Source organism: Micromonospora sp. NBC_01412, assembly GCF_045040215.1.
GTDB lineage: Bacteria > Actinomycetota > Actinomycetes > Mycobacteriales > Micromonosporaceae > Micromonospora > Micromonospora rubida.
The window spans coordinates 3200479-3257234 of record NZ_CP109528.1 but is presented as its reverse complement, the minus strand read 5'-3'; the positions used below and the strand labels follow the sequence as shown (position 1 = coordinate 3257234).

General features: G+C 73.5%; 55 protein-coding genes and 1 pseudogene (2 of these 56 only partly in view). 19 read left to right on the top strand and 37 right to left on the bottom strand.

The genetic code is table 11. The annotated features are described in order from the left end of the window. From purB to OG617_RS14905, 5 genes are all read right to left on the bottom strand, one after another. A protein-coding gene (gene purB, locus OG617_RS14925) for an adenylosuccinate lyase (RefSeq protein WP_405102252.1) crosses the window boundary here: on the bottom strand, positions 1 to 741 show its 5' portion. It extends 684 nt beyond the left edge of the window; 741 of the gene's 1425 nt are visible here — the first part of the coding sequence; its start codon is at positions 739 to 741; the stop codon falls past the left edge of the window. A 53-nt stretch (positions 742 to 794) separates the two neighbouring features. After that, positions 795 to 1439: a hypothetical protein gene (locus OG617_RS14920; RefSeq protein WP_405102250.1), complete on the bottom strand. Its 645-nt coding sequence runs from the start codon at positions 1437 to 1439 to the stop codon at positions 795 to 797. Positions 1440 to 1613: 174 nt separating this feature from the next. Then, positions 1614 to 1865, bottom strand: coding sequence for a hypothetical protein (locus tag OG617_RS14915; protein WP_405102248.1), 252 nt, complete (start codon positions 1863 to 1865; stop codon positions 1614 to 1616). 29 nt (positions 1866 to 1894) lie between these two features. Then, the gene (locus OG617_RS14910; protein WP_405102246.1) at positions 1895 to 2752 is read right to left on the bottom strand and encodes a TNT domain-containing protein; all 858 of its coding nucleotides are present in this window, start codon (positions 2750 to 2752) and stop codon (positions 1895 to 1897) included. Positions 2753 to 2910: 158 nt separating this feature from the next. Beyond that, complete coding sequence (locus OG617_RS14905) at positions 2911 to 4203, bottom strand: acetyl-CoA C-acetyltransferase (protein WP_405102244.1); 1293 nt, start codon at positions 4201 to 4203, stop codon at positions 2911 to 2913. 56 nt (positions 4204 to 4259) lie between these two features. Between OG617_RS14905 and OG617_RS14900 the strand changes: the two genes are divergently transcribed. The 7 genes from OG617_RS14900 to OG617_RS14870 all read left to right on the top strand — a co-directional run bounded on the left by OG617_RS14900 (position 4260) and on the right by OG617_RS14870 (position 11386). After that, complete coding sequence (locus OG617_RS14900) at positions 4260 to 5618, top strand: 3-oxoacyl-ACP reductase (protein ID WP_405102242.1); 1359 nt, start codon at positions 4260 to 4262, stop codon at positions 5616 to 5618. Further along, positions 5618 to 6685 (top strand): MaoC/PaaZ C-terminal domain-containing protein, encoded by a 1068-nt coding sequence (locus tag OG617_RS14895; protein WP_405102240.1) that lies wholly within the window; start codon positions 5618 to 5620, stop codon positions 6683 to 6685. Before OG617_RS14900 ends, OG617_RS14895 begins: the two co-directional genes overlap by 1 nt. 94 nt (positions 6686 to 6779) lie before the next feature. Beyond that, entirely contained in the window at positions 6780 to 7532 is a 753-nt protein-coding gene (locus OG617_RS14890; RefSeq protein ID WP_405102238.1) for an NUDIX hydrolase, read from the top strand. Positions 7533 to 7696: 164 nt separating this feature from the next. Next, positions 7697 to 8503 carry a serine/threonine protein kinase gene (locus tag OG617_RS14885; protein ID WP_405102236.1) on the top strand — a complete coding sequence of 269 codons (807 nt, stop codon included), beginning with the start codon at positions 7697 to 7699 and terminating at the stop codon, positions 8501 to 8503. A 10-nt stretch (positions 8504 to 8513) separates the two neighbouring features. Beyond that, complete coding sequence (locus OG617_RS14880; protein WP_405102234.1) at positions 8514 to 9479, top strand: hypothetical protein; 966 nt, start codon at positions 8514 to 8516, stop codon at positions 9477 to 9479. Next, positions 9476 to 10729 carry an adenylosuccinate synthetase gene (locus tag OG617_RS14875; RefSeq protein WP_405102232.1) on the top strand — a complete coding sequence of 418 codons (1254 nt, stop codon included), beginning with the start codon at positions 9476 to 9478 and terminating at the stop codon, positions 10727 to 10729. Before OG617_RS14880 ends, OG617_RS14875 begins: the two co-directional genes overlap by 4 nt. A 42-nt stretch (positions 10730 to 10771) precedes the next feature. Then, positions 10772 to 11386 (top strand): DedA family protein, encoded by a 615-nt coding sequence (locus OG617_RS14870; RefSeq protein ID WP_405102230.1) that lies wholly within the window; start codon positions 10772 to 10774, stop codon positions 11384 to 11386. Positions 11387 to 11476: 90 nt separating this feature from the next. On the opposite strand, the gene OG617_RS14865 is transcribed toward OG617_RS14870, so the two are convergent. From OG617_RS14865 to OG617_RS14840, 6 genes are all read right to left on the bottom strand, one after another. After that, positions 11477 to 12409 carry a SpoIID/LytB domain-containing protein gene (locus OG617_RS14865; protein WP_405102228.1) on the bottom strand — a complete coding sequence of 311 codons (933 nt, stop codon included), beginning with the start codon at positions 12407 to 12409 and terminating at the stop codon, positions 11477 to 11479. Between the two features lie 82 nt (positions 12410 to 12491). Continuing rightward, positions 12492 to 13274, bottom strand: a complete 783-nt coding sequence (locus tag OG617_RS14860) for a peptidase inhibitor family I36 protein (protein ID WP_405102226.1) — start codon at positions 13272 to 13274, stop codon at positions 12492 to 12494. 53 nt (positions 13275 to 13327) lie between these two features. Next, complete coding sequence (locus OG617_RS14855) at positions 13328 to 14191, bottom strand: peptidoglycan-binding protein (RefSeq protein ID WP_405102224.1); 864 nt, start codon at positions 14189 to 14191, stop codon at positions 13328 to 13330. A 264-nt stretch (positions 14192 to 14455) separates the two neighbouring features. Continuing rightward, entirely contained in the window at positions 14456 to 15502 is a 1047-nt protein-coding gene (locus OG617_RS14850; protein WP_405102222.1) for an NBR1-Ig-like domain-containing protein, read from the bottom strand. Between the two features lie 128 nt (positions 15503 to 15630). Further along, complete coding sequence (locus OG617_RS14845) at positions 15631 to 15882, bottom strand: hypothetical protein (protein WP_405102220.1); 252 nt, start codon at positions 15880 to 15882, stop codon at positions 15631 to 15633. A gap of 40 nt (positions 15883 to 15922) precedes the next feature. Continuing rightward, entirely contained in the window at positions 15923 to 16561 is a 639-nt protein-coding gene (locus tag OG617_RS14840; RefSeq protein ID WP_396676510.1) for a TetR/AcrR family transcriptional regulator, read from the bottom strand. 72 nt (positions 16562 to 16633) lie between these two features. On the opposite strand from OG617_RS14840, the gene OG617_RS14835 reads away from it, so the two are divergent. The 4 genes from OG617_RS14835 to OG617_RS14820 all read left to right on the top strand — a co-directional run bounded on the left by OG617_RS14835 (position 16634) and on the right by OG617_RS14820 (position 21487). Continuing rightward, on the top strand, positions 16634 to 17086 hold the full coding sequence (locus OG617_RS14835; RefSeq protein WP_396676511.1) for an SCP2 sterol-binding domain-containing protein: 453 nt from the start codon (positions 16634 to 16636) through the stop codon (positions 17084 to 17086). A gap of 1 nt (position 17087) precedes the next feature. After that, positions 17088 to 18302 (top strand): acyl-CoA dehydrogenase family protein, encoded by a 1215-nt coding sequence (locus OG617_RS14830; protein ID WP_405102218.1) that lies wholly within the window; start codon positions 17088 to 17090, stop codon positions 18300 to 18302. A 208-nt stretch (positions 18303 to 18510) separates the two neighbouring features. Beyond that, the gene (locus tag OG617_RS14825; protein WP_405102216.1) at positions 18511 to 20073 is read left to right on the top strand and encodes an AMP-binding protein; all 1563 of its coding nucleotides are present in this window, start codon (positions 18511 to 18513) and stop codon (positions 20071 to 20073) included. Positions 20074 to 20227: 154 nt separating this feature from the next. Beyond that, on the top strand, positions 20228 to 21487 hold the full coding sequence (locus OG617_RS14820) for a serine hydrolase domain-containing protein (protein ID WP_405102214.1): 1260 nt from the start codon (positions 20228 to 20230) through the stop codon (positions 21485 to 21487). A gap of 64 nt (positions 21488 to 21551) precedes the next feature. Here OG617_RS14820 and OG617_RS14815 read toward each other — a convergent pair whose 3' ends face one another. From OG617_RS14815 to OG617_RS14795, 5 genes are all read right to left on the bottom strand, one after another. Continuing rightward, on the bottom strand, positions 21552 to 22400 hold the full coding sequence (locus tag OG617_RS14815) for a hypothetical protein (RefSeq protein WP_405102212.1): 849 nt from the start codon (positions 22398 to 22400) through the stop codon (positions 21552 to 21554). After that, positions 22393 to 22911, bottom strand: coding sequence for a SigE family RNA polymerase sigma factor (locus tag OG617_RS14810; protein WP_405102210.1), 519 nt, complete (start codon positions 22909 to 22911; stop codon positions 22393 to 22395). The genes OG617_RS14815 and OG617_RS14810 overlap by 8 nt, the downstream gene beginning before the upstream one ends. A 58-nt stretch (positions 22912 to 22969) precedes the next feature. After that, positions 22970 to 24220: a phosphoribosylamine--glycine ligase gene (gene purD, locus OG617_RS14805; protein WP_405102208.1), complete on the bottom strand. Its 1251-nt coding sequence runs from the start codon at positions 24218 to 24220 to the stop codon at positions 22970 to 22972. Between the two features lie 551 nt (positions 24221 to 24771). After that, positions 24772 to 25689 carry a type IV toxin-antitoxin system AbiEi family antitoxin domain-containing protein gene (locus tag OG617_RS14800; RefSeq protein ID WP_405102206.1) on the bottom strand — a complete coding sequence of 306 codons (918 nt, stop codon included), beginning with the start codon at positions 25687 to 25689 and terminating at the stop codon, positions 24772 to 24774. A gap of 173 nt (positions 25690 to 25862) precedes the next feature. Next, on the bottom strand, positions 25863 to 27152 hold the full coding sequence (locus OG617_RS14795) for an adenylosuccinate synthase (protein ID WP_405102204.1): 1290 nt from the start codon (positions 27150 to 27152) through the stop codon (positions 25863 to 25865). Positions 27153 to 27274: 122 nt separating this feature from the next. Here OG617_RS14795 and OG617_RS14790 point away from each other — a divergent pair, with 122 nt between their 5' ends. After that, a complete protein-coding gene (locus OG617_RS14790; RefSeq protein ID WP_405102202.1) occupies positions 27275 to 28273 on the top strand; it encodes a hypothetical protein in 999 nt (332 codons plus the stop codon). 654 nt (positions 28274 to 28927) lie between these two features. Continuing rightward, on the top strand, positions 28928 to 30889 hold the full coding sequence (locus OG617_RS14785) for a chromosome partitioning protein (protein ID WP_405103712.1): 1962 nt from the start codon (positions 28928 to 28930) through the stop codon (positions 30887 to 30889). Between the two features lie 58 nt (positions 30890 to 30947). Here the strand turns inward: OG617_RS14785 and OG617_RS14780 are convergent, their stop codons facing one another. Beyond that, positions 30948 to 31376, bottom strand: a complete 429-nt coding sequence (locus OG617_RS14780; protein ID WP_161688860.1) for a DUF3151 domain-containing protein — start codon at positions 31374 to 31376, stop codon at positions 30948 to 30950. Positions 31377 to 31691: 315 nt separating this feature from the next. Here OG617_RS14780 and OG617_RS14775 point away from each other — a divergent pair, with 315 nt between their 5' ends. Next, positions 31692 to 32900 (top strand): LOG family protein, encoded by a 1209-nt coding sequence (locus OG617_RS14775; protein ID WP_405102200.1) that lies wholly within the window; start codon positions 31692 to 31694, stop codon positions 32898 to 32900. Positions 32901 to 32960: 60 nt separating this feature from the next. On the opposite strand, the gene fbaA is transcribed toward OG617_RS14775, so the two are convergent. After that, positions 32961 to 33983, bottom strand: a complete 1023-nt coding sequence (fbaA, locus tag OG617_RS14770) for a class II fructose-bisphosphate aldolase (RefSeq protein WP_405102198.1) — start codon at positions 33981 to 33983, stop codon at positions 32961 to 32963. A gap of 179 nt (positions 33984 to 34162) precedes the next feature. Then, a complete protein-coding gene (locus OG617_RS14765) occupies positions 34163 to 34546 on the bottom strand; it encodes a phage holin family protein (RefSeq protein WP_396676524.1) in 384 nt (127 codons plus the stop codon). Between the two features lie 133 nt (positions 34547 to 34679). Between OG617_RS14765 and OG617_RS14760 the strand changes: the two genes are divergently transcribed. Further along, complete coding sequence (locus tag OG617_RS14760) at positions 34680 to 34892, top strand: hypothetical protein (protein ID WP_396676525.1); 213 nt, start codon at positions 34680 to 34682, stop codon at positions 34890 to 34892. A gap of 65 nt (positions 34893 to 34957) precedes the next feature. Here the strand turns inward: OG617_RS14760 and OG617_RS14755 are convergent, their stop codons facing one another. After that, positions 34958 to 36028 carry an LCP family protein gene (locus OG617_RS14755; RefSeq protein ID WP_405102195.1) on the bottom strand — a complete coding sequence of 357 codons (1071 nt, stop codon included), beginning with the start codon at positions 36026 to 36028 and terminating at the stop codon, positions 34958 to 34960. A gap of 2 nt (positions 36029 to 36030) precedes the next feature. Continuing rightward, positions 36031 to 36510, bottom strand: a complete 480-nt coding sequence (locus OG617_RS14750; protein WP_405102193.1) for a SigE family RNA polymerase sigma factor — start codon at positions 36508 to 36510, stop codon at positions 36031 to 36033. Between the two features lie 200 nt (positions 36511 to 36710). Between OG617_RS14750 and OG617_RS14745 the strand changes: the two genes are divergently transcribed. From OG617_RS14745 to OG617_RS14735, 3 genes are all read left to right on the top strand, one after another. After that, positions 36711 to 38213 carry a 3' terminal RNA ribose 2'-O-methyltransferase Hen1 gene (locus tag OG617_RS14745; RefSeq protein ID WP_405102191.1) on the top strand — a complete coding sequence of 501 codons (1503 nt, stop codon included), beginning with the start codon at positions 36711 to 36713 and terminating at the stop codon, positions 38211 to 38213. Further along, positions 38210 to 40732, top strand: a complete 2523-nt coding sequence (locus OG617_RS14740) for a polynucleotide kinase-phosphatase (RefSeq protein ID WP_405102189.1) — start codon at positions 38210 to 38212, stop codon at positions 40730 to 40732. Before OG617_RS14745 ends, OG617_RS14740 begins: the two co-directional genes overlap by 4 nt. A gap of 97 nt (positions 40733 to 40829) precedes the next feature. Continuing rightward, positions 40830 to 41762, top strand: a complete 933-nt coding sequence (locus tag OG617_RS14735; protein WP_405102187.1) for a DedA family protein — start codon at positions 40830 to 40832, stop codon at positions 41760 to 41762. Between the two features lie 208 nt (positions 41763 to 41970). Here OG617_RS14735 and OG617_RS14730 read toward each other — a convergent pair whose 3' ends face one another. The 16 genes and pseudogenes from OG617_RS14730 to OG617_RS14655 form a co-directional block, all read right to left on the bottom strand. Beyond that, positions 41971 to 42348 (bottom strand): helix-turn-helix transcriptional regulator, encoded by a 378-nt coding sequence (locus OG617_RS14730; protein WP_007454255.1) that lies wholly within the window; start codon positions 42346 to 42348, stop codon positions 41971 to 41973. 57 nt (positions 42349 to 42405) lie between these two features. Next, complete coding sequence (pyrE, locus tag OG617_RS14725; protein WP_161688851.1) at positions 42406 to 42945, bottom strand: orotate phosphoribosyltransferase; 540 nt, start codon at positions 42943 to 42945, stop codon at positions 42406 to 42408. Positions 42946 to 43113: 168 nt separating this feature from the next. Next, positions 43114 to 43923 (bottom strand): SDR family NAD(P)-dependent oxidoreductase, encoded by an 810-nt coding sequence (locus OG617_RS14720; RefSeq protein WP_405102184.1) that lies wholly within the window; start codon positions 43921 to 43923, stop codon positions 43114 to 43116. Between the two features lie 9 nt (positions 43924 to 43932). Then, positions 43933 to 44556 carry a hypothetical protein gene (locus OG617_RS14715; protein WP_405102182.1) on the bottom strand — a complete coding sequence of 208 codons (624 nt, stop codon included), beginning with the start codon at positions 44554 to 44556 and terminating at the stop codon, positions 43933 to 43935. A 126-nt stretch (positions 44557 to 44682) separates the two neighbouring features. After that, entirely contained in the window at positions 44683 to 45582 is a 900-nt protein-coding gene (locus OG617_RS14710) for a hypothetical protein (RefSeq protein ID WP_405102180.1), read from the bottom strand. A gap of 173 nt (positions 45583 to 45755) precedes the next feature. Then, a pseudogene (locus OG617_RS14705) lies at positions 45756 to 46738 on the bottom strand (hypothetical protein). A 40-nt stretch (positions 46739 to 46778) separates the two neighbouring features. Continuing rightward, positions 46779 to 48371, bottom strand: a complete 1593-nt coding sequence (locus OG617_RS14700; RefSeq protein WP_405102178.1) for a polyamine aminopropyltransferase — start codon at positions 48369 to 48371, stop codon at positions 46779 to 46781. Next, complete coding sequence (locus tag OG617_RS14695) at positions 48368 to 49150, bottom strand: hypothetical protein (protein WP_405102176.1); 783 nt, start codon at positions 49148 to 49150, stop codon at positions 48368 to 48370. The genes OG617_RS14700 and OG617_RS14695 overlap by 4 nt, the downstream gene beginning before the upstream one ends. Then, on the bottom strand, positions 49150 to 49572 hold the full coding sequence (locus tag OG617_RS14690) for a DUF350 domain-containing protein (protein WP_396676537.1): 423 nt from the start codon (positions 49570 to 49572) through the stop codon (positions 49150 to 49152). Before OG617_RS14690 ends, OG617_RS14695 begins: the two co-directional genes overlap by 1 nt. Before the next feature lie 34 nt (positions 49573 to 49606). Next, positions 49607 to 50035 (bottom strand): DUF4247 domain-containing protein, encoded by a 429-nt coding sequence (locus OG617_RS14685; protein ID WP_405102174.1) that lies wholly within the window; start codon positions 50033 to 50035, stop codon positions 49607 to 49609. Continuing rightward, on the bottom strand, positions 50032 to 50595 hold the full coding sequence (locus tag OG617_RS14680) for a DUF2617 family protein (protein ID WP_405102172.1): 564 nt from the start codon (positions 50593 to 50595) through the stop codon (positions 50032 to 50034). The genes OG617_RS14685 and OG617_RS14680 overlap by 4 nt, the downstream gene beginning before the upstream one ends. 3 nt (positions 50596 to 50598) lie before the next feature. Then, entirely contained in the window at positions 50599 to 51231 is a 633-nt protein-coding gene (locus OG617_RS14675; protein WP_405103710.1) for a DUF4178 domain-containing protein, read from the bottom strand. A gap of 84 nt (positions 51232 to 51315) precedes the next feature. Next, positions 51316 to 52239: a hypothetical protein gene (locus tag OG617_RS14670; protein WP_405102170.1), complete on the bottom strand. Its 924-nt coding sequence runs from the start codon at positions 52237 to 52239 to the stop codon at positions 51316 to 51318. A gap of 69 nt (positions 52240 to 52308) precedes the next feature. Further along, a complete protein-coding gene (locus OG617_RS14665) occupies positions 52309 to 52680 on the bottom strand; it encodes a hypothetical protein (protein WP_405102168.1) in 372 nt (123 codons plus the stop codon). A 91-nt stretch (positions 52681 to 52771) separates the two neighbouring features. Then, positions 52772 to 55360 (bottom strand): ATP-dependent chaperone ClpB, encoded by a 2589-nt coding sequence (clpB, locus tag OG617_RS14660; RefSeq protein WP_405102166.1) that lies wholly within the window; start codon positions 55358 to 55360, stop codon positions 52772 to 52774. A gap of 85 nt (positions 55361 to 55445) precedes the next feature. Then, entirely contained in the window at positions 55446 to 56111 is a 666-nt protein-coding gene (locus OG617_RS14655) for a TetR/AcrR family transcriptional regulator (protein ID WP_405102164.1), read from the bottom strand. A gap of 90 nt (positions 56112 to 56201) precedes the next feature. Here OG617_RS14655 and OG617_RS14650 point away from each other — a divergent pair, with 90 nt between their 5' ends. Continuing rightward, a protein-coding gene (locus OG617_RS14650; RefSeq protein ID WP_405102162.1) for an epoxide hydrolase family protein crosses the window boundary here: on the top strand, positions 56202 to 56756 show its 5' portion. It continues 582 nt past the right edge of the window; the window shows 555 of its 1137 coding nt (coding positions 1-555); its start codon is at positions 56202 to 56204; its stop codon lies beyond the right edge, outside the window.

The following is a 56756-nucleotide window of genomic DNA, read 5'->3' as shown; positions in this document are numbered from 1 at the left end:
CACCTGGGCCAGTGCGGCCAGCACCGCCATGTCGATCGAGCGTGGGTAGACCTGGCCGACGCTGTCCAGCACCCGGGAGAAGCCGAGGTGCTCGGCGACCCGGCGCTCCAGCTCGACGACCTTCGCGGCGTCACCGTCGAACAGGTCGAGCTGGTCGGCGGCGGTGCCGACCGGGCCCTTGATCCCACGCAGGGGGTACCAGTTGATCAAGTCCACCAGCCGCTCGTACGCGATCAGCAGCTCCTCGGCGGCCGACGCGAAGCGCTTGCCCAGCGTGGTGGCCTGCGCGGCGACGTTGTGCGAGCGGCCGGTCAGCACCAGCCCGGAGTGCTCGTGGGCGAGCCGGGCGAGCCGGGCCAGCGTGGCGACGACCCGGTCCCGGACCAGCTCCAGCGAGGCACGGACCTGGAGCTGCTCGACGTTCTCGGTGAGGTCCCGGGAGGTCATCCCCTTGTGCACGTGCTCGTGCCCGGCGAGCGCGCTGAACTCCTCGATCCGGGCCTTCACGTCGTGTCGGGTGACCCGCTCGCGCTCGGCGATCGAGGCCAGGTCGACGTCGTCCAGCACCCGCTCGTACGCCTCGACGACCCCGTCGGGGACGGCCACGCCGAGATCACGCTGGGCGCGGAGGACGGCGAGCCAGAGCCGCCGTTCCATCCGCACCTTCTCCTCCGGCGACCAGAGGGCGACCAGTTCGGGCGAGGCGTACCGGTGGGCGAGCACGTTCGGGATCGTCGTCACGTACCTCATTCTCCCGCACGTCGGGCTCGTCACCCGAGCCAGGCCACCGGCACTCACACCGTGGGCACGTCGTGCACCGGGGCGCTGACCACGATGGTCTTGGTCTGCTTGCCGTGGGAGTTGCGCGCGGTCAGCGTGTACGTGTGCTTCTGGATGTCGCCCTCCCCACCCGAGCAGGGGAAGAGGAAGGCCTCGCTGCCGGCCGACGGGTAGTCGTCGGCGTAAATGCCGGGGCCGTCGATCGAGAGGGCGACGGAGTCGACGTTGGTGACCCTCCACTCCACGAGGACCGGTCCCCCGGCGATCGGGTTGATGTTGGTCCCGGCCGGACAGAACGGCTTGTCGGCGACGCGGAAGTAGGTGATGGTGGGCGCGTTCGACGTCGACTTCGTGCCGGACTGGCCGCCGCTGCTGCCGGTGCCGCCGCCCTTCGCGCCGCCCCCGGTCGAGCCGCCGCCCGTCGAGCCGCCGCCCGTCGCGCCGGTGCTGGCCGTCGCGCCAGGGCCGGGGCCGGAGCCGCTGTCGCCGGTGCCGCCGTCGGCGGGGGTCGGCGTCGGCGGGCCGGCGGGGGCCTCGGTCACGGTGGTCGACGCGGTGGATTCCGTGGAACTCGTGGCGGTGGACGTGCAGCCGCTGGCCGCGAGCGCGGTGGCCAGGACGACGACGGCAGCGGGGCGGAGCAGAGCTCGACCGGGCATGACCACTCCTAGAGGAGGCACCGCCACCGGGACGTCCGGGCGGGCTGGCACCCAAGGTAGGCATATCCAGCAAGAGCGATCCGACCTGCGCGAACACCGTCGGGAAGGCCGGCGGAAGCCGGCGACGGGTCCGGCTCAGTAGGACGACGGGCTCAGTGGGACGACGGGTCCGGCTCAGCCGGGCGCGGGACGGCCGGTCAGCGCGGCGTACAGGCCGGCGGCGGCAGCCTGTTCGGAGTCGTACGCCTGGCGGACGTCGTGCACGCCGCGCTCGTACAGGCCGATCTCCCAACGCCCGTCCGGCGAGCGGCGCAGGAACCAGAAGTCGGGCGGGACCGGCACGTGCTCGTGCACGTCCTCGATCTCGAAGGCGTCCGGTGACAGCCCCGCCGCCAGCAGGGCGCCGCGCACCTCGTACCGGTCCACGCCCGGCCTCCCCTCCGCGTCTCCTGTCGTCAGCAGACGGCGGGAGCGTAGCCGCGCTGGAGCGGGGCGGCGCAGGCCGCCGCCGTCAGGTCCTCCTCGACCAGGTACCCGTTCTGAAGCAGCCACGTGATGCTCAGGCCGGCCCCGGCCTGCGGCAGGTACGCCGGGTTGAGCTGGAACTGGGTGCCCAGGCCGGACTGGGCGAACCAGGGCGCGATCGGCCCGGAGTCGACCGGGAACGGCCTGATCACGCAGTAGACGTGGTAGTTGGACAGGGGCGCGTCGGCCGGCGTGTTGAGGTTCGACGGCGGCAGCGACCGGGCGCTGAACGGCGTGCCGAGCGGGGCGAGGAACGCGCCACCCGGGAAGCCGAAGCGGTCGAGCCGGTAGCCGGGCAGCAGCGTCTGCTGGTTCTTGATCGGCCGGCCGTCGGGGCCGAGGACGAAGCCGCTCGCGGGTGGGTAGACGTACCCGGTCCGGGTGGCGTTGCCGTATTGCGCGAGGAACTCGGTCGCGGTGAGGCCGCCGATGCGCTGGTAGCCGGTGAGCAGCGGGCCGACCGGCGGCACGCCGGGCAGCGCGGCGGGGCCGAGCAGCGGGTTGCCGTCGAAGTGGACCGTGGTTGGCGGCGCGTTCGGCGGGGCGCCTGGGCGGCACAGGCCCTGCGTCGGCGTCGGCGGCTGCGGCTGGCCGGCGTCGGCCCGCCCGGTACCGTCCCGGAGCCCGCCCGCCCGGCGGGACGCAGCCGCACCGGCCGGATCGATGGCACCCGGGGCGGACGCGCTGGCCTGATCGGTGGCGTTCGGGGCCGCGGCCTGCGCGGCGGTGGGGGTGAGCGCCAGGGCCGCCCCGGAAACGGCGGCCAGCGCCCAACGAGGAATCTTCATCACGAACCTCCAGGAATAGGACAGCGAGCTGCCCTTATCCTTGAGAGGTTGTGTAACTGATGTGGAGATTCATCCGCTTTACACCGGGACGGCTGACCGCCCACGATCACCCGTTGCCCCGCCGGCCGCTCCGGCCGGCGGGGTCGAACGCCGTGGCGTCAGCGCTCCAGGATCGCCGTCACGCCCTGGCCGCCGGCCGCGCAGATCGAGATCAGCCCCCGCCCGCTGCCCTTCTCGGCGAGCAGCTTGGCCAGGGTGGCGACGATCCGCCCGCCGGTGGCGGCGAACGGGTGTCCGGCGGCCAGCGACGAGCCGTTGACGTTGAGCCGGTCCCGGTCGATCGCGCCGAGCGGGGCGTCCAGGCCCAGCCGGTCCTTGCAGAACTCCGGCGACTCCCAGGCGGCCAGGGTGGCCAGCACCTGGGAGGCGAACGCCTCGTGGATCTCGTAGTGGTCGAAGTCCTGCAACGTCAGCCCGGCCCGGGCCAGCATCCGGGGCACGGCGTACGCGGGGGCCATCAGCAGCCCCTCGTCGCCGTGCACGAAGTCCACGGCTGCCGTCTCGGACCAGCTGAACCAGGCGAGCACCGGGAGGCTGTGCTCGCGCGCCCACTCCTCGGACGCGAGCAGCACCGTCGACGCGCCGTCGGTGAGCGGCGAGGAGTTGCCGGCGGTCATGGTGGCCCGGTCGGCGTCCGGGCCCCTGTGCCCGAAGACCGGCTTCAGCGAGCCGAGCTTCTCCAGGCTGGTGTCCGGGCGCAGGTTCTGGTCCCGGGTCAGCCCGAGGTACGGCGTCATCAGGTCGTCGAAGAAGCCCCGCTCGTACGCGGCGGCGAGCCGCTGGTGGGAGCGCAGCGCCAGCTCGTCCTGGGCCTGCCGGTCGACGTCCCAGCGCAGCGCGGTCCGGGCGGCGTGCTCGCCCATCGACAGCCCGGTGCGCGGTTCGGCGTTGCGCGGGATCTCCGGCTGGAACGGCTGCGACGGGCGCAGCTTCGCGGCGATCCTCAGCCGTTCGCCGAGGGTCCGGGCGCTGTTGAGCCGGACCAGGGTGCGGCGCATCTCCTCGTTGACCGCGAGCGGCGCGTCGGAGGTGGTGTCCACGCCGCCGGCGATGCCGACGTCGAGCTGCCCGAGGGCGATCTTGTTGGCGACCAGGATCGCCGCCTCCAGGCCGGTGCCGCAGGCCTGCTGGATGTCGTACGCCGGGGTGCGCGGGTCGAGGCGGGAGCCGAGCACCACCTCGCGGGTCAGGTTGAAGTCCTTCGAGTGCTTCAGCACCGCACCCGCGACGACCTCGCCGACCCGCTGCCCGGCCAGCCCGAACCGGGCCACCAGGCCGTCCAGCGCCGCGCCGAGCAGGTCCGTGTTGGACGCGCTGGCGTACCGGGAGTTGGACCGGGCGAAGGGGATGCGGTTGCCGCCGATGACCGCGACCCGCCGGATGCTCTGCACGATCCCGCCTCCAATTCAGGACTTGCCCACAACCTACTGGCCAGTAGGCTACGCCTATGACCGACAGGTACGCGAGTTTCGTCCGATCGGGGGCCGGCCGCGCGCTGGTCAAGCGCCTCGGGCTGCCCGACCCGCCACGACTGCGCCGGCACACCCCCGGCGACCCGCTGGTCCCCGGGCCGGTGCTGCTCGGCGCGGCCACCGGCGGCCGGCTCGCCGAGCAGGTCGGCAAGATCATGACCGCCGCCGGGGTCGAGCTGGCCGACCCGGCCGCCGCGCCCGCCCCGGAGCGGCGGCACGCCGCCCTGGTGTACGACGCCACCGGCATCACCGACTCCACCGGCCTGCGCCAGCTCTACGACTTCTTCCACCCACAGGCCCGCTCGGTGCTGCCCAGCGGCCGGGTGATCGTGCTGGGCACCCCGCCCGAGGAGTGCGGCTCGCCGCGCGAGGCGACCGCCCAGCGGGCCCTCGAAGGGCTGACCCGCAGCATCGGCAAGGAGTTCGGGCGGGGTGTGACCGCCCAGCTCGTCCACGTCACCCCGGCCGGGGACGCGGGCACGACCACCGGCCTGGAGGCCACCCTGCGGTTCCTGCTCTCCGGCCGGTCCGCGTACGTCTCCGGGCAGGTGGTCCGGGTCGGCGCGGGCCAGGCCGGGCCGCCGGCCGACTGGGACCGGCCGCTGGACGGCCAGGTCGTCCTGGTCACCGGGGCGGCCCGGGGCATCGGCGCGGCGCTGGCCCGGGTGCTGGCCCGCGACGGGGCCCGGGTGGTCGCGCTGGACGTCCCGGCCGCCGGGGACGAGCTGGCCACCGTGGCCAACGAGATCGGCGCCACCGCCGTGCAGCTCGACCTGACCGCCCCGGACGCCCCGACCCGGCTCGCCGACCACCTGGCCGGCCGGCACGGCCATGTCGACGTGGTGGTGCACAACGCCGGCATCACCCGGGACAAGACCCTGGGCCGGATGGACGCCGACCGGTGGGACCAGGTGCTCGACGTGAACCTCTCCAGCCAGGAACGGATCAACGACGTGCTGCTGGAGCGCGGGCTGATCCCGGCCGGCGGGCGGATCGTCTCGGTCTCCTCGATCGCCGGCATCGCCGGCAACCGGGGCCAGACCAACTACGCCACCTCAAAGGCCGGGGTGATCGGCCTGGTGCAGTCGCTCGCCCCGGTCCTGCGCGAGCGCGGGATCAGTGTGAACGCGGTCGCCCCCGGCTTCATCGAGACCCGGCTGACCGCCCGCATCCCGCTGGTGGTCCGGGAGGCGGGCCGCCGGATGAACAGCATGTCCCAGGGCGGCCTGCCGGTGGACGTGGCCGAGACGATCGGCTGGCTGTCCTGGCCGGCCAGCGGCGCGCTCAGCGGCAACATCGTCCGGGTCTGCGGCCAGAGCCTGCTGGGGGCGTGATGAGCAGGGCGGACGACCACGCCGACGACCTGTCGGTGCACGAGCTGATCGAGGGGCCGACGGAGGTCATCTCCGCCGCTGAGTTGGCCGCCGTCCGGGCCGCCGGGCCGGCCGGGCCCGACCCGGTCACCGAGGAGACGCACGACCTATCGGGGTACGCCCGCCCGAGCGACCAGGGCGACCCGGACAACCCGGGCGGCCGGGCGGCCGTGGAGCTGCCCCGGTTGCCGCAGGCCGGCCCGCTGTACCGGCGCGCCCTGCTCGGGGCCCTGCCCGGGGCCGGCCGCCGGCGCGGTGACGTGCTGCCCGGGGTCGAGCTGACCGTTGCCGGGGTCACCGTCGACCGGGCGCACCTGGCCGACTACGACCGGGTCTGCGGGTTCCGGCTGACCGACCGGCTGCCGGCGACGTACCCGCACGTCATGGGCTTCCCGCTGGCGCTGCGGCTGATGACCGCGCCGGAGTTCCCGATGCCGCTGGTCGGCCTGGTGCACGTGGCCAACCGGATCACCGTGCACCGGCCGGTCGGGGCCGGCGAGACGCTGGACTTCCGGGCGTACGCCGAGGATCTGCGCCCGCACGACCGGGGCCGGCAGGTCGACGTGGTGCTCGTCGGGTCGGTCGGCGGGGAGGAGGTGTGGCGGGGCGTCTCGACGTACCTCGGCAGGGAGCGCGCGGCCGGCGGCGGCGAGCGACGCGATCGGGGCGAGCGGGGTGAGCGGCCCCCGGCGCCGGCCGCCACCGCGCATTGGCGGGTGACGCCCCGGGTGGGCACCGACTACGCCCGGGTCTCCGGTGACCACAACCCGATCCACACCTCCCGGCTCGGGGCGCGGCTGTTCGGTTTCCCGCGCCCGATCGCACACGGCATGTGGAGCAAGGCCCGCTGCCTGGCCGCCCTGGAGAGCCGGCTGCCGGACGCGTACACGGTCGACGTGGCGTTCAAGCTGCCGGTGCCGCTGCCGTCCACGGTGGCCCTCAGCGCCACCGCCGACGGCGCGGCCTGGGCGTTCGCGCTGCACGACGCGCGCACCGGCCGCCCACACCTGGCGGGCGCCGTCCGCTGACCGCTCACCCCTGCTGAGCCGGGGGCTTGCCGTTCACTCTTTCGTGGGCTAGGTTGTTCTCACATTGAGTTGTTCTCAGAGTGAGAGAGACGACATGAACGAGCAGGAGTTCCTTGCCGTCTACGACCCGCAGGACTACCCGTCCATCGCCGTGACCGTGGACGTGGTCGCGCTGACCATGCGCGAGGGCGCGCTGCACCTGCTGCTCGTCCGCCGGGGCGTGCCGCCGTTCGAGGGCCACTGGGCGCTGCCCGGCGGCTTCGTCCACCCCGGCGAAGACCTGACCGCCGGGGCCCGCCGCGAGCTGGCCGAGGAGACCGGGCTCGGCGGCGAGCGGCTGCGCCGGATCCACCTGGAGCAGCTCGCCAGCTACGGCGCACCCGACCGGGACCCCCGGATGCGGGTCGTCTCGGTGGCCCACCTCGCGTTCGCCCCCGACCTGCCCGACCCGGCCGCCGGCAGCGACGCCGACGAGGCGCTCTGGCTGCCGGTCAGCGCGCTGGCCAGCCGGCAGCTCGCCTTCGACCACGCCCGGGTCATCGAGGACGGGCTGGAGCGGGCGCGATCCAAGCTGGAGTACACCCCGCTGGCCACCCGCTTCCTGGACGCCGAGTTCACCGTCACCGAGCTGCGCGCCGTCTACGAGACGGTCTGGGGGCACCCGCTGCACCCGGGCAACTTCCACCGCAAGGTGCTCTCCGTGCCGGGCTTCGTGGAGAGCACCGGCACCAGCACCGAGCGCGGCGGCACCCGCGGCGGCCCCCGCGCCAAGCTCTACCGCGCCGGCGACGCCCGGCTGCTGCACCCGGCGCTGCTGCGCCCGGACCGGGAGGAGACGGTGCGCTGAGGACCGACGAGGCCATCCGGCTGGTCGCGACGGCCCGCACCGACGCCGACCTGTTCGGCGCCGACGCGCCGGCACACCGGTACCGCGAGCTGGTCGCGGCCCTGCACCCCGACCGGCTGGGCGCGCTCGACGAGGCGGTACGCGCCGAGGCCACCGACGCGTTCGTGCGGGTCACCACCCGCTGGCGGGCCAACCAGGTGTTCATCCTCGGGGCGTACCGGCTCGGCCCGCTCGCCCACACCGGCGACCTGGCCGACCTGTACGACGTCGGGGCGGACCGGCTACTCAAGCTGCCCCGCAACCCCACCGACAACGACCTGATGGCCCGCGAGGCGCACGCCCTGCGCACCGTCGAGGAACGGGGCGACCCGCGCTACCTGCCGTACGTGCCCCGGCTCGTCGACTCCTTCCGGCACCGGGACGCGGCGACCGGCGCCCAGCGGCAGATCAGCGTGCTGGCCACCGCCGCAGGGCTGCACAGCCTGGACGAGGTGCGACGGGCGTACCCGGACGGGCTGGACGCCCGGGACGCGGCCTGGATGTGGCGGCGGCTGCTGGTCGCCCTCGGCCTGGCCCACCAGGCCGGGGTGGTGCACGGCGCGGTGCTCCCCCGGCACGTGCTGATCGAGCCCGACGGGCACGGCGTGGTGCTCGTGGACTGGTGCTTCTCGGTGGTCGGCGAGGGGGCGATCCCCGCGCTGGTGCCCGGCCACGAGGACTGGTACCCGCCCGAGGTCGCCGCGAGGCGGCCTTGCGGGCCGGGCACCGACCTGGCGATGGCCGCCGGATGTATGACCTGGCTGATGGGCGACCGGGCCCCGCGCGAGCTGCGCGCCTTCGCCGACGGCTGCCGCCGCCCGGCCCTGCGCGCCCGGCCCGACGACGCCTGGCGCCTGCTCGGCGAGCTAGACGAGGTGCTGGAGCGGCTCTACGGGCCGCGCACCTTTCGACCCTTCACCCTCAACCCTTAGGGAGGCTGCCATGGGCAGTGGAATGTGGTCCACCGACGTGTACGACGCCGCCGACCGCTACCGCCGGGCCACCGGCAAGAGCGCGTTCTCCTACAGCGACAGCGGGGCGCGCACCGTGCACCCCGCCCTCGACCCGCGCGGTTCGGGACGGGAGAGCCGCGACTCGGCCGAGCATCCGCAGTCGACGGCCATCTCGGTGCTCTTCGACGTGACCGGCTCGATGGGGCACGTGCCGCGCACCCTCCAGACCAAGCTGCCGCAGCTGCTCGGGCTGCTGCTGCGCCAGGGGTACGCCCGCGACCCGCAGATCATGTTCGGCGCGATCGGCGACGCCACCTGCGACCGGGTGCCGTTGCAGGTCGGGCAGTTCGAGTCCGACAACCGGATGGACGACGACCTCGGCCGGATCGTGCTGGAGGGCGGCGGTGGCGGCCAGATGACGGAGTCGTACGAGCTGGCCATGTACTACATGGCCCGGCACACGGTGGCCGACTGCTGGGAGAAGCGGGGCCGGCGCGGCTACCTGTTCATCATCGGCGACGAGCTGGCCTACCCCCGCGTCGACCGGCGGCAGGTCAGCCGGCTGATCGGCGACGACCTGGGCGAGGACGTGCCGCTGCGGCAGATCGTCGACGAGGTGACCCGGCGCTGGGACACGTACTACCTGCTCCCCGCCGGCAGCCACTACGCCGGCAACGCCAAGGTGCTGGACTTCTGGCGGGACCTGCTGGGGCAGAACGCCGTCGTGCTGGACGACCTGGACGCCGTCTGCGAGACCATCGCGCTGACCGTCGGCCTCGGCGAGCAGGCCGTCGACCTGGACCAGGGCCTTCAGGACCTGGAGCGGGCCGGGTCGACGGCCACCGGCACGGTGTCGAAGGCGCTGGCCCGCCTCGGCGGCGGCCCGCGGGACCAGGTGTGCTCGCTGCCGGCCCCGTCGGCGCCGCCGTCGGCCCGGGGGGTCACCCGGCTGTGAACCACGTGACGGTGGTCGACCTCGGCTACGGCGACGCCGGCAAGGGCACCGTCGTGGACTGGCTGTGCGGGACCCGGCCGGTCCACACGGTGGTCCGCTTCAACGGGGGCGCGCAGGCGGCGCACAACGTCGTCCTGCGCGACGGGCGGCACCACACGTTCGCGCAGTTCGGGGCGGGAACGTTCCGCCCCGGGGTGCGGACCCACCTGGCGCGGCACGTGGTGGTGGACCCACTGGCCCTGGCCGCCGAGGCCGACCACCTCGCCTCGGTGGGAGTGCCCGACGCGCTCGACCGGCTCACGGTCGACGGGGAGGCGCTGCTGTCGACCCCGTACCACCGGGCCGCGAACCGGGCCCGGGAGCTGGCCCGGGGAGCCGACCGGCACGGTTCCTGCGGGCTGGGGGTGGGCGAGACCGTCGCATACGGCCTCGCCCACCCCGACGAGGCGCCACGGGTGGCGGACTGCCGCACCCCGGCGGTGCTGCGCCGCCGGCTCGCCGCGCTGCGCGACCGGCTGACCGCCGAGCTCGGCCCGCTGGACGCCCCGCCGGTGGAGGACTGCCTGCCCGCGTTCGGCGGGTTCGCCGACCGGGTGGCGATCGTCGACCGGGCGTACCTGGCCGGGGTGCTGCGCGCCGGGACCTGCGTCTTCGAGGGGGCGCAGGGGGTGCTGCTCGACGAGTGGCACGGCTTCCACCCGTACACGACGTGGAGCACCACCACGTTCACCAACGCCGACGCCCTGCTCGCCGAGGCGGGCCAGCCCGGCGCGGCCGAGCGGTTGGGCGTGTTGCGGATCGCGACCACCCGACACGGCCCCGGGCCGCTGGTGACCGAGGATCCGGCGCTGCCGCTGGCCGACCCGCGCAACCCGACCAACCCGTGGCAGGGGCGGTTCCGGTTCGGCCACTTCGATGCGGTCGCCCACCGGTACGCCCTGGAGGTGGCAGGCGGGGTCGACGGCCTCGCGCTCACCCACCTGGACCTGGCGGACCGGGGGCTGCGGATCTGCCGCCGCTACGACACCGCCGACCGGCTGGAGCCCGGCCCGCCCGGCGACCTGGACCGGCAGGCCGCGCTCACCGCCCGCCTGCTGGCGGCCCGCCCGGTGTACGACGACGGCCCGCCGGCCGACTGGCCCTCGGCGGTGGAGGAGGCGCTCGGCGTCCCGGTGGTGCTCACCTCCCGCTCGCCCACCTCCGAGGGCAAGGCGGTAAGGAAGGGCACCTTGTCAACGCCTTTTGTATAGGAAGGGCCCCTTCCTGACGGCGCGGCGGCAGAGCATGAGGGCATGCAGTCGGTGCTCGACCTGCTCCACGACACGGTCACCTCGCCATGGGTCTATCTGGTGATCTTCCTGGTAACCGCAGTGGACGCCGTCTTCCCGGCGGTCCCCGGCGAGACGGTCGTGGTCACCGCCGGGGTCTTCGCGGCGAGCGGGCAACCCGACCTGACCGCAGTGATCGTGGTGGCGGCGGTCGGCGCGCTGGCCGGCGACAACCTGTCGTACGCCATCGGCCGGGGCGGCGGCGCGCAGCGGCTGGCCCGGCTGCCGGCGGAGAGCCGCCGACGGAGCGGATCGGAGTGGGCCCGCCGGGCGGTGGACCGGCGCGGCGGCGTCATCCTCATGACCGCCCGGTACGTGCCCGGCGGGCGCACGGCCGTGACCCTGACGATGGGCGCCGTGCGGTACCCGCTGCGGTCGTTCCTGCTCTTCGACGCCCTGGCCACGGGATCCTGGGCGGTCTACTGCGGGCTGCTCGGCTACTTCGGCGGGCTGGCCTTCGAACGGAATCCCGTCGCGGGTGTGCTGGTGGGCGTCGGGCTGTCGGTCGCGATCACCGGGCTGCTGGAGGCGATCCGCCAGCTGCGGCGCCGCGCCCACCGCCGCGCCGCCGGCCGGTAGCCGCGCCGCCTCCGGCGCCGAGACGTGCCGCAGCCACGAGCGCGCCGCCCGCCGCGGATCTGCGGCGGGCGGCGCGGTTGGCGCGTGATGTCAGGAGATAACCACGTTGCTGTAGTAGTAGCGCAGAATCGCCTGGTAGTTGTAGCCCGCGTTCGCGAGATCACGCGAGCCGTACTGCGACATCCAGTCCCCGGTCACCCAGCCACCGCACGCGGTCGTGGTCGCGCAGTAGTGCGCCCGCAGGATGTTGCCGCTCCGGGTCATCCGGGTCGACCAGGTGCTGTCCACCGCGGAGGACGTCGACGCCTGCGCCGACGACGGCCGGTAGACCTGGTCGGCGGTGTCGTCACGGACGTCGTAGCACTGTCCGCCGGAGGTCTTCCGGGTCGAGTGCAGCGCCCAGTACCAGCCGTAGCTCTTGACGGCTACGGCACCGGCCTGCAGCGAGGCGTTCGGCCAGCTCGTCACCCACTCGTTCGGGAGGACGTTCTTGACGTACGTCTTGAAGTCGACCCGGTCGACTCGCCCGAGACCCACCCGGTAGACGAGGATGGTGCTCGGCAACTTGCTGTTGGTGCCGTCGGTGGTGCAGCCCGTCGGCCCGCCCGTGCCCAGCAGCTCGTGCGAGGCGTTGTTGTTCTTCAGTGTGGCGTTGAGGTTGCCCGACGCCCCGGACGCGAAGTCCTGGCTCGCACCAGCGAAGTTGCTGTTGAAGTAGACCCGCACGGTCTTCCCGGTACGGTTCCACACCGACGCGGCGTTGTTCTTCACGCACACGCCCTGGCCGCTGCCGGCACCCTTGAACTCGTAGCACGACGGCTGAGTCGTGCCGTAGTCGCCGAGCGAATCAGTGAAGTCCGAGATCGAGCCGGCCTGGTTGCTGTTGTAGTAGTAGCAGAACTCGCCGCTGTCGCAGGCCCCGTCGCGGCCGGCGGCGGACGCCGTGCCCGGCGCCACCGCGACGCCGGCGAGCGCCACCACCAGGACGGCCAGAATGCCCGGAACTCTTCTAAGGATGTTCATTCGCGGCCGCCGATCAGAAGTGGAGCATCTGCTGGAAGTTGGCCTGGGCCCTGCTCAGGTGCACGTGCGAGCGCATGCCGGGTCACCAGCCGCTCGGGACGTAGGCCCAGCCCAGGTAGTCGGACCGACTCCGGAACGAGTTGGTCTGGTAGACGCTCGGTCCGGTGCTGATGGCGCTGTTGCCGCCGATGGAGAGCATGACGTGCCCGGCATACGTGGTGGACGTGAAGAACACCGCCGTTCCGGCAGGCGGCACCGAGCCGGTGTGAATACGCCCGTTGCTCTTCTGCCAGTTGTAGTGCGTGAGCGCCGTGGCGAACCGGCCGCTGGTGCCGAACGCCCGCTCGACGAACAGCTCGCACTGGTTGTTCCAGTCGGTGTGCCCGATCCGCGCCCTCGCGAACGCGACAGCCTCGGCCGCGCGCGGGTCGGCCGGGTAGGTGCCGTCGCCGGAGCCGACGATTTCGTGCGAGGCGTTGTTGTTCTTCAGTGTGGCGTTGAGGTTGCCCGACGCCCCGGACGCGAAGTCCTGGCTCGCACCAGCGAAGTTGCTGTTGAAGTAGACCCGCACGGTCTTCCCGGTACGGTTCCACACCGACGCGGCGTTGTTCTTCACGCACACGCCCTGGCCGCTGCCGGCACCCTTGAACTCGTAGCACGACGGCTGAGTCGTGCCGTAGTCGCCGAGCGAATCAGTGAAGTCCGAGATCGAGCCGGCCTGGTTGCTGTTGTAGTAGTAGCAGAACTCGCCGCTGTCGCAGCTTCCGTCCCGGGCCGCCGCCGACGCCGGCGAGGCGACGGCCAGGATGGAGGTGGTCATGGCGAGCGCGGCGCCGAAGATGGCGAGGCTCTTGCGGATGTTCATGGTGTCCTCTCCTGGACATTGAGCGATGGTTGGTGGATCGGATCGGGTGCGGGTCACTGCCCGCGCTGGTACTGCTCCCAGGTTTTGATCGGAATCCGGGGACCGTCGTCCGGGCCTTGGTCGGCCAGGCCGTTCATGCCGAGGTAGTAGTCGCCGACCTGGTGCTGCGCCTGGCTGGACAGGTCCGTGTCGTTGATCGCCGCGGCGTGGATGTGCCACGGCCAGTCGCCCTGACTCGGGTTACGGACCCAGGCGGCGAAGCCGACCTGGCGCAGAGCCCGGACGACGGCGGTGCGCTTGGCCGCGGTCATGCCGGTGACCGCGATGTCCACCACACCCCCGCCGTCGTGCGTACCGGCCGAGGTCGGGTCGCCCCCGACGTTGTACGAGCCCTGCTCGAGCACCAGGGTGTGACCGAGCAGGCACTGGGCCTCGGCCAGCATCGCCTGGGTACGGGCGTCGACGACGTACCCGTCACGCTGGACCTTCGCGCCCGGGCCGATCGTGTTGCCGACGGTGTACCGGTCCTGCCCGAGCCTCGTCAGCGACGTCGTGCCGGGCAGCCCGTTCGCGGCCAGGCCGGTGTAGCCGAGCGAGCGCTGGTAGGCCGCGTACGCCGAGACGGTCATGGTGCCGAAGTAGCCGTCGACCCACTGCGCGTTCAGCAGGTTCTGGGCTTGGAGCGCCTTCTCGACGGCGAGCACGGAACTCTTCGCCCCCGGGGTCAGGGTGTCGTCGGCACGGCGGGGGTCGATCTGGGCGGCCAGGACGGTGGCCTCCATGTCCACGACGGGGCTCGCGGCCGTGGTGACGGTCCGCTGCGCTGTGGCACCGGGTGTCGCCGCCCACGCGTGGGCCGGGACGCCGCTGGCCACGCACACGGCGGCGAGCCCGACGGCTAACCAGGGAAGGCGCATGGTCGATCCTCCTCGTAGGTAGTGAGTCGCGTTCGGAACGAACATCACTCTGCGAGAAGGGGTCTGCTGTTCGGTACCCCCGCTGTCCTGTCAGATCCGTCAGACCGTCATTGACCTCGATAGATGCGGTGTTGTCAGTTTGGGTGGCAACCGGGACTGACATCGAGCGTTCGCGCCCTGACACCGGTCGGGGCGACCCGGGACCCGGAAAACCGACCGGGGCGGCGGCTCTGCGGGCCTGACCGCGGTTGCCGCCAGGCGTGCTCAGGCGGTGACGTTGACCATGAAGTAAATCGGCCGGCGGCTGGGAAAGTAGGCCTGCCCGTGCTCGTCTACTATCTTCCAGCCGACCCAGCACTTCCCGGGGCGGCTCGGGGCGGTGACCGGAACACTGATCATCACCTGCTCGCCGGGCGGCGTGTCGCCGATCGGCACCCGATCCGGCACCCGGCAACCGTCATCGTCACCGTTGGGGTTCATCCGCGCCAGGAAGCGGTTGTGCCAGTCGACCGATCCCACGTTCGCGAGCGCCCACACCACGTCGAAGTGGGAGTTCACCTTCACCCGCGTACCGTCGGGGTGGGTGACGTCGGCGACGAACTGGCTCGAGTCCCCGGGAATCAACGCGTCCGAGAACCCTGCCGATGACGGCGACGCCGTCACGGCGCCGGAGCCGTCCGGGGACGACCGGCCGCGGACGGTGGCGCCCAGGACGGCGACCAGCACCACGACCACCGCCGCCGCCGCAGCGGCGGGCCACCGCAACCGGTGCCGTCGCGCACCCGTGACCTCGTCCTCCTCCGCCGCCTGCGGGTGCTCCGCGGCACGCAGCGCGCGCTGGCCCTCCGGCACGAGGTCCGAAGACGCGACGACGCCGGACACGACGGGCCTGCCAGCCGCCGGAGTGTCCATGGCGTGGAACGTCTCAGCGGACACGACGCCGGTCGTCATTGTGGCTACAGTGCCCGGAGCTCTACCCGCGGCCGGGGAATCGGTGCTGACCGGCGTCAGGTCGCCGTCCGGGACGGCGTGGACTGTCACCGGGCGCTGAGCGTCTTCCCATCGGCGCCGCCACTGGACCTCGTCCGCCTCGCAAGCCCGGACGAACTCGCGCGTGGTCTCCCACGAGGGAAACCTGGTCCCGGCGGCAGCCTCGTGCAGCGTCGTGTGCGAGATCCGGCCCGACCATCCAGCCATCTTCCGGAATGACGGGTTGCCCACGGCGGCCCGCAGTATCCGCAGCTGTTCGGCGAACCTTTCGGCCGCCATGCCATCCTGAATCGACTCACCGGCAGCACGCTGGTCTTCCATTCATCCCCCATGTCAGACGCGTCGTCAGGCGTTGCCAGAGCGTGTAAGAGGTACCGAACGGGCCTCGGCGGCCATCATCGTGATGGATGACGATACCGGGCGCGACGGTCCCGGTACATTGAAGGAGGTCATTGATAAAACGAGTCCGGGTCCGGCGCGGCCAGACCGCCGGCCAGCTCCAGCAGGAACGGCACCGCGTACGCCGACGCCTCGTAGCGGGCGCCCTGGTGGAAGATGTCGGCGAACCGGTCGCCGAGGGCGGTCTTCCCCGCCTTCGGGTCGGGCGAGCGCAGGGCGCGGAGCTGGCCGGGCACATCGCCGGCCGAGCCGTAGGCGTGGCCGGGCCGGGGCCGGTCGATATCGTCGAGTCCGTCGAACACGCCGCCCGTCCTCGCCCGGCCCGCCGACGGTCCCGCCGGGCTACTGCTGCGGCGGACGCCAGGTGCTGCCGCGCAGGAGCTGGTCGGCGCCGAGCCAGGCGACGTTCATCATCCGGGTGGCGGTCTTCTCCGGATCGGCCCCGGGATGGTCGGCGAGCCAGTCGGCCAGCGACTCGCTCGCGCCGACCAGGGCGTACGCGACGACCTCCAGGTCGGTGCCGCTCACCTCGCGCCCCCGGGCGCGCAGCGCGTGGTCGAGCATCCCGGCGACCACCTCGACGAGCCTGGCCCGCATGGCGGCCAGCTCCCCGGCGAACGGCTGCGAGCCCCGGGCCTGCCGGTAGAGCACCGCCCAGCCGTCCCGGTGCGCCCCGACGAAGCCGAAGAACGCCCGCAGCCCGCGCCAGAGCCGCTCGTCGGCGTCCAGGTCCGGGACGGCGGCCCCGGCAATGGCCTCCATCATCCGGGTGCCCTCGCGGTGCAGGCAGGCGACGAAGAGCTCCTCCTTCGTGCCGAGGTATGCGTAGACCATGGGCTTGGAGATGCCGGCGGCCTCGGCGATCTCGTCCATGCTGGCCGCGTGGAAGCCGCGCCGGGAGAAGACCCGGACGGCCGCGTCGAGCATCTGCTGCTCGCGTACGGCCCGGGGCAGGCGCTTGAAGGTGGGGGTGCTGGACACCTTGCGAGCATACCTACTCATGCGTAAGGTTACGCTTGAGTAACCATTCGCCGCCCGAGAGGTGCATCTCCCATGACCGACTTCGACCCGGCCAACTTCGCCAACTACGGCCCGAAGGAGTTCGCCCAGCTGGTCAAGTCCACCCCCGACGACAAGATCGCCGAGGTGATGTCCGGCGACCTGCGCGGCAAGGTCCTGAGCGAGGTCTTCGGCCGGATGCCCTCGCTGTTCCGCGCCGACCGGGCCGGCGCCACCAACGCGGTGATCCACTGGAACATCACCGGCCGCCCCGACGGTGGCACCGACACGTACGAGATCGCCATCGCCGACGGCGCCTGCGCGGTCAACGAGACCCCGCAGCACGACCCGAAGCTGAGCCTCACCATGGGCCCGGTCGAGTTCCTGAAGATCGTCTCCGGCGGGGCCAACCCGGTCATGCTGTTCATGACGGGCAAGCTGAAGGCCAAGGGCGACCTGGGCCTGGCCGCCAACATCGCCAACCTGTTCGACATCCCCAAGGCCTGACATGGCCGAGTTCTCGCTCGACCTGAACGAGGAACAGCGGGACCTGCGGGACTGGGTGCACGGCTTCGCCGCCGAGGTCGTGCGCCCGGCCGCCGCCGAGTGGGACGCCCGGGAGGAGACCCCCTGGCCCGTCATCCAGGAGGCGGCGAAGGTCGGCCTGTACGGCTTCGAGTTCCTCGCCACCTGCTGGGCCGACCCCACCGGCCTGTCCCTCCCGATCGCCAGCGAGGAGCTCTTCTGGGGCGACGCCGGCATCGGCCTGGGCATCTTCGGCACCTCCCTCGCGGTGGCCGCCATCTACGGCGCGGGCACCCCCGACCAGCTCGTCGAGTGGGTCCCGCAGTGCTTCGGCGACGTCGACTCACCCGCCGTCGCGGCGTTCTGCACCACCGAGCCGGAGGCCGGCTCCGACGTCAGCGCGATGCGCACCCGGGCCGTCTACGACGAGGCCACCGACGAGTGGGTGCTGCGCGGGCAGAAGGCGTACGCCACCAACGGCGGGATCGCCGGGGTGCACGTCGTCACCGCCTCGATCGACCCGGAACTCGGCTCGCGCGGCCAGGCCGCGTTCGTCGTACCGCCGGGCACCGCCGGGTTGAGCGCCACCCGGAAGCTGCGCAAGCTCGGGCTGCGCGCCTCGCACACGGCGGACGTCTTCCTCGACGACGTCCGGGTGCCGGGCCGCTGCCTGCTCGGCGGGCGGGAGGCCCTGCTGGAACGGCTCGACCGGGCCCGCTCCGGCCAGCGCGCCTCCGGCCAGGCCGCGATGCGCACCTTCGAGCTGTCCCGGCCCACCGTCGGCGCGCAGGCGCTCGGCGTGGCCCGGGCCGCCTACGAGTACGCCCTCGACTACGCGAAGGACCGGGTCCAGTTCGGCCGGCCGATCATCGAGAACCAGGCCGTCGCGTTCGCGCTGGCCGACATGAGGATGGAGATCGACGCGGCCCGGCTGCTGGTCTGGCGGGCCTCCTGGATGGGCCGCAACAACCGCCCGTTCACCGCCGGCGAGGGCTCGATGTCCAAGCTCAAGGCCGGCGAGGTGGCCGTGTCGGTCACCGAGAAGGCGGTCCAGCTGCTCGGCGGGGCCGGCTTCCTGCGGGACCACCCGGTCGAGCGCTGGTACCGGGACGCGAAGATCTACACCATCTTCGAGGGCACCTCGGAGATCCAGCGGCTGGTCATCTCCCGGGCCATCTCCGGCGTGCACATCCGCTGACCCACCGACAGAGCACCCTCGCACCACCACGCGCGACCACCGCGCCGGCCCCTCGTCACCGAGGGCACCGGCACGGTGGAGACCGGTAACGGAGGGCCCGCGAGCAGGGCGTGGCCGGCCCCCCGGAAACACCGGCGGCACAGGACCGACCAGACACGCCCGGCGAGGAGCCCCAGGCGGGGCCCCGCACCTCCGAAGGAGGCCGCGCATGGACCTGCCGTTCGTCGTCGCCACGCTGACCCGACGGGGCCTACTCACCCCGGGCCGGCCGATCCGAATCGCCTCCCAGCTCGGCGCGCTGCGCAGGTGGGGTTGGAGCCTCGCCGGCGAGCTGCGCCAGGCAGCCGCCCGGGACCCGGGCCGCACCGCCGTCGTCGACGAGCTGGGCGCCGAGCTGACGTACCGGGACCTGCTGGACCGGGCCGAGCGGCTGGCGAAGTCGCTGCGCGGCGTGCTCGGCGTCCAGGCCGGGGACCGGATCGGGCTGCTCTGCCGCAACCACCCCGGGATGATCGAGGCCATGGTTGCCACCACCCTGCTCGGCGCGGACGCGGTGCTGGTCAACTCCGGGCTCTCCGCCGCGCAGCTCGCCACCGTCGCCGAGGAGCAGGCGCTCAAGGTCCTGGTGCACGACGCCGAGTTCGCCGACCGGCTCCCCGGCCTCCCCGCCGAGCTGCACCGGGTCGACGAGGCCCGGCAGGAGGCGTTGGTCGCGGGGGCGCAGCCCGGCGACCTCCGGCCGCCGCCGCGCGACGGCCGGACCATCGTGCTCACCTCCGGCACCACCGGCGCGCCCAAGGGGGCCCGCCGGCCCACCCCGCACGGCTTCGGCCCGCTGGTGTCCATCATCGACCGCATCCCGCTGCACGTCCGGCACACCGTGCTGATCGCCGCACCGCTGTTCCACACCTGGGGGTACGCCGCCCTCCAGGTCTGCTTCGCCCTGCGGGCGACCATCGTGCTGCACCGCCGCTTCGACCCGGCCGCCACGCTGGACGCGCTGGCGGCGCAGCGCTGCGACGCCATGTTCGCGGTGCCGGTGATGGTGCAGCGGCTGATGGAGGTGCCCCCGCCCAACCGGAGGCCGCCGCTGAAGGTGGTCGCGGTCAGCGGTTCCGCGCTGCCCGGCGGGCTGGCCACGAAGTTCATGGACGCCTACGGCGACGTCCTCTACAACCTGTACGGCTCCACCGAGGTCTCCTGGGCGTCCATCGCGGGCCCCGCCGACCTGCGACGGGCCCCCACCACCGCCGGCCGGCCACCGTACGGCACCCGGCTGCGGATCCTCGACGAGGAGGGTCGACCGGTCCTCGACGGCCGGGTCGGCCGGATCTTCGTGGGCAACGAGATGCTGTTCGAGGGCTACACCTCGGGGGCGGGACGGGAGAGCCGGGACGGGCTGCTGGACACCGGCGACCTCGGCCGGGTCGACGCCGAGGGACTCCTCTTCGTCGACGGGCGAGCCGACGACATGATCGTCTCCGGCGGGGAGAACGTCTTCCCGTCCGAGGTGGAGGACCTGATCGCCCGGCTCCCCCAGGTCCGGGAGGCTGCCGTCATCGGCGTGCCGGACCCGGAGTACGGCCAGCGACTGGCCGCGTTCCTCGCCCTGCACCCCGGTGAGACGCTGGACCCGGAGGCGGTCCGCGAGTACGTCCGGCACTACCTGGCCCGGTTCTCCGTGCCCCGGGACGTGGTCTTCGTGAAGTACCTGCCGCGCAACGCCACCGGCAAGGTACTCAGCCGCGAGCTACGCCGCTACTACGGCTGACGGGCTCTCCCCCGGCCGCGCCACCAGCACGGCTGAGGGGCTCTCCCCCGGCCGTCGACCGGGCACACCAGGGACTCACCCGAGCCGACGACCGGGGTGCGCCGGGGGACTCTCCCGGATGCCCCGGGATCGCCCGGCGGGCAGGCTCGACAGCATGAAGATCACGAATCGCCGGACCGTCCTCGTCGCCACGGCGCTCGGCGCCCTGCTGGCCGTCACCGCCCCCGGCGCGGTCGCCGCCGCCCCCCGCACCACCGACGCCTCCGCCCCCGGCTCCGTCGCCGTGGCTGCCGGCTCCGTGGCTGCCGGCTCCGTGGGAGCCGGGACGGCGGCGCTCGGCCGGGGCGGCGCCGACTGCCGGCCCGGTACCCTCGACCCCGGCCCCCTCTGGGCGGCCATCGCCGGCCTACCCAGCGCCGACGCGACCAGCGCCCAGGTGCGGATCACCACCCCGGAGGGCTGCTGGACGGGCACCAACGGCGTACGGGACCTGCGCGCCCAGGCCCCGGTGCCGCCGCACGCGCGGTTCCGGGTGGGCAGCGCAACCAAGGTCTTCACCGCCGCCCTGGTGCTCCAGCTCGCCGCCGAGGGGCGGGTCGACCTGAACGGACCGGTGCAGGGATACCTGCCCGGCCTGCTGCCCGCCGACTACCCGACCGTGACCGTCCGCCAGCTGCTCAACCACACCAGCGGCATCCCCAGCCCGAACGTGCCGAGCGACATCGAGTGGCAGCTCGCCCACCGGTACGACCGCTGGACCCCCGAGCAGATCATCCGGCTCGGGCTGGACAACCCGCGCGAGTTCTCCCCCGGCGAGAAGCAGCACTACACCAACATGGGCTACATCGTCGCCGGCCTGCTGGTCGAGAAGGTCACCGGCCACTCGTACGAGGCGGAGCTGGACCGGCGGATCGCCCGGCCGCTCGGCCTGCGGGACACGTACGCGCCGGGCGACGACCCGCGCATCCGCGGCCCGCACGCGCACGGCTACCAGGCGGTGGTCCGCGGCGGGGCGACCGAGCTGGTGGACGCGACCACCTGGAGCCAGACCTTCACCCCGGCCTCCGGGAACGTCATCTCCAGCCTCGCCGACCTGGACACCTTCATCACGGCGCTGTTCACCGGCCGGGTGGTGCCGGAGCCTCAGCTCACCGAGATGTTCACCCTCCCGCAGGTGGACGACGTCGAGGGCGGGCCGGCCCGGTACAGCGCCGGGCTGACCGCCATGTCGCTGCCGAACGGCGAGACCCTCTGGGCCAAGACCGGCTCCCGGTTCGGCTACCTGACCGCCGTGGCATCGACCCGGGACGGCCGGTTCCGGGTGGAGTACTCGATCACCGCGACGAACGCCAAGGGCGAGGAGCTGAGCGCCACCGCCCAGGCTGTCATCGGCGCCGCCCTCGGCATGGCCTGACCCACGCCCGCCGATCGTCCGACGGCCCCGGCCGACCCACGGATCACGGATCACGGATCACGGATCACGGATACAGGGTCAGGCCGGGTGCCCGGGCGATCGCGGCAAGCTGTTCCACGGTGAGCAGGGGCTCTTCGGCAGTCTTCGAGGGCCGCATCTGGTTGCCGACCGGCTCAAACCGGGAGTTGTTGGTGACGGTGAGCACCGAGGTGCCGTCCGGCCGCAGCAGCACCACCCGCAGCTGCCGCTGACCCGGCCCCGCGACCATGCTGCTGACCACTGCGGCCGAACCGTCCGGGTAGTTGACGACCTCGCAGTCGTCCGGCTCGGGCGCATGTCGGCAGTCGGGCGCGGCCTCGTCCGTGGCCGTCGGCATCACCCGGAGCAGGAAGGCACCGGACTCCTCGCCCCGCCGGACCGTCCCGTCCAGCATGTACTCCCGGTAGCGGGGGTGGTACTGGAACTGCGGTTCGGAGCAGCCCTTCAGCGCCGGGTCGATCCGCACCCCGTTGGGCAGTAGGGCCGGCAGCGCGTCCCGGAGCGCCCCGGTCAGTCGGGCGACCCCGGCCCCGGGTGCCTCCGTCGGCCGGGCACGGACCGTGTCGTGCGACTGCAGGGGCGGCAGGGGCCCGCTGGTCTGCGGGGTCACCCCGGCACACATTGGCACGGGGGCCGAAGGGGCCCCGGTGGGCAGGCTGAGCACCGGCAGGGTGATCGCGTGGGGCGGGCCTCCGGCCGCCAGCGCCGGCACCACTGCCACCGCGGCGACGGCAGCCGCGACGCCGATGCCGCTCCATGCCCAAGACCGGTGCCGGCGACGCCGCCGCTCGGCGCTGATCAGGTGCTCCACGTCGATCCGGGTCGCCGGCGGGTCAGCCGCGGCGGCATGCAGTTGGGACGTGATCTCATCCATCGGCGCGTACCCCCTCGTGGGTGGCCGGCACGCCGACGAGGCGGCCCCGCAGCGCCTCGATGGCCCGCGCGGCCTGACTCTTCACGGTTCCGGTGGTGCAGCCCAGTTCCCGGGCCGTCTCCTCGACCGAGAGGTCGCAGAAGTAGCGCAGCACCAGGACGGCCCGCCGTCGGGCCGGCAGCTCGGCCAGCAGGGCGAGAATGGTCAGCCGGTCCGCGGCCCCGTCGGTCGCCGACCGCACTGCGCCGTCCGGCACGTCCGCCCAGGCTGCCTCCCGCCGCCACGGCCGGCGGCGCTCGTCCAGCCAGACCCGCAGCAGGACGCGCCGGGCGTACGCGTCCGGGTTGTCCATCGCGGACACCCGTCGCCAGTGCCGCAACAGCCGGACCAGCGCCATCGACACCAGGTCGTCCGCCATGTGCCAGTCGCCGCAGAGCAGGTACGCCGTACGACGCAGCGGATTCAGCCGCGACGCGACGTACTCGCGGTAGCCCTCGATGTCGGCAGGCAATCCGCCACCCCCTCACCTCACCGGTCAAACGGAGGTGAGGGGGACGGGGGTTGCCTGGTCAGCGGGGAATTGTGATCCGGCCGTCGACCGCCGCGGCGGCGATGTCGGTGCGGTGGTGCGAGCCGGCCAACCCGATGCCGCCGACCAGCGCGTACGCGGCGTCCCGCGCGGCGGCGAGGGTGGGGCCGGTGGCCGTACCGCAGAGGACCCGGCCGCCCGCGGAGAGCAACGCGCCGTCGGCGGCCCGGCGGGCGGTGCCCGCGTGGATCACGCCCGGACGGTCGGCGCCGGTGATCACGTCGCCGGTGCGCGGGGTGCCCGGGTAGTTGTCGGCGGCCACCACCACCGTCACCGCCGCGCCGTCACGCCAGCGCAGCGGCGGGTGCGTGGCCAGCGTGCCGGTCGACGCCGCGTGCAACAGGCCGCCGAGCGGGGTCTCCAGCAGGGCGAGGACGACCTGGGTCTCCGGGTCGCCGAAGCGGGCGTTGAACTCGATCACCCTGTGCCCGTCGGCGGTCATCGCCAGGCCCACGTAGAGCAGGCCGGCGAACGGGGTGCCCCGGCGGCGCATCTCCGCCAGAGTCGGGTGGACGACGTCGGCCATCACCTCGTCGACCAGGCCGGACGGTGCCCAGGGCAGCGGCGCGTACGCCCCCATGCCGCCGGTGTTCGGGCCGGAGTCGCCGTCGCCGACCCGCTTGAAGTCCTGCGCGGGCAGCAGCGGCACCGCCGCCTCGCCGTCGGTGACCACGAAGAGGGAGACCTCGGGGCCGGCCAGGTACTCCTCGACGACGACCCGGCCGCACTCCTGTGCGTGTCGCAGCGCGGCGGCCCGGTCGTCGGTGACGACGACCCCCTTGCCGGCGGCCAGCCCGTCGTTCTTCACCACGTACGGCGGGCCGAACTCGTCCAGCGCTGCGGCGGTGGACGCCCCGTCGGTGCAGGTGTACGCCCGGGCGGTCGGCACGCCGGCGGCGGTCATCACGTCCTTGGCGAACGTCTTCGAGCCCTCCAACTGGGCGGCCTCGGCGGACGGCCCGAACGCGGCGATGCCCTTGGCGCGCACGGCGTCGGCGACCCCGGCGACCAGCGGCCCCTCGGGACCGATCACCACCAGGTCGACGCCGGTCTCCACGGCCAGCGCGGCGACGGCGGCGGGGTCGGCTACGTCCACCGCCCGCAGCTCGGCCACCCCGGCAATCCCCGGGTTACCGGGTGCCGCGATCAGAACCTCGACGGACGGGTCCGCAGCGAGCCCGAGCGCGAGCCCATGCTCCCGCCCCCCACCACCCAAAAGAAGTACGCGCACGCCAACGAACCCTACCCACCCCTCCCCTCCCCCTCCCCCTCCCCTCCCCCCGCCTCGCCCCCTCCCACCCCCACCTCGCCACGTTGATCAAGAGGTTTCTGTCAGATCAGAGGTCAAAGTTGACGCAAACCTCTTGATCACCGGGGCGAGGTGGGGGCGTGGGGGCGTGGGGGCGTGGGGGCGTGGGGGCGTGGGGGCGTGGGGGCGTGGGGGCGTGGGGGCGTGGGGCGTGGGGGCGTGGGGGCGTGGGGGCGTGGGGGCGTGGGGGCGTGGGGGCGTGGGGGCGTGGGGGCGTGGGGCGTGGGGGCGTGGGGCGTGGGGGCGTGGGGGCGTGGGGGCGTGGGGGCGTGGGGGCGTGGGGGCGTGGGGGCGTGGGGGCGTGGGGGCGTGGGGGCGTGGGGCGTGGGGGCGTGGGGGCGTGGGGGCGTGGGGGCGTGGGGGCGTGGGGGCGTGGGGCGTGGGGGCGTGGGGGCGTGGGGCGTGGGGGCGTGGGGGCGTGGGGGCGTGGGGGCGTGGGGGCGTGGGGAGGGGCGGGGTGGGGGTGGGGTGGGTTAGGGGTGGGAGGACATTGCCTGGCGGACTGTCCACGGGATGTAGTCCGGGCGGAGAGTGTCGGCCCAGGTGAAGCGGAGGATTCGCCAGCCCGCGTTGACCAGACGGTTCTGCCGGCGGCGATCGGCGAACAGTGCATCCGGCGCGCCGTGCAGGCCGCCGCCGTCGGCCTCGGCGATCAGCCGCGCGGCGCGCCAGCCCAGGTCGCCGATGCCGAGAAGGTGGCCGTCCTCGTCACGGACCTCGAGTTGCAGCTCGTCCGGAGGGACCCCGCCATCGCTGCACCTGAGCCGCGACCGGGTCTCCAACGGCGACTGCGCCCGGCCGTCCGCCTCGCCGAGATGCCCCCGGGCGGCCACGGCGCCCCGGCGCCCTCGAAGGAGCGTCGGCACCATCGCCAGGTCCTCCGCCGTGACAAGCCCAGCGTTCAGAGCCGAATCAAGCACGGACACGGCCGGGTACCGGTCCTGCCGAAGGATCACGTCCGTTACCGTACGCAGTGGAGTTGTCACGGGAATGCCGGCCACGCTGACGACGTCACCGGCGGCCATGGTCAGTTGGTGGACCACGAGCGAGGGATCGCCGGGCCGCTGCGGTCGGGGCTGGTCCACCGGCACGGAGACGTGGACGGCAGGGCTTCGGCGCAGGCCGGCGATGCCGTGCAGCTCCAACGCCGTGTCGAGGACCGCGAAGGCTCCCGGCCCCAGGCTCGCCACCGCCGCCCGGATACGAGCCCGGCTGGCCACCGGGCCGAGCTCCCCGTACGGCGCGAAGCAACCACGCGCCAGCCGCGTCCACCGGCCGGAGCGCCAGAGGTGCCGGATCTGGTCCCTGCTGAGTCCGGCCGCCAGCGCCTGGGCTGTGGTGACCATCCCGTCCTGCCCGGCGGCGACCTGCCTGATGAGTTCGAGCGGCATCACCGCCCCACCCTCACCCCGAACCCGCAAACACCTCCACCCCTGTGGACAACCCTGTGGATAACCCGAGGAATCTAGGCGTTGATCAAGAGGTTTGCGTCAGCTGCGGGCGCAATCGTGACGCAAACCTCTTGATCAACGCAGCAGGGCTGGGTGGGGCGGTGGGGTGGGGGTTAGGGGAGGAGGGGGTGGCGGGTTACGTTTTCTTCGCGGCCGGGGCCTACGCCCACCACGCTGACGCGGGTGCCGCAGATCTCCTCGATGCGGGCGATGTAGCGTCTCGCGTTCTCCGGGAGTTCGGCCTCGGTCCTCGCCTTGGTGATGTCCTCCCACCAGCCGTCGAGCTCCTCGTAGATCGGAGTCGCGTGGTGGAACTCGGTCTGCGTCATCGGCATGTCGTCGAAGCGCTCGCCGTTGATCTCGTACCCGACGCAGATCGGCACCTTGGGCAGGCCGGTCAGCACGTCCAGCTTGGTGACGACCAGGTCCGTGACACCGTTGAGGCGGCAGGAGTACCGGGCGACGACGGCGTCGAACCAGCCGCACCGGCGCTCCCGGCCGGTCGTCGTGCCGTACTCGTGGCCGACCTTGCGCAGGTGCTGGCCGTTGTCGTCGAACAACTCGGTCGGGAACGGGCCGGAGCCCACCCGGGTGGTGTACGCCTTGCTCACCGCGATGACCTTGTTGATCGCGGTCGGCGGGATGCCGGCGCCCACGCACGCCCCGCCCGCCGTCGGGTTCGACGAGGTCACGAAAGGATACGTGCCGTGGTCCATGTCGAGCATGGTGGCCTGGGCGCCCTCCAGCAGGACCGTCTCGCCCCGGTCGAGCGCGTCCCAGAGCATCACCCGGGTCTCGGCGATGTACGGCTTGAGCCGCTCGGCGTACTCCAGGTACTCCTCGACAGTCGCCTCGACGTCGATCGCCTTGCGGTTGTACACCTTGAACAGGATCTGGTTCTTCTCGCGCAGCGCGAGTTCCAGCTTCTTGCGCAGGATGCCCGGGTCGAGCAGATCCTGGAGCCGGATGCCCATCCGGGCGACCTTGTCCCCGTACGCCGGGCCGATGCCCCGGCCGGTGGTGCCGATCCGGGAGCTGCCGAGGTAGCGCTCCACCACCAGGTCCAGGGCCCGGTGGTGCGGCATGATCAGGTGCGCGTCGCCGGAGATCCGCAGCCGGGACACGTCCACCCCACGCTCGGCGAGGCCGTCGATCTCGGTCAGCAGCACCTTCGGGTCGACCACCACACCGTTGCCGATGATGATCATCGCGCTCGGTGAGAGCGCGCCGGACGGCATCAGGTGCAGCGCGTACTTCTGCCCGTCAGGGGTGATCACCGTGTGGCCGGCGTTGTTGCCGCCGGAGTAGCGCACTACGTAGTCGACCCGCTCACCCAGCAGGTCGGTAACCTTGCCCTTGCCCTCATCGCCCCATTGAGCACCGAGGAGCACGATCGCTGGCATCTTTTCCGCCTCCAGAAGGCTCGGGTGCCAGGTGGCGACCGGTCGGCGAGCCCGGGGTGTCAGGCTAACAAGAGGTCACGGCGGGTCCGGCAGGGGTTCGTCGAGAGTCAGGAGAATCTTTCGTGTACGACGTGGTGCTGCTCACCCTCGGCTCGGAGCGTGACGCTCCCGGTGGGGGCTGCGGCAGTGACGGAGCCTGCTGCGGCGGCACCACCGGGGACGCCCCCGAGCGGGCCGAGGAACGGTGCGAGACCCCCCGCGTGCCGGTGCTGGCCTGCGCGGACGCGCTGACCGCCCGAGGCGCCCGGGTGGAGACCATCACCGCCCGCTCGGACGCAGAGATCGACGAGGTGCTGGCGCGGCTCGACGGCCCACCCCGCCCCGACGGGCTCACCTGGCCGGATCCCGACTCGAAGACCCGGCTGGTCGTCGCCACGGCCAGAGACAGCCAGTTGCGGGCCGTCGTGCGCCGGCTCGTCCGGCGGTACGCCCCACCGCCCAGCCGCCGCCCCGCCGACCTGCCCGGGAACCGTACGGTGCCGGATCTGCCGCCGGTAGGCGTACTCCCGCTCGATCCGGCCCGGGGCGGCGGGCAGCGTGACCTGGCGGCGCAGCTCGGCCTGCCGCGCGACCCGGCGGCCGTGGCCGCCGCGATCCTGGACGGCACCCCCCGCCGGCTCGACCTGCTGCGCAACGACGGCGGCTCGGTGACGCTGGACGGCGCGCTGCTCGGCGCCGCCGACGACGCCGGCCGGCCGCTGCACTGGCGGGGCCGGATCGAGGTCGACGACGCCGTGCTCTCGGCGGGCGACGACCCCATCCTGGCCTGCGCCATCGGCAACGCGGGCGGATACGCCCAGCTCGACGGCCTTCCCCTGCTCACCGCCGGAGACCCGACGGACGGCGTGGTCGAGGTCGCGGTGGCCGTTCCCGTGGTGACCCGCTCGGCGTTGGGCAGGAAGCGGGTGCGGTTCGAGGTACGCCGGGCGCGGGGGCGCGCGGTGGCCGTCATCCCGCGCGACGAGCGGGTGCCCTACCTCGACGACGGGGTCGAGGGGGAGCTGAGCCGGAAGCGGTCGTGGTGGACCGAGCCGGGTGCCTGGGCGGTCTGGACTGCCTGAAGAGCCCCTGCGGCGTTCCACCGGCAACACCCGCCCCGGGTACGGCCACCGTGCCGAGTAGGGCTGCGGGCTGGACGATCAGCCGGCACGCTGGGGGTGTCGGAGGGAGGGACTCCGGGGCGCGGACCGGCGGAGATCCGCATCGATGGCCGGCGGCTCGGCCCCGGGGCCTATCCTCGGCAGGAGGAATGGGGAGGAACCGTCGTGGACGACAACGCCGACCGGGTCCACGTACCCGGCCAGCAGCCGGCTCCGGAGCGGGACATCGAACCGCTCTGGCCGCCGGACCCGACCGATCCCGGGCCGACCGGCTCCGGCCCGGAGTGGGCCGTGGGTGCGCCGCCCCACCAGCCGACACCCGAGCAGGCGACACCCCTTTCACCGGTCCCCGGGCCGGGGCCTGACGCGCAGAGCGCATACCCGTCGTTGGCCGCCTCGCCGGCCGCGCGCCCCGGGGCGGGGCAGCGGGACGCGTACCCTCCCGCCGTCGCGCCGCAGGGCGGGTACCCAGCCACCGCCGGACCGCAGGGCGGGTACCCCGAGCCCGGACCGCAGGGCGGGTACCCGGCCACCGCCGGGCCGCAGGGCGGGCAGGCCGAGGTCGGCCAGGGCCACGGCCACGGGCGGAGCGCGCCGGGGCCCGGCGAATGGCCGGTGGACGGACCGGACGGATGGGCGCCGGTGCCGTCGGAGACCGCTTGGGCGCCGCCGTCCGTGGGCGGCGTGCCGGCCCCCCGGGTCGGGCAGCCGGCACCCGGTTCGGTGGATCTGCACCTGCCCTTCACCCTGGACCAGGCGGCCACCGCGCACCCGGCCCCGATCCCGGCCCGTCGGCCGGTGGACTCGGCCGGGCCGCCCGACCCGTCGACACCGCCGGCGCCCGTGCCCCCGACGCCCGTGCCCCCGACGCCCGGCCCTCCGACGGTCGGCCCTCCGACGGTCGGCCCTCCGACGGTCGGCCCTCCGACGGTCGGCCCTGCCGCCCCCGAGGTGACCGGCCCGACGGCCGTGACCGACCCGACCGCGAGCGGCGGACAGGGCGTGAGCGGGGCTGCCGGGAGCGACGGCGGGCGGAACGGAACGGCCGGCGGATCGGTGCCGGGATCGAACGGCGGAGTGCGGGGGACAGCCGAGTCCCCGTGGGCCCTGCCACCGAGGCGTCCCGGCACAAGCGGTCCGGAGCAGGAGGGCCCGGGTCCGGACGGGGCGGCTGCGGACGGGGCGGCTGCGGACGGCTGGCCGGGCGGGCTGCCCGGTGGCACGGAGCCGGGCGGGACGGAGCCGCACGCCAGCCTGAGTACGGCCCCCGGTCCGGCGGGGACCGCAGTGCACCCGCCGGGGCCGTTCCCACCGGTGATGAATCCGCCCGGGCCGCTGCCCCCGACCCCCTATCCGCCCGCCACGGGCGGCACGCCGGCCGACTCGTACGTGGCCGGTCCCCCGGCGGCCGACCCGTACGCCGCCGGGGGGCCGGCGGCCGTGACGGGCCCGCCAATGGGGTGGGGGCCGGGACAGCAGCCCGGCCCGGGGTCCCTCGCCGCGGGACAGCCGAGTTGGTATCCCCCAGGCTGGCCGCAGCACGGCCAGCAGCCGGCGGCCCCGGCGACGCACCCGCCGTACCAGGAGGCGGACGGGGTGACCCGGGTGCCGCCCGGCTACCCGGACGTGGTCTGGACGCCCGACCTCGGGACCGCGCCGACCGCCGAGGACTTCGCCCGCCGCCGGCAGGTCCGCCCGGCCGACCCGGTGGCCACGATGGGCGTACGGGCCGTGGTGAACAAGACGGGGCTGATCAAGCTCCCGCCGGGGCGGCACGAGCAGGAGTTGCGCCACGACATCGAGATGGTGCGCCGCAACTTCGGCGGGCTGCGCCAGGTGACCGTGGTCAACCCGAAGGGCGGCGCGGGCAAGACCGTGGCGATCCTGCTGCTCGCCATGACGTTCGGGCAGAAGCGCGGCGGGTACGTGCTGGCCTGGGACAACAACGAGACCCAGGGCACCCTCGGGATGCGCGCCCAGCAGGACTTCCACTCCCGCACGGTGCGCGACATGCTGCGCGACCTGGGCCAGTTCCAGGGTGCCCACGGGCGGGTCGGCGACCTGTCGCAGTACGTCCGCTCGCAGGGCGAGGGAATGTTCGACGTGCTCGCCTCGGACGAGTCGGCCACCGGTGGGGAGATGCTCACCGCGTCGGCGTTCGCCGAGATCCGGGAGGTGGTCAGCCGGTTCTACAAGCTGATCTTCGTGGACACCGGCAACAACGTCCGGGCGCAGAACTGGCAGGCCGCGATGGACGCCACCGACCAGCTCGTGGTGACCATGTCGGCGCGCAACGACTCGGCGGAGACCGCCGCCCGGATGCTCGACCACCTGGAGCAGAGCGGCCGGCAGCGGCTGGTCCGGCAGGCGGTGACGGTGGTGTCCATGCCGCCGTCGCGCAAGGAGATCGACCTGCCGGCCATCCAGGAACACTTCGCGGCCCGGACCCGGGCGGTGCTGCTGGCCCCGTACGAGCGGTTGATCGACACCGGCGAACCGATCCGGTACGGAGGGCTCTCCTCGGCCACCCGGGACGCCTGGCTGAAGATCGCCGCATCGGTCGCCGAGGGGCTCTGAGTAGCGCGACGGCCGATCCGGCAGGTGCCGGGTCGGCCGTCGCGACGGCTCGCAGGGATCAGGCGCCGGCCAGGGCGTCCCCGGCAGCGGGGTCGCAGTCGCGCAGGAACTGGGCGCAGCGGGCCGCCTCGTCGGCCTCGCCGATCTCGCCGGCCGCTCGAGAAAGCACGTACAGGCAGCGCAGGAAGCCCTGGTTCGGCGCGTGCGACCAGGGCACCGGGCCGTGCCCCTTCCAGCCGCTGCGGCGCAGCTGGTCCAGGCCCCGGTGGTACCCGGTCCGGGCGTACGCGTACGCCGTAACGACCTGGCCGGCGGCCAGGGCGCGGCCCGCGAGCGCGGCCCAGCCGGCACTGTAGGTCGGGAAACGGGCCGCGACCTCGGCGTACGCCTCGTCGGTGCCGGCCTCGGTGGCGGCGGCGAGCGTGGCGTCGGCCTCGTCGTGGACCGGCAGGAGGGTGGCCGGCGGCTCAGGCAACAGGTTCTGCATCGTCCCATTCAACCCGCTTCGCTCTACGCCGCGCGAGGGGGTCGGCAGACCCGGTTGGCTGAACGGTTGAGGCATTGATCACGCCTGCGGCCCCACGCCGGGGGACCTGCGGCCCATGCCGCCTGGAGCTGTTCTCCACTACAACTATTGGTCCGGAGCCTCCCCAGGAACCGGTCACGCAGGAGCCCGGTGGCCTCGCCACCGGGTTCCTGTCGTCCGAAGGCCGGCGCACCGCCGGGTCGGCGGATCGGCGGGTCGGCGGGTCGCCCCGGCGGGCGGGTTTGGCGGGTTGCCCCGGGTGGGCAGGATGGGCTGGTGCCGACCCCACCTCCCGCGGACGTCATCTCCCCGCACGACACCAGCGCCACCGAGATCGAGACCCGCAGCACCTTCGAACAGCGGTTGACCACCGGCACCCTGGCCGGGCTGACCGTCCAGGGCCTGCGCCTGGACCTCGACCCGGTCCCCGACCTCACCGGGACGGAGGTGACCGGCACCCTCTTCGTCGGCTGCCGCTTCGCCTCCCGCGAGGTGGGCGCCGACCTGGTCCGGCGCGGTGCGAACGTGGTGCCGCCTTTCTCCGGGCTGCCGTACCCGACCCAGCCGTCGCACCTCTACACCCCCGACGAACTGGCCGCCGGCTTCGCCGAGGGTGGCTTCGCGAACATGTACGACACCCGGGTGTACGCGCACTTCCGGGCGCACGGCGGCGCGCTGCCCGAGGTCAAGGAGGCGCTCGGCCAGCGGCTCCACGATCACGGCGTGGACAACGCGCTGGTCGATGCCACCCGCGCCTGGCTGGCCACACACGGCCCGCAGTCGGTGGTCGGTGTGATGGGCGGGCACGCCGTCCGGCGGGGCAGCGTGCCGTACCGGATGGCGGCGGTGCTGGGCTGGGAGCTGGCCCGGGCCGACCGGCTGGTGGTGACCGGCGGCGGGCCCGGCGTGATGGAGGCGGCCAACCTGGGCGCGTACCTGTCGAGCCGGCCGGCCGAGGAGTTGACCGCGGCGATCGACCTGCTGACGACCGCGCCGGACTTCACCGACCACGAGCGCTACACCGCCGCCGCGCTGGAGGTCCGGGCCCGGTACGGGGCACCACCGGCCGTGCCGCGGCAGCGGGGCACCGACCTGGACTGGGCGCGGGCCGGCGGGCTCGCCATCCCCACCTGGTTGTACGGGCACGAGCCGGCGAACCTGTTCGCCGGCCGGATCGCCAAGTACTTCTCCAACGCCATCCGGGAGGACACCATCCTGCGCCTGGCCCGGGGCGGGATCGTCTTCGCGCCCGGCCGGGCCGGCACGGTGCAGGAGGTGTTCCAGGCGGCGACGAAGACGTACTACGGCACGGACGGATCGAGCGGCGCGTACGTCTTCCTGGACCGGAACTACTGGACGACGGAGCTGCCGGTCGAGGCGCTGCTGCGCCCGCTGCTGACCGCCTCGCCGTTCGGTGACCTCTCCGGCACCGTGCACCTCACGGACGACGTGCGGGAGGCGGTCCAGGTGCTGACCGCCGGCTGACCCGTGACGACGACGGCCGGCCCCTCCCGGGTGCCGGCCGTCGTGTCGTACGGGTGGGTGTTACTTCATCCTGGTGCCGGTGGAGCGCAGGTGCTCGCAGGCCTCGACGACGCGGGCGGAGAGCCCGGCCTCGGCGAGCTTGCCCCAGGCCCGCGGGTCGTACAGCTTCTTGTTGCCGACCTCGCCGTCGACCTTCAGCACGCCGTCGTAGTTGCGGAGCATGTGGTCGGCGACGGGCCGGGTGAAGGCGTACTGGGTGTCGGTGTCGATGTTCATCTTCACCACGCCGTAGTCCAGCGCCTCGCGGATCTCCTCCAGCAGCGAGCCGGAGCCGCCGTGGAAGACCAGGCTGAGCGGCTTGTCCTTGCCGTACTTGGCGCCGACGGCCTGCTGGATCTGGTTGAGGATCTCCGGGCGGAGCTTGACGTTGCCCGGCTTGTAGACGCCGTGTACGTTGCCGAAGGTCAGCGCCGCCATGTAGCGGCCCTTCTCGCCCAGGCCGAGGGCCTCGACCATGGCCAGGCCGTCCTCGACAGTGGTGTAGAGCTTGTCGTTGATGGCGTTCTCGACGCCGTCCTCCTCGCCACCGACGACGCCGACCTCGATCTCCAGGACGATCTTGGCCTCGGCGGCCCGGTCCAGCAGCTCGGACGCGATCTCCAGGTTCTCCGCCACCGGCACGGCCGAGCCGTCCCACATGTGCGACTGGAACAGCGGCTCCTGGCCGGCGGCGACCCGCTCCTTGGAGATCTGCATCAGGGGCCGGACGAACTTGTCCAGCTTGTCCTTCGGGCAGTGGTCGGTGTGCAGCGCGATGTTGACCGGGTACTTCTTGGCGACCTCGTGGGCGTACGCGGCGAACGCCACGGCACCGGTGACCATGTCCTTCACGGACGGGCCGGACAGGTACTCCGCGCCACCGGTGGAGACCTGGATGATGCCGTCGCTCTCCGCGTCGGCGAAGCCCTTCAGGGCCGCGTTCAGCGTCTGCGAGGAGGTCACGTTGATCGCGGGGTACGCGTACCGGCCCGCCTTGGCGCGGTCCAGCATCTCCGCGTAGGCCTCGGGGGAAGCGATGGGCATATCGAACGCTCCTTACTTACCGCTGTCGGCCGTACTGGCCGCTGTCTTCCATGGGTGCGCCGGACCGCGCTGTCCTCCGCCGGAAGTATCCCGTAGAGGGCGACCACGGGCGTAACCGACCCTTGACCCGCCCGAGGCGTGGGCCGGTGACCGGGGCGCCGGGCACCCCCTGCGACACCTCACCGGGCCTCCCACCGGTCCGGCACGGCGACGCTGATCAGCCAGCTCACCACGGCCATCACGATGGCCCCCCAGAAGGCGGCCCAGAAACCGTCCACCCGGAACGGCAGGTCCAACTGGCGGGCGATCCAGTCGGTCAGCAGGAACAGCAGCGCGTTGACCACCAGCGCGAACAGCCCCAGGGTCAACAGGTAGAAGACGCAGCCCACCACCTTGATCACCGGCTTCAGCACGGCATTGACCACGCCGAAGATCAGCGCCACCACCACGAGGGTGAGCGCTGTGTTGCCGCCGTACCGCCCGCCCACTTCGACGCCGGGCACGATCAGGGTGGTGATCCACAACGCGATCGCCGTGATCGCCAGTCGGATCAGGAAGCCCACGACACCATCCTGGCACCGCAGGCCGGGCCCGGAGGGCCGATTCCGCCGACTCGGCTTTCTCCTCGGCTCCGAGCGCACACCCGGGTCAGCCCGTACGGTGTGGGTAGGTTTCCACCGGAATCAGGGAGGGACGATGGGTCAGCCCGACGAGGACTTCGCTCCGAGCGACCACCTCGCTCCGGAGGAGCGGGACCCGGAGGCGTCCCCGGCCGACGCCGTGGAGCAGGCCACCTCGACCGACCCGGCCGACGGCGAGCAGGAGCCGAGCCGGGGCCTGGAGATCGACGACTGGGACGCCATCGAGCAGGCCCGGGTGGTCGCCCCCGACGAGGACGACTACCGCTGACCCCGATCGACGGGCGGCAGCGACGGGCCCCGACCGGGTTACCGCGCCGCCCCTCGCCGCAGGCGTCAGCGCAGCGCGGTGACCCGGTCGGGGTGCGCCGCGACCCACGCCGCGAGGCGGTCCCCACGCAGCGCGGCGAGCAGTTCCGGGGCACCTACCGGATCCGGCTCATAGCTGTGGGTCGGCGCGTCGCCCAGCACCACCGGTAGGTTGAGGCCCACCACCTCGGCGGACTTCAACTGGGGTACGAGGGCCAGCAGATCCAGCAGCGAACCGCTGGCCGAGCCGAGGGCGAGGTCGGGCCCGATGCCGGCGGCCAGCCGGGACAGCCGCACCGGGTCGTGCAGTACGCCCCGCTCGTCGACCCGGCGCACCAGTGCGGCGGCGAATCGTTGGGCGTTGCGGTCCCGGTCCTGGGAGTCGTTGGCAAGGGTGCGCCGCTGCCGGAGCACGTCCACGGAGGCGGCGCCGCCGAGGCGCTGGCAGCCGGCCGGGTACGTCCGGCCGGTGTGGAACGAGCGCACCTCGGTCGGCAGGCAGAGCTCCACCCCGCCCACCGCGTCGGTGACCTTCCGCAGCACGGGATAGGTCAGCACCGCGCCCGCGTCGACGCGTACCCCGGTCAACTGGCGGACGGCCTGCGAGGTGAGGTGGTAGCCCGCGCCGAGATCGGGCTGCCGCCCCTCCCGGTGGCTGCCGAAAGCGAAGGCGGCGTTGATCTTGTCGATGCCGTGGTCCGGGACGGCTACCTTGAGGTCGCGCGGGATCGAGAGCAGGTAGAGCCGGCTGCGATCGGCCGGCACGTGCACCAGCAGCACCGAATCGGCCAGCGGCGGCTGCGGGCCGCTCCAGGAGTCCACGCCGAGAAGCAGCAGGTTCATCGCCCCGGCGGGCGCACCGCCGGTCGGGCCAGCGAGAAGTTCGGCCCGCTCCGGGGCCTTGGCCGGGGTGACGAGCTGGGCCGAGCCGAGCCCGGTGACCGCCAGCAGGGCCAGGGTCGCCCCGCCGAGCGCGGTGCGCCGGCGGCGACGCCGACGGATGGCGGCGATCCGGTCGATGGCCGCACGCAGCGGACCGGTCGGCGGGGTCAGCGACTCGTGCCGCTCGAAAGCGGCCTGCAGGTCGTCCTCGATCATGATCAGGCCTCCACGTATTCGGCCCGGAGAGTGGCCAGGGCGCGGGAGATGGACGAACGAACGGTGCCGACCGCGCAGCCGAGGATCTCGGCGATCTCCGCGTCGGGCAGGTCCTCGTAGTAGCGCAGCACCAGGGTGGCGCGCTGTCTGCGCGGCAGGCGGGCCATCCAGGTCCAGACCTGGTCCCGGTCCACCGCGTTCTGCGCGTGGTCGGTGGAGACCGGAACGCCGTCGTCGGTCTCGGCGCGCAGCAGCACCCGGCGCACCCACGAGCCGCGCCGCCAGTCGACGTACTGGTTGGTGAGCATCCGGCGCACGTAACGCTCCGGGGAGTCGGCCCGGGCCACCCGCCGCCAGTTCAGCTGGGCCCGCACCATGGTCTCCTGCACCAGGTCCTGCGCCTGGTGCGGGTCGCCGGTCAGCATGACCGCGTACCGCAACAGGGCCGTCAGCCACGAATCGGCGAACTCCTCGTACGTCACTGCACCTCCCGGTGTCCTGTTCTGATGACGGGACCGGGCCTGCGGAACGTTGCGGCAGAGGTGGCCAACCGTTCGGCTCATCAGATCTTCGATCCGCCGTACCGGGTGAGGGTGCCGCGCCGGACCCGCTTGCCACCGGGCCCAACCGGCGGGCCGAAAACGGGACGACGCAAGATCGATGCCCCTGACACCATGGGCGCGTGCTGCTCACCCTGACCACCACCCACCGGCCGGCGACCGACCTCGGGTACCTGCTGGTCAAGCACCCCGACCGGGTGCACTCCTTCGAGCTGCCCGTCGGCACCGCGCACGTGGTCTTCCCCGAGGCCGACGAGGGTCGCTGCACCATGGCCCTGCTGGTCGACGTCGACCCGCTGCGGCTGGCCGGCGGCCGGGGTCGCGGCCGGGGCCAGCCGGCCGCCCCGGACGGTTTCACCCTCGGCCAGTACGTCAACGACCGGCCGTACGCCGCGTCGAGCCTGCTCGCGTCGGCGCTGGCCAGGGTGTTCCGGTCCGCCCTGCGCGGCGAGTCCCGGGACCGGCCGGAGCTGGCCGCCGCCGAGATCCCGCTGGAGGTCCGGGTGCCCGTGCTGCGCTGCCGGGGCGGCGCCGACCTGGCCGCCCGGATGTTCGCGCCGCTGGGCTGGGCGGTGGCGGCCGACCCGATCCCGCTCGACGAGACGTACCCGGAGTGGGGCGACAGCCGGTACGTCGACCTGACGCTGACCGGCACGCTGCGGCTCGCCGACGCGCTGAACCACCTGTACGTGCTGCTGCCGGTGCTCGACGACGCGAAGCACTACTGGGTGGCGCCGGACGAGATCGACAAGCTGCTCCGGGCGGGCGCCGGCTGGCTGGCCGGCCACCCGGAGCGGTCCACCATCACCCGCCGCTACCTGGCCCACCGTCGTGCCCTGGCCGGGGAGGCCATGGCCCGCCTCGCCGAGCAGCGGCTGGCCGAGGAGCCGCCCGCCGACAGCGTGGCCGAGTCCGACGGCGGGGAGGCTGCGCGCCGGCCGTCGCTGGCGGTGCGCCGCCGGGAGGCCGTGCTCGCCGCCCTCGCGGCCAGCGGGGCGACCCGGGTGGTGGATCTCGGCTGCGGTGGCGGGGCGCTGCTGTCCGCCCTGGTGGGCGACCGCCGGTACACCGAGATCGTCGGCACCGACGTGTCCACTCAGGCGCTGGCGCTGGCCGAACGCCGGCTGCGGCTGGACCGGCTGCCGGAGCGGCAGCGGGACCGGATCCGGCTGTGGCAGTCCGCCCTGACCTACCGGGACGACCGGCTGCGCGGGTACGACGTGGCGGTGCTCATGGAGGTCGTCGAGCACGTCGACCTGCCCCGCCTGCCGGCGCTGGAGGACGCCGTGTTCGGTCACGCCCGGCCCGCCACGGTCGTGGTGACCACGCCGAACGCCGAGCACAACGTCCGCTACGAGGGGCTGGGCGCGGGGCGGTTCCGGCACCCGGACCACCGCTTCGAGTGGACCCGCGCGGAGTTCGCCGCCTGGGTCGACCGGGTCACCGCCACGCACGGCTACACCGCGACGATCGGCGGGATCGGCGACGACGACCCCGAGGTCGGCGCCCCCACCCAGCTCGCCGTGTTCACCACGACGCCGACGAATGCCACGACGCAACCGAATGTCGCAACGCAGACGAATGCCACGACGCAACCGACCGCACCGAAGGAGGCGGGCCGATGATCGACATCCCCGAGTTGGCCCTGGTGGCGCTGGTCGGCGTCTCCGGTTCCGGCAAGTCCACCTTCGCCCGGCGACACTTCGCCCCGAGCCAGGTGCTCTCCTCCGACGCGTTCCGGGCGCTGGTCGCCGACGACGAGAACGACCAGTCGGCGTCGGCGGACGCGTTCGACGCGCTGCACCACGTCGCCGGGATCCGGCTGCGGCGTGGCCGGCTCACCGTCGTGGACGCCACCAACCTCCAGCCGCACGCCCGCGCCGGGCTGGTCCGGGTGGCCCGGGAGCACGACGTGCTGCCGGTGGCGATCGTGCTGGACGTGCCGGAGGCGCTGGCCTGGGAGCGGACGCAGGCCCGCACGGACCGCACCTTCGGCCGGCCCGTGCTGGCCCGGATGCAGCGGGACCTGCGCCGGTCGTACGGGAAGCTGGCCCGGGAGGGCTTCCGCAAGGTGCATGTGCTGCGCGGCGTCGAGGAGATCGACGCGGCGGAGGTCCGGTACGAGAAGCTGTTCAACGACCGGCGGGACCTGACCGGGCCGTTCGACATCGTCGGCGACGTGCACGGCTGCCGCGAGGAGTTGGAGGCGCTGCTGCTCCGGCTGGGCTACGGCCTGCGCCGCGACGACACGGGCCGCCCGGTGGACGCGGCGCACCCGGCCGGTCGTACCGCCGTCTTCGTGGGTGACCTGGTGGACCGCGGCCCAGACTCCCCGGGGGTGCTCCGCCTGGTGATGGGCATGGTGGCGGCCGGGCACGCGATCTGCGTGCCGGGCAACCACGAGCAGAAGCTGCTGCGCAAGCTGCGCGGCGCGGACGTGCGGCTCACCCACGGCCTGCCGGAGACGATGGCCCAGCTGGAGGCGGAGCCGGACAGCTTCGTGGCCGAGACGGCGGCCTTCATCGACGGCCTGGTCAGTCACTTCGTGCTGGACGGCGGCCGGCTGGTGGTCGCGCACGCCGGGCTGAAGGAGGAGTACCACGGCCGCGCGTCGGGCCGGGTCCGCGCGTTCGCGCTGTACGGGGAGACCACCGGCGAGATCGACGAGTACGGCCTGCCGGTGCGCTACCCGTGGGCGCGCGACTACCGGGGCTCGGCCATGGTCGTGTACGGGCACACGCCCACCCCCGAACCGGAATGGGTGAACAACACGATCTGCGTCGACACCGGCTGCGTCTTCGGCGGGAAGCTGACCGCGCTGCGGTACCCGGAGCGGGAGCTGGTCTCCGTCGGCGCCGTGAAGGAGTGGTACGCCCCGGCCCGGCCGCTGGTCGCGCCGGCCCCGGCCCGCCCGGACGCGGTGCTGGACCTGCGCGACGTCGCCGGCCGCCGGCACGTCGAGCACCCGTACGGGACGCTGACCGTGCCGGCGGAGAACGCCGCCGCCGCGCTGGAGGTGATGAGCCGGTTCGCGGTCGACCCGCGCTGGCTGACCTGGCTGCCGCCGACGATGGCGCCGTGTTCGACGTCGACGGTCGAGGGATTCCTGGAGCACCCGGCGCAGGCGTTCGCCGACTACCGGTCGGCCGGCGTCGACCGGGTGGTCTGCGAGGAGAAGCACATGGGCTCGCGGGCCGTGGTGCTGGTCTGCCGCGACCCGGAGGGCGGCCCGTTCGGGCCGGGCGGCGGCGTGGTGCACACCCGCACCGGCCGGCCGTTCTTCGGCCCGCCGCTGGACGGCGAGCTGCTGGACCGGGTCCGGGCGGCGGTGACTACGGCGGGGCTGTGGGCGGAGCTGGGCACCGACTGGCTGCTGCTGGACTGCGAGCTGCTGCCCTGGTCGGCGAAGGCGGGCGGGCTGATCCGCGAGCAGTACGCGAGCGTGGGCGCCGCCGGCCGGGCCGCCCTGCCGGCGGTGCTGGCCACTCTGGACGCGGCTGCCGGCCGGGGCCTGCCCGTCGGGGAGCTGCGGGAGCGGATGGCCGCCCGGTCCGTGGAGGTCGCGGCGTACTCGGCGGCGTACCGGGCGTACGTGGCGCCGACCGACGGGCTGCGCGGGGTGACCCTCGCCCCGTTCGTGGTGCTCGCCTCCGCCGGGGCAAGCCACGCCGACCGGGACCACGGCTGGCACCTCGACCTGGTCGACCGGCTGTGCGCCGCCGACCCGGGGCTGTTCACCCCCACCCGGCGGCGGGTCGTCGACTTGGCCGACGCCTCGGCCGAGGCCGACGCCACCGGCTGGTGGCTGGCGCTGACCGCCGGCGGCGGGGAGGGCATGGTGGTCAAGCCGTACGCCGGGCCGGCCGCCCGGTCCTCGCGGGGGTCGCTGCTCCAGCCGGGGATCAAGTGCCGGGGCCGGGAGTACCTGCGGATCATCTACGGCCCCGGATACACCGGGCCGGAGCAGCTCGCCGCACTGCGCCGACGGTCGCTGGGCCGCAAGCGGGGGCTTGCCCTGCGGGAGCACGCCCTCGGGCTCGCCGCCCTGGACGCGCTGGCGGCGGACGCCCCGCTCTGGCGCCGCCACGAGCTGGTCTTCGCCGTCCTGGCCTGCGAGTCCGAGCCGGTCGACCCCCGCCTGTGACAGCGGTCGAAGGGCCGACCGAGGGCGCGGCCCGGCACCGCCCCGAGTGGATCGGGGCGGTGCTGGGCAGGAGTGGAACCGGGGTTCGGTACCCTGTGTGGCCGTGGACACAGCAGAGAAGGCACGGACGGTCGTCGAGACCGTCGCCCTGAATCCGCTCGACCCGAAGGACCTGCTCCAGACCTTCGGGCTGATCGGCGTCTGGGTGATCCTCTTCGCCGAGACGGGCCTGCTCGTCGGCTTCTTCTTCCCGGGTGACTCGCTGCTGTTCCTGGCCGGCGTCGCCGCGTCGCCGGTGGCGGACGCGATCTTCGGCGACGGCACCCGGCTCTCCCTGGTCGGGCTGCTGATCGGCGGGCCGATCTGCGCGATCGTCGGCGCCCAGCTCGGGCACTGGCTCGGCGCGCGGTACGGCCGGCGGATGTTCGAGCGCCCCAACTCCCGGCTGTTCAAGCGGGAGTACGTGGAGAAGGCGGAGTACTACTTCCAGAAGTTCGGCCCGGCCAAGGCCGTGGTGCTGGCCCGGTTCATCCCGATCGTCCGCACGTTCCTCAACCCGGTGGCCGGGACGCTCGGCATGCCGGCCAGGCAGTTCCTGCTCTGGAACATCGTCGGCGCGGTCCTCTGGGTGGACGGCATCCTGCTGATCGGGTACCTGCTCGCCGAACAGATCTACAACGCGATCGGCGACAAGATCGACCGCTACATCCTGCCCGTCGTCGCGCTGATCATCGTGATCTCGGTGCTGCCGATCTTCTTCGAGTTCCTCCGCGACCGGCGGGCCCGCAAGCGCGGCGAGGTGCTGACCGTGGTTGCGGCGGCCAGCGCCGTCGGCGCGGTGGACGCCGTCCGGGACACCGTCGAGCACCACCTTCACCACCACACCCACGACCGGTCGCCGCAGCAGCCGAACGGGCAGCAGGCACCGCAGCAGCAGTACCCCCAGTACGGGCAGCAGGAGCCTCAGCACCCGCAGCAGCAGCCGCCTCACGGTGGCGGGCGGTGGCCGGAGCAGGGCGAGGGCCGCTGACGGCACGCACCGCTACGGCGTACGCCGATGGCCGGCCCCGCGTTGCGGGACCGGCCATCGGTCGAGGCCGTGACGAATCGACGGCGGACGGATCAACGAGGCAACTGCCGGTGACGCGGCCACGCGTCACCGTCCGGTGGTGGCGCCACCCCTGGCACGCCACCCGATGCCGACCCGAGGCGGGACGGCCCGGAACAGAACCTCGTCGTCAGCGAGCCTTCTTGGTGGCCCGCTTGCGCGGCGGGGTGAGCAGATCCGCGATCGTCGCGATCGCGGACGGCACCAGCCGGTAGTACGCCCAGACACCGCGCTTCTCCCGCTCCAGCAAGCCGGCCTCGGTGAGGATACGCAGGTGGTGACTGACCGTCGGCTGGGAGAGGCCGAGCGGTGCGGTCAGATCGCACACGCACGCCTCGCCCTCGGGCGCCGATTGGATCAGGCTGAGCAGCCGCAGCCGGGCGGGGTCCGCGAGGGCCTTGAGGACCCCCGCGAGCCGCTCGGCGTCGGCACGTTCGATCGGCTCGCCGGCAAGCGGCGAGATCTGAGGCATGGTCATTTCAGCCAACGCAGTTCCCACGTATTCCATCCTTCCACCAGCAGCATCGATCCGCCTGCATATCCGCAGATCCGAATCGGCAAACTTTTAGGCCACAAGGCCGAGGTCAGCCAACGTATAGGCCGCCCGATACGGCAGTCCGGCGGCTCGCACCGCGTCGCCGGCGCCACGATCAACAATAACCGCCACACCCACTACTTCGGCCCCAGCCTCGCGCAACGCTTCAACCGCGGTCAGCACGCTGCCACCGGTGGTTGACGTGTCCTCGACCGCCAACACCCGCCGTCCGGCCACGTCCGGTCCTTCGATGCGGCGTTGCAGACCATGGGCCTTACCCGCTTTACGAACGACGAAAGCATCGATCGACCGGTCGATCGTCGATGCGGCGTGCAGCATTGCGAGGGCGACGGGGTCGGCGCCCAGGGTCAGGCCGCCGACGGCGTCGTACTCCCAGTCGGAGGTCAGGTCGAGGAGCACCCGACCAACCAGCGGTGCGGCCCGGTGATGGAGCGTGACACGTCGCAGATCGACGTACCAGTCCGCCTCCTGGCCCGAGGAGAGCACCACCCGTCCGTGGACCACGGCTAGGTCGTTGATGAATTTGCGCAGGTCGTCGTGGTCCCCCATGCCGATAGAGGGTACTGCGCAAGTCTGGGAGCCGTGTGCGGGGTCCACCCTGATCAGCCCTGCGGGCGACCGATGGATGGCGATGTTCGGCTACTCTGTGCGATCACCAAGCCGGGTCCGACCACGGCGGCCACCGCAGGGGCCCGCCGGGCGGGGCTGCGCCGCAGGTCAGCCGGGGCTGCGGTCGCCGCGACCGCGGGTGTCCCGGGCGAACCGGCGCAGCAGACTCCGGGGCGCGTGCCGCACCCCGGCCACCGCGAGCTTGTAGCGCAGCGACGGCACGCTCACGGAGCGGCCTTTCCGCAGGTCACGAAGGGCTTCGTCGACCACCTGGGCGGTCTCGAGCCACATGAACCGGGGGGTGCCGGACATGTCGATGCCGATCCGCTCGTGCGCGCCGGTGCGGGTGTAGCCAGGGCAAAGGGCCATCACGCGCACCCCGGAGCCGGCGGTGGTCAGGTCGACGGACTCGCTGAACGCGGTGACCCACGCCTTGCTCGCCGGGTACGTCGAGCCGGGCATGACCGGCCCGAAGCCCGCGACCGAAGAGACATTTATCACTGCCCCATGGCCCCGGCGGGTCATCGGGCCGATCGCGGCGAGGGTCAGCCGCAGCACCGCGTGCACGTTCAGCCGCAGCAGGCGGGCTTCGTCCTCTGTCGAGGAACGCAGGAAGGGCTGGTTGAGGCTGATCCCGGCGTTGTTGATTAGCAGCTCGACGGGGCTGCCCTCGGCCAGCCGGCGCTCCACGGCCGCGCAACCGTCGTCGGTGGACAGGTCCGCCGCGACGACCTCGACCGGGTGGCCGTGCCGGCCGGTCAGCTCGGCAGCCACCTCGGCCAGCCGGGCGGCGTCGCGCGCCACCAGCACGAGGGCCCAGCCGTCGGCGGTCAGCCGGCGGGCGAACTCCGCGCCGATGCCGGCGGTCGCGCCGGTCACCAGCGCGCGGCGCTCGGCCGGAACCTGCTCTGACGTCACGGACGGTCCTCAGCGGGGCGGGTACGGGGGCATGGCCGGCGGGGGCCCGACCGGGGCCGGCGCGGGGACACGCCGACGGAACCAGGCGTTGGCGGCCGGCAGGGCCAGCAACGCGGCTACCACAAGGTAACCGAGTGCCTGGCCGACCGAAAGGGCCGCGTTGACCGGAATCCACCAGGACGGATACGCGTCGCCGACCAGGCCGAGCAGTTCGGCGGTGGTCCGGTCGGGACCGGACAGTCGCAACGGCGCGGCCCGCTGGCCGACCAGCGTCGCCAGCCCGCAGCAGCCGAAGACCAAGCCCAGCCCGGAGACCACCCAGGTCGCCGCCCGAGCCCCGGCGCGGCCGGCGAGCAGCCCGAGGGCCAGGCCGACGAGCACGACGCCGACCAGCACGGTCACCGCCGCCGGGGCCACGGTCCCGGCCCGCAGCAGGGTGACCAGGCCGTCGATCTCCTCGGGGCCGGCCGCCGTTCCGGCCGCCGCCGCCCGGAACCGGTCGACGGTGCCGCCGAGGACGAGCAGGCCGGCGACTGCGGCGGCCACGGCGCCGACGGCCATCAGCAGCAGCACAGCCGCCGCCAGCCCCACCGCTGCGGGGCGACGGGCCGGTGCCCGTTCGGGGTACGACACGACAGATCCCTCCGGTAGGCGTCCGGTTGGAACCTACTCGGAGGGATCGTCGGTGTCGCCGTTATGCGCGGCGCACCGCGCCGACGCTCTTCGTGGATCGGTCGGTGTGTCGGCGGCGCCGGCCGGTCAGCTCGACGCGGGCGGGTTCGGGCCCGACGGCGAGCCGCCACCGGGCTGGTCGCCGCCCCCGGCGGGCGGCTGCCCGGGCTGGGGCGGGTACCCCGGGTCCGCGGCCCCACCGGTCGGCGGGGCCGACGACGGGCCGGACGCCGGCGGCTGTCCGGGCTGTCCGGGACCCTGCGGGTAACCGGGGGCCTGCGGATAGCCCGGGGCCTGCGGGTAACCCGGGGCCTGCGGATAGCCCGGGGTTTGTGGGTAACCCGGGGCCTGCGGGTAGCCGGGGGCCTGCGGGTACGCCGGGTAGGCGGCGCCCGGGACCGGCGGCTCCCAGCCCTGCTGCGGCTTGCGGAAGAAGTCGTTCGCCCTGGGCAGGGCCAGCAGGATCAGCGCGGCCAGCAGGGCCAGCAGCGCGATGACGTTGAGCAGGGTGGTGACCGGGGTCAGCCACGAAGGCAGCGCCTCCTCCAGCCGGCGCTGGATCTCCTCGGCGCTCGGCATGTCGCCCGAGGTCTGGCCGCTGGCGGTCAGGCCGCCGGCCAGCCCGCTGATCAGGCCGCCGCCGGTGCAACAGGCCAGGATGCCGCCGAGCACCCAGGTGGTGATCCGGGCGCCGTTGCGGCCCCGGTTGTTCAACAGGGCCAGTACCACCAGCCCGACCGCGAGGAGCAGCGTCAGGATGCCCGCGCCGATGCCGAACGCGAAGGTCAAGTCGGCCAGGGACTCCGCGCCGCTGACGGAGGTGTCGGAGTAGGCGTCCCGCAGCACGTCGCGGGTCTTGCCGATGGTGGTCAGCGTCAGGATCAGCTGGATCACCTGGATCGCGGCAAAGAGAATCAGCAGGTAGCTGGAAACGGTGACGACGGCCGGACGTGTCCGGGCCGGCGGTGGGCTGTGGGGGTCGACCACGGTGCTCCCTTCCTAAGTCGCGGCCACAACCGTATCGAGTGCAGGCCAGGCTGGCACGACAGGCGGGGTCGGTCGGGCGCGGCGGTCGGTCGGGCGCGACGCCGTCAGCCGACCGGGCATCGTGGCCGGGCCGTCGTGGAGGATGCGGCGGCCGGGCGGCGGCGTGGACCGGGTCAGCCGACCCGGGACAGCCGGCGGTGCTCGGCGGTCACCACGGCGAGCAGGAACAGGTCGGCGCCCAGCGCGGTGACCGCGCCGAACTGATTGACCGTGAAGTTGAAGATCTGCCCGAACAGCAGGTCGACCAGGATCGCCAGCTTGAACAGCCGGAACGCGTCGGCCCGGTCCCAGCGCAGCCGGACCGCCGCCGTGACGCTGAGCACGGCGGTGACCAGCGCGGACGCCGAGACAGCGAGCACGCCCCCCACTCCCGCTCCTGGTCCAGCTCGCCGGTCACCCCGTCCAGCAGCACGCCGATCAGCGTCAGGGCCGGCTCCGCCACCAGGTAGATCACCACCAGGCTGACCAGCCAGCGCTGGGCGGTCAGCCCGGTGACGAACCGGCGGGCCCGGTCCAGCCAGGGCTGCCAGAACCGGGGCGGCGGGGGCTCCCGGCGGGGCACCGCGTCGAGCAGCCGGGCCACCCCGGCCTCGGTCTGCGCGCCGGAGCCCCGGGCCAGCCGCAGCACCTCCGAACGCCGCCGCTCCGTGAGCCCGCCGATCGACCCGCCGACCACGGCGTCCAGGGCGTTCGCGGTCCGCTCGGCGGGGATCAGCCGGGTGCGCCCGCGTACCGCCTGGGTGATGACCACGAGCAGGGCGAAGACGCCGTAGATGATGCCGGCGGCGGGCGCGTAGAAGTAGTCGGTCTCGACCGTGACGAACTTGCCGACCTCGTCGATGAACAGGCCGAAGCCGAGGCCGCCGAGGATCGCCCCGGTCATCCGGGCCGCGCCGCCGAGGAAGACCAGCGCCGCCGCCAGGCCGGCGGCCATCAGCAGGCCGCCCCAGAGCACGTGCGCGATGTGCAGGCCGCCGCCGCCGAGCTGCGGGTAGTTGGTGGCCTGGAGGTACGCCCGGGTGAGCAGCACCGAGGCCACCCCGGACAGGACGAACGCCTGGAGGTACGCCGCAGCAGCCTCCGCCCGGGGCGGCATCCACCGGCGACGCGACGGTCCGCGCACCATGGCCCCGACCCTAGTAGCCGCGCCACTCGGCGCGGGCGTACTCCAGCACGCGGGGCCGAAGCAGGGTGGAGGCGGGGACGTCGATCCGGCCCCGGTCGGCGGGGAAGTTCGCGGCCGACGCCAGCGTCCCGGCGGTGAGGAAGCGCAGCCCCGACGCGTCGGGCGACAGCCCCAGCCCCGGCGGGGTGACCCCCGGCGCGGCGAGCACGAATCCCCAGTCGCCGAAGCTCGGCACGTCCACGTGGTACGGGGAGGTGGCGAAGCCGGCCTCCCGCACCGACGCCTCGATCGACCAGTACGACCGGGGCGCGAAGTACGGCGAGCCGGACTGCACGACCAGCCGCCCGCCCTCGGCGAGCACCAACCGGATCAGCTCGTAGAACTCGACGGTGTAGAGCTTGGCGGTGGCCGTCTCGTCCGGGTCGGGCAGGTCGGCGACCACCACGTCGAACCGCTCGGTGGCGGCGCGCAGCCAGCCGAACGCGTCGACGTTGACCACCCGCACCCGGGGGTCGGCGAACGCGTCGCCGTTGAGCCGGCGTAGCTGCGGCTCGCTGCGGGCGAGCGCCACCACGGCCGGGTCGAGGTCGACCACGGTCACCCGGCGCACGTCGGGGTAGCGCAGGATCTCCCGGACCGCGAGCCCGTCCCCGGCGCCGAGCACCAGCACCTCGCCGCGGGGGCCGTTCAGCGCAGGGTGCACCAGCGCCTCGTGGTAGCGGTACTCGTCGATCGAGCTGAACTGGAGGTCGCCGTTGAGGAACAGCCGCAGGTCGGTGTCGGCGTGGCCGACCTCCCGCATCGAGCGGGTGAGCACGATCTCCTGGTACCGGCTGCGTTCGGCGTGCACCACCGGGTCCCGGTAGAGCTGCTGCCGGGCGGTCAACTCGAAGTCGTGGGCGGTGATCCACGCGTACCCGAGGCAGAGGGCGACCACGACGGAGCCGGCGCCGACCGCGATCCGCGCCCGACGGCTCAGCTCCGCGCGGAACACCGTGCAGACCAGCGCGACGCCGGCCACCGCGTTCACCGCGCCGACCACCAGGGCACCCTTGAGCTGGCCGAAGACGGGCATCAGCAGGAACGGGAAGGCGAGCCCGCCGAGCAGCGCGCCGACGTAGTCGGCGGCGAACAGGTCGGCCACCGCGCTGCCGGCGGACTGTTCCCGGATGCGTTGCAGCATGACCATCAGCAGCGGGATCTCCGCGCCGATCAGCAGGCCGAGCACGAACGCGGTGCCGACCAGCGCCGGGCCGTACAGGTCCAGCCAGGCGAAGGCGGCGTACAGGCCGAGCACCGACAGCCCGCCGAGCAGGGCCAGGGCCAGCTCGACCAACGCGAACGCGGCGGCGGCCCGGGGCTGCAACGGCTTGGCGGCGAGCGCGCCGACGCCCATCGCGAAGACCATCACGCCGAGCACGATCGACGCCTGGCCGACGGTGTCGCCGATCAGGTAGCTGCCGAGCGCGACGAGGGCCAGCTCGTACACCAGGCCGCAGGCGGCGCAGACGAAGACCGCGACCAGCACCGCCGCGCGGGACAGCCGCCAGCGTGGCCGGGCGGCGGGGCCGCCGTCTGCCGCCGCCGGCGCCTCGGTGGTCACACCTTCCCCCGGGTACGCCCGGCGGGCGCCTGGGTGCGCTGCCGGCTGCGCTGCACGAACCCGACGGTGAACAGCAGCGCGGTGACCAGCAGCAGCCCGGCGGTGGCGAACAGCCAGCCCCACCGGTCCCGCCAGAAGTCGCTGCCGGCGGCCGGCAGCGGCGACACCGGGGAGCCCGGCGCGGCGGCCGGGGTGGCGGCGGGCTCGGCCACGCCGGCCTCGGCGACCAGCAGGGGCAGCGCCACGGCCGCCCGGCAGACCGCCCAGCCGGGGTCGTCGACGAAGGCGTCGTCGTCCAGCCCGAACCGTTGCAGGCCGTTCTCCACGGCGTACAGGTCGTAGAGGTCGATGTCGGTCGAGCCGGTCACGTCGACGGTCGCCGAGTCGCTGCTCTCGCTGCTCTCCGAGGTGTACCTGACCTCGGCGGTCACCTCGACCCAGCGCGGGCAGGCCGGGTTGTCGGCCACGGCCACCCCGTCGCCGAGGTTGGAGCCGACGCTGACCACGGAGCCGTAGTAGCTCTCCAGCCGCCAGCCGTAGCAGATGCCCTGGCTGGTGGCGGCCTGGACGAGGATCGGCACGGTGTCGGCGCGCTCGTCGGCCGCCGGGGCGGGGACGGTGGTGCCGCCGGAGTCCCCGTTGAGGACGCCGACGCCGATGCAGCCACCGACCACGACGACGGTGACCAGGCCGACGATCCAGCCGGCGGCGGCCGAGGACGACGCCTTCGCCGTCGGCTTGCCCCGCCGGCCGCCGCCCCGGTGAACTGCGGAGGCCATCAGCTGATCGCGGCGGCGATGATCGCGCCGGTGGCGAGGTGCACCACGGCCGACACCCACACGGCGGGGTGCGGCTCCGGGTCGACGAGCAGCTCGCCGAGCCGGCCCGGGGTCACCGCGTCGAGCAGCAGGAACGCGGCGGCCATGATGACCAGGCCGACGATCCCGTACGCCGCCGCGCCGACCAGGCCGATGAAGAAGTCGTCCTCGCTGGCCACGATCGCGGCGACCACGATGGTGCCGACGCCGAGCAGGTTGGAGGAGAGCAGCAGCGCGGCGTTGCGGTTGCGCTCGGTCCAGATCAGCTCGTGGAGCTTGCCGGGGGTGGCCACGTCGACCAGCCCGTAGCCGATGCCCATCAGGACGACGCCGACCACACCGTAGGCGAGGGTGACCAGCAGATCGATGACGAGGTTCTGCACAGGGGGCTCCAGGGTGAGGGGGTCGGTCGTCGGGCTACTTGCCGGTGCCGGGGCCGCCGCCCCGGACGGTGCTGCCGCGTCCCCAGCCCCAGTGCGACCCGACGGTCGAGTGGTAGCGGGGGTAGGCGGTCGTCATGCGTTCGAGCAGGATCACCGAGCCGGCGGCGATCGGCAGGATCACCACCGATTCGTCGTCGTAGCGCAGGTAGACGCCGCTGCCGTCGATGTACTGGTCGGCCGGCTTCCACGCGTCGGTCACCTCGTCGGCGACCTGGCTGGGCGACTTCGACGAGGTGTACGCGACGGCGTTCCCGCCGATGTCCCGGCTCGCCGCCCGGGTGTACCTGTCCTCCACGTAGCCGCGCGGGGAGAAGTTGCCGTAGAAGATCGCGAAGGCGGCCACCAGCACGCCGACCACGGCGACCGCCGCTCCCACCACGAACCAGGGTCGGTACGTCTTCACAGGGCCATCTCCGTTCGCGACTGCGGGGCTCGCAAACCCGGCTCACTCCTCGCGCTCACAGTTGCCACCACCGTCTCGGTCAGGACCAGCTCGTTGGTCTGGGGGTACGCGTGCCAGGTGCGCCAGGCGACCGTCCCGTCCGGCGGATCCGACCGGACCGCGAGGGCGGTCACCGCGTCCGCGTCGCCCGGGAAGACCCCGACCAGGGCGTACGGGTCGCCGGCCAGCTCGGCGCGGAGCGCGGCGACCCGGTCGCTCAGCTCCGTTCCCGCCGGCCGCAGCACCGTGGCGGTGAATCGGTAGCCGTTCGCCTCGTCCAGCCTCGTGGCGGGCAGCTCGGGCGGGCTGCCGGGCAGGCAGGCCACGGTCTCGGTCAGCTCGACGCCCGCCGCGCGGAGCACCACCTGGTGGGAGGCGCCGAGCAGGCGCAGCCGCAGCCGGACGCCGGCGGGCAGGTCGAGGTCGAGCACGTGCAGCGCGGGGCGCTCCGCGTCGCCGAGGGCGAGGCTGAGGTCGGCGGCGCTGGTGTCGACGTACGGGGTGTCGAGGGTGACCAGCACGGGTCAGCCCACCTTTCCGGGGCCGGCCTGCGGGTAGATCATCACGTCGGAGCGGTGCAGCACCTCGCCCCGGGCCACCTCCCACGCGGCGTTGCCGTACGCCTCGAAGGAGAGCCGGAGGGCACCCGGGCCCCGGTAGTCGTGGTAGCGCATGGCGCCGGACGGGTCGAGGCCGGTGGTCCCGGTGCCGGTGAAGAGCGCGTGCCCGGACTCGTTGCTGGTGTACCGGCTGCCGTCGAGGTCGACGGTCGGCGCGCCCGGGGTGAGGGTGAGCGCCGGGTCGGTCATCCAGAGCACCAGCTCCAGGTCCGGGTCCTCCTCGACGGAGAGCCAGAGCTGGCCGCCGCCGGCGTCGTCGAGCAGGTGCTCCGACCAGGTCCAGGTGCCCTCCTTGAGCAGCACCGAGCCGCGCACCGCGTACGACGTTCCGCGGATCTCGACGATGTCGCCGGGGCTCAGCCGGCGCGGGTCGCCCCGCAGCGCGTCGGCGTCCCGGTCGCGGAACGGGTCGGTCGGGCCCGGGTGCCGGCGCGGCTTCGTCCGGGTCCGCCAAATCGCCACCACGGCGACGACGATCCCGGCCACCCCGATGAGGCAGCCTGCCGCCGTCACCAGATACGCCACCGATCCGTTCAATCCGATCGCCTCCCCAGTTGCGTCGGCGGAGACGGTAACAACCCTGCGCACGCGGGGGGAACCTCGCGATCGCTGAGTAGGGGCTCAGCTACCTGGCGCTGCGGGCGGATCGGTGGCCGGTGGCCCGGCCGGCGCGGGGGCCGAACCGGGCGGCGGCACTGACGCCGGACCGGCCTGGCCGGGCGATGCCGGAGGGTGGGCAAGGGGCAGGGCCGGGCCGGGAGACGTCGGAGGGTGGGCGAGGTGCAAGGCCGGGTCGGGGCAGATCAGGTACCCCGGCGGGACCGGGTACCCGGCCGGCACCCAGGCGCCTGCCGGCGCGACCGGCGGGAGCGGGGCGGTGGGCCAGCCGACGTACGGCACCGGGCCGGCCGGCGGCTGCGCCCGGGGGCGGAAGTACCGGTTCGCGGGCGGCAGGGAGAGCAGCAGCACCACGGTCGCGGTGAGCAGCAGCACGGTCAGCACGCTGATCCCGGCGATCGGGAAGATCACCGCGTCGTGTGACTCCTGCCGGCCGTACAGGGTCTCCAGGAACCTCGACTCCTGCCAGAGGTCCTCCTCGGGGAACGGTTCCCCCTCGGGGTCCATCCCCTCGGAGAACCCGAGCACGAGGATGAGCGGGAGCAGCAGCGCGCCGGAGCACGCCTGGCCGAGACAGAGCAGCAGTTGCCCACCGCCGGAGACGAAGACCAGGATGCGCGCGAGGTTGCGCCCCCGCAGCAGCGGCAGCGCGGTGCCGGCGAGCCAGCCGGCGAGCAGCAGGACGGAAATGCCCAGGAAGAGGGTGCCGAAGACGTTGCTGTCCCGCTCGCCGCGCACCTCGCCGGGGTCCGCGTCCGGCACCAGCCTGGCCGCCCGGCTGATCTCGCCGTCGAAGCGCACCGCCTCGTACACCACCAGGGCGACCAGTCCGAGCAGGATCAGCACGGTGGCGACCTGGAGCCAGCAGGCGACGGTGACCGAGGTCGGTCGGGGCGGACGGACCGGGGCGGCCACGGGTGCGGTCATGGCAGGACCGTACGGCCGGCGGCCGGTGGGTGGCAGCCCCGATCGGTCAGCGTCGGCCCGGCTGGTCGATCAACCCTCGGCGAGCTGGCCGGCGGCGTACTCGCCGAGCGTGGTTCGGCCCATGACGCAGCCGCCGAAGGTGGTGAACTCGGCCGGCTCGTCGCGCAGTGACTCCCACGCCGCCCGCGCGCCCGCCGGATCGACCCGGCCGAGCAGCGTCGCCGCGTACGCCCGGCCGGCCGGCGAGCCGTGTTCCAGCAGCCGGTCGACCTTCTGCCGGGCCTGCTCCGGGTGCGCGTCGAGCTGCCGTTCGACCTCCCGGTACGCCTCGGTCACCGGCAGCAGCGTGCCGGCGAAGCCCACCCCGCCGAACGCGAGGGTGTCAGCCTCGGCCAGCTCCCGCACCGCCGCGTCGAGCTCCTTGTTTCCGCGTCCGAACATGCCCACCTCCATACCCCGATCGAGCGGGAAGGCCCCCTGTCAACGCCGAAACGTTGCACAGGGGGCCCCTTTCGACACCTGGGCGGCGGCGTCAGGCGGTGACGGTCAGGCCGTCCCTGCCGTCGGCCAGGTCGACCCGCACCGTGTCGCCGTCGCGGACCGTGCCGGAGAGCAGCGCCCTGGCGAGTTGGTCGCCGATGGCGGACTGCACCAGCCGGCGTAGCGGACGGGCCCCGTAGATCGGGTCGTACCCGTGCTCGGCGAGCCAGCCGCGGGCCGCCTCGGTGGTCTCCAGGCCGAGCCGGCGGTCGGCCAGCCGCCGACGCATCCGCTCAAGCTGGATGTCCACGATCGCCCGCAGATCGTCCCCGTGCAGCGCGGCGAAGACCACGATGTCGTCGAGCCGGTTGAGGAACTCCGGCTTGAAGTGCGACCGGACCACCGCGAGGACGCCCTCCCGGCGCTGCTCCTCGGCCAGCATCAGGTCGCCGATCACCGACGACCCGAGGTTGGAGGTGAGGACCAGGATCGCGTTGCGGAAGTCCACCGTGCGGCCCTGGCCGTCGGTGAGCCGACCGTCGTCGAGCACCTGGAGCAGCACGTCGAACACGTCGGGGTGGGCTTTCTCCACCTCGTCCAGCAGGATCACCGAGTACGGCCGGCGGCGCACCGCCTCGGTGAGCTGGCCGCCCTCCTCGTAGCCGACGTACCCGGGCGGGGCGCCGACGAGGCGGGCGACGGAGTGCTTCTCGCCGTACTCGCTCATGTCGATGCGGACCATGGCCCGCTCGTCGTCGAAGAGGAACTCCGCGAGCGCCTTGGCCAGCTCGGTCTTGCCGACGCCGGTCGGGCCGAGGAACAGGAAGCTGCCGGTCGGACGGTCCGGGTCGGCGACGCCGGCCCGGGCCCGGCGGACCGCGTCGGAGACGGCGGCGACGGCCTCGGACTGGCCGACCACCCGCGAGCCCAGCGACTCCTCCATCCGGAGCAGCTTGGCGGCCTCGCCCTCCAGCAGCCGGCCGGCGGGGATGCCGGTCCAGGAGGCGACCACTGCGGCGATGTCGTCCGCGCCGACCTCCTCCTTGAGCATCGCGCCCTCGGCCTGGAGCCGGGCCAGCTCCTCCTCGGCCTTCGCCAGGTCGGCGTTGAGCGCGGGAATCCGGCCGTAGCGCAGCTCGGCGGCCCGCTCCAGCTCGCCGTCGCGCTCGGCCCGCTCGGCCTCGCCGCCGAGCCGCTCCAGCTCCTCCTTGGCCGTGGAGAGCCGGGTGATGTGGCCCTTCTCCAACTGCCAGCGCTCGGACAGCGCGGTGAGCTGCTCGCGCTTGTCGGCCAGCTCCTTGCGCAGCCGCTCCAGCCGCTCCGCGGAGGCGGCGTCCGGCTCCTTGGCCAGCGCCATCTCCTCGATCTCCAGCCGGCGCACCGCCCGCTCGATCTCGTCCACCTCGACGGGCCGGGAGTCGATCTCCATCCGCAACCGGGACGCGGACTCGTCGACCAGGTCGATGGCCTTGTCCGGCAGGAACCGTTCGGTGATGTACCGGTCGGACAGGGATGCGGCGGCGACCAGGGCGGCGTCGGTGATCCGTACGCCGTGGTGCACCTCGTAGCGCTCCTTGAGGCCGCGCAGGATGCCGATGGTGTCCTCGATGGTCGGCTCGCCGACCAGCACCGGCTGGAAGCGGCGCTCCAGGGCCGGGTCCTTCTCGATGTGCTCGCGGTACTCGTCGAGGGTGGTCGCGCCGACCATCCGCAGCTCGCCGCGCGCCAGCATCGGCTTGAGCATGTTTCCGGCGTCCATCGAGCCCTCGCCCTTGCCGGCGCCGACGACGGTGTGCAGCTCGTCGAGGAAGGTGATGACCTGGCCGTTGGAGTTCTTGATCTCCTCCAGCACGGACTTCAGCCGCTCCTCGAACTGCCCCCGGTACTGTGCGCCGGCCACCATCGCGCCGAGGTCGAGCGAGACCAGCTTCTTGCCCCGCAGCGACTCGGGCACGTCGCCGGCCACGATCCGCTGGGCCAGCCCCTCGACGATCGCCGTCTTGCCGACGCCGGGCTCGCCGATCAGGACCGGGTTGTTCTTGGTACGCCGGGACAGCACCTGGATCACCCGGCGGATCTCGGAGTCCCGGCCGATCACCGGGTCGATCTTGCCGTCCCGCGCGCTGGCGGTCAGGTCGACGCCGTACTTGGTCAGGGCCTGGTAGGTCTGCTCCGGGTCGGCGGTGGTGACCCGGCGGTCCCCGCCCCGGACGGTCGGGAAGGCTGCGACCAGGTTCTCCTCGGTCGCGCCGGCGTTCTTCAGCGCGCCGGCGACCGCGCCGCCCACCCGGGCCAGGCCGGCGAGCAGGTGCTCGGTCGAGGTGTACTCGTCGCCCAGCGGCCGGGCGATCTGCTCGGCGGCACCGATGGCGTTGACGAACTCGCGGGCCAGGGTGGGCTCGGCGAGGCTGGAGCCCCGGGCTGCCGGCAGGCCGTCGACCGCGCGCTGGGCGGCCCGGCGCAGCTCGGCGGGGTCGGCCCCGGCGGCGCGCAGCAGGCCTGCGGCGGTCGACCCCTCGGTGTCCAGCAGTGACAGCAGCAGGTGCCAGGGCTCCACGGTGGCGTGGCCGCGCTGGTTCGCCAACGCGACGGCACCGGTGATGGTTTCGCGGCTCTTGGTGGTGAGACGTTCCGTGTTCATGGGCTCCCCCGGATCGGCGTGTCCACTAGGAAGGACACAACCAGAGTTGAGCCTATTCCGCTCAACCCTGGGGATGTGAACTGGGTCACTTGCGCTGCTTCCAGCGCCAGTCGAGCTCCCCGGCGGCCGGCGGCGGCCCGGGCAGCTCGGGGCCGCCGCCGGCCGCCGAGAGACCGGCCAGCAGCACCGCGAGGTGACGCCGGCGCAACTGCCGGGTGCGCTCCGGATCGGGTACGCGGATCGCGGCGCACCCCTCCAGCAGCAGCCCGACGTCCTGCACCACCACATCGGCACGCAGCCGCCCGGCGGCCTGGGCCCGTTCGACCAGCGCGGCGGTCAACTCGCCGGACCGCGCCGCGTCCTGCCCCATCTCCGGGGTCGGCGCGAAGGTGCCGGCCAGGTGCACGGTCAGCGAGTGCACGTCGGCGTCGACCACCCGCTCCAGGAAGCCGACGAGGCCCCGCCAGCCGTCCGGGTCGGCGACCGCCACCTCGACCTCGGCGACGTACCGGCGTAGCCCGTCGTGGCAGAGCCTGCGGAGCAGGTCCTCCTTGCTCGCGTACCGCCGGTAGAGGGCGCTGATGCCGACGCCGGCGCGGTCGGCGACGGCGGCGATCGGGGCCTTCGGGTCGTCGAGGAACACGGCGCGGGCGGCCTCCAGGATCACGGCGTCGTTGCGGGCGGCCTGGGCCCGCCGCCCGGCGAGCGGCGGGGTGGGGGCGGCGGGGCCGGCGTGGGGGGAGTTCGGCATGACACTCAGGGTACCAGCGGAACGGATCGTTCCGCTCTGATAGAGTCTCAACTGAAACAGAGCGAAGCATTCCGTTCCGAAGGAGTCGCCGTGACCGACACCACCGTCCGCCCGTACCGCGTCGAGGTCCCGCAGGCCGCGCTGGACGACCTGGCCGACCGCCTGAGCCGGACCGTCTGGCCGCACGAGCTGCCGGGCACCACCGGCGAGTACGGCATGACCACCGCCCGGGTCCGCGCCCTGGCCGAGCGCTGGCGGGACGGGTTCGACTGGCGGGCCGTGGAGGCGCGGCTCAACGCCCACCCGCAGTTCGTCACCGAGATCGACGGCGAGGACATCCACTTCCTGCACGTCCGGTCGTCCCGGGCCGACTCCACCCCGCTGGTGCTCACCCACGGCTGGCCCGGCTCCGTGCTGGAGTACCTGGACGTGATCGCCCCGCTCACCGAGCCCGCCGACCCACAGGCCCCGGCGTTCCACCTGGTGATCCCGTCGCTGCCGGGCTTCGGCTTCTCCGGCCCCACCTGCGGCGCCGGCTGGAACCGCTACCGCACGGCCCGCGCCTGGGCCGAGTTGATGAACCGCCTCGGGTACGACCGCTACGGCGCGGTCGGCAACGACGGCGGCTCGCTCGTCTCGCCCGAG

Coding starts and splice junctions, on each gene's coding strand:
- OG617_RS14920 (WP_405102250.1), bottom strand. CDS start 1,439: ATGCCCGGTCGAGCTCTGCTCCGCCCCGCTGCCGTCGTCGTCCTGGCC.
- OG617_RS14910 (WP_405102246.1), bottom strand. CDS start 2,752: ATGAAGATTCCTCGTTGGGCGCTGGCCGCCGTTTCCGGGGCGGCCCTG.
- OG617_RS14900 (WP_405102242.1), top strand. CDS start 4,260: ATGACCGACAGGTACGCGAGTTTCGTCCGATCGGGGGCCGGCCGCGCG.
- OG617_RS14895 (WP_405102240.1), top strand. CDS start 5,618: ATGAGCAGGGCGGACGACCACGCCGACGACCTGTCGGTGCACGAGCTG.
- OG617_RS14890 (WP_405102238.1), top strand. CDS start 6,780: ATGAACGAGCAGGAGTTCCTTGCCGTCTACGACCCGCAGGACTACCCG.
- OG617_RS14880 (WP_405102234.1), top strand. CDS start 8,514: ATGGGCAGTGGAATGTGGTCCACCGACGTGTACGACGCCGCCGACCGC.
- OG617_RS14870 (WP_405102230.1), top strand. CDS start 10,772: ATGCAGTCGGTGCTCGACCTGCTCCACGACACGGTCACCTCGCCATGG.
- OG617_RS14865 (WP_405102228.1), bottom strand. CDS start 12,409: ATGAACATCCTTAGAAGAGTTCCGGGCATTCTGGCCGTCCTGGTGGTG.
- OG617_RS14860 (WP_405102226.1), bottom strand. CDS start 13,274: ATGAACATCCGCAAGAGCCTCGCCATCTTCGGCGCCGCGCTCGCCATG.
- OG617_RS14855 (WP_405102224.1), bottom strand. CDS start 14,191: ATGCGCCTTCCCTGGTTAGCCGTCGGGCTCGCCGCCGTGTGCGTGGCC.
- OG617_RS14850 (WP_405102222.1), bottom strand. CDS start 15,502: ATGGAAGACCAGCGTGCTGCCGGTGAGTCGATTCAGGATGGCATGGCG.
- OG617_RS14835 (WP_396676511.1), top strand. CDS start 16,634: ATGACCGACTTCGACCCGGCCAACTTCGCCAACTACGGCCCGAAGGAG.
- OG617_RS14830 (WP_405102218.1), top strand. CDS start 17,088: ATGGCCGAGTTCTCGCTCGACCTGAACGAGGAACAGCGGGACCTGCGG.
- OG617_RS14825 (WP_405102216.1), top strand. CDS start 18,511: ATGGACCTGCCGTTCGTCGTCGCCACGCTGACCCGACGGGGCCTACTC.
- OG617_RS14820 (WP_405102214.1), top strand. CDS start 20,228: ATGAAGATCACGAATCGCCGGACCGTCCTCGTCGCCACGGCGCTCGGC.
- OG617_RS14815 (WP_405102212.1), bottom strand. CDS start 22,400: ATGGATGAGATCACGTCCCAACTGCATGCCGCCGCGGCTGACCCGCCG.
- OG617_RS14800 (WP_405102206.1), bottom strand. CDS start 25,689: ATGCCGCTCGAACTCATCAGGCAGGTCGCCGCCGGGCAGGACGGGATG.
- OG617_RS14795 (WP_405102204.1), bottom strand. CDS start 27,152: ATGCCAGCGATCGTGCTCCTCGGTGCTCAATGGGGCGATGAGGGCAAG.
- OG617_RS14780 (WP_161688860.1), bottom strand. CDS start 31,376: ATGCAGAACCTGTTGCCTGAGCCGCCGGCCACCCTCCTGCCGGTCCAC.
- fbaA (WP_405102198.1), bottom strand. CDS start 33,983: ATGCCCATCGCTTCCCCCGAGGCCTACGCGGAGATGCTGGACCGCGCC.
- OG617_RS14760 (WP_396676525.1), top strand. CDS start 34,680: ATGGGTCAGCCCGACGAGGACTTCGCTCCGAGCGACCACCTCGCTCCG.
- OG617_RS14755 (WP_405102195.1), bottom strand. CDS start 36,028: ATGATCGAGGACGACCTGCAGGCCGCTTTCGAGCGGCACGAGTCGCTG.
- OG617_RS14740 (WP_405102189.1), top strand. CDS start 38,210: ATGATCGACATCCCCGAGTTGGCCCTGGTGGCGCTGGTCGGCGTCTCC.
- OG617_RS14730 (WP_007454255.1), bottom strand. CDS start 42,348: ATGGAATACGTGGGAACTGCGTTGGCTGAAATGACCATGCCTCAGATC.
- pyrE (WP_161688851.1), bottom strand. CDS start 42,945: ATGGGGGACCACGACGACCTGCGCAAATTCATCAACGACCTAGCCGTG.
- OG617_RS14695 (WP_405102176.1), bottom strand. CDS start 49,150: ATGGCCTCCGCAGTTCACCGGGGCGGCGGCCGGCGGGGCAAGCCGACG.
- OG617_RS14670 (WP_405102170.1), bottom strand. CDS start 52,239: ATGACCGCACCCGTGGCCGCCCCGGTCCGTCCGCCCCGACCGACCTCG.
- OG617_RS14665 (WP_405102168.1), bottom strand. CDS start 52,680: ATGTTCGGACGCGGAAACAAGGAGCTCGACGCGGCGGTGCGGGAGCTG.
- clpB (WP_405102166.1), bottom strand. CDS start 55,360: ATGAACACGGAACGTCTCACCACCAAGAGCCGCGAAACCATCACCGGT.
- OG617_RS14655 (WP_405102164.1), bottom strand. CDS start 56,111: ATGCCGAACTCCCCCCACGCCGGCCCCGCCGCCCCCACCCCGCCGCTC.